Annotated in this window: 33 protein-coding genes; 14 read left to right on the top strand and 19 right to left on the bottom strand. The window is 55.7% G+C overall.

Annotated features, from left to right (window positions below):
• Positions 1–324 precede the first annotated feature (324 nt).
• Entirely contained in the window at positions 325–1,080 is a 756-nt protein-coding gene (locus tag CSQ86_RS09230; RefSeq protein WP_100494847.1) for a Sir2 family NAD-dependent protein deacetylase, read from the top strand.
• Between the two features lie 166 nt (positions 1,081–1,246).
• On the opposite strand, the gene ilvA is transcribed toward CSQ86_RS09230, so the two are convergent.
• From ilvA to CSQ86_RS09205, 5 genes are all read right to left on the bottom strand, one after another.
• A complete protein-coding gene (gene ilvA, locus CSQ86_RS09225; RefSeq protein WP_100494846.1) occupies positions 1,247–2,512 on the bottom strand; it encodes a threonine ammonia-lyase in 1,266 nt (421 codons plus the stop codon).
• 263 nt (positions 2,513–2,775) lie between these two features.
• Positions 2,776–4,599, bottom strand: a complete 1,824-nt coding sequence (locus tag CSQ86_RS09220; RefSeq protein WP_100494853.1) for a glycoside hydrolase family 13 protein — start codon at positions 4,597–4,599, stop codon at positions 2,776–2,778.
• A gap of 281 nt (positions 4,600–4,880) precedes the next feature.
• Positions 4,881–5,738, bottom strand: coding sequence for a carbohydrate ABC transporter permease (locus CSQ86_RS09215; RefSeq protein WP_100494845.1), 858 nt, complete (start codon positions 5,736–5,738; stop codon positions 4,881–4,883).
• A gap of 22 nt (positions 5,739–5,760) precedes the next feature.
• A complete protein-coding gene (locus CSQ86_RS09210; RefSeq protein ID WP_100494844.1) occupies positions 5,761–6,696 on the bottom strand; it encodes a carbohydrate ABC transporter permease in 936 nt (311 codons plus the stop codon).
• Between the two features lie 22 nt (positions 6,697–6,718).
• Positions 6,719–8,008: an ABC transporter substrate-binding protein gene (locus tag CSQ86_RS09205; RefSeq protein WP_100494843.1), complete on the bottom strand. Its 1,290-nt coding sequence runs from the start codon at positions 8,006–8,008 to the stop codon at positions 6,719–6,721.
• Between the two features lie 179 nt (positions 8,009–8,187).
• Between CSQ86_RS09205 and CSQ86_RS09200 the strand changes: the two genes are divergently transcribed.
• Complete coding sequence (locus CSQ86_RS09200; protein ID WP_100494842.1) at positions 8,188–9,402, top strand: ROK family protein; 1,215 nt, start codon at positions 8,188–8,190, stop codon at positions 9,400–9,402.
• Positions 9,403–9,512: 110 nt separating this feature from the next.
• On the opposite strand, the gene CSQ86_RS09195 is transcribed toward CSQ86_RS09200, so the two are convergent.
• Positions 9,513–11,843: an alpha-galactosidase gene (locus tag CSQ86_RS09195; RefSeq protein WP_100494841.1), complete on the bottom strand. Its 2,331-nt coding sequence runs from the start codon at positions 11,841–11,843 to the stop codon at positions 9,513–9,515.
• Positions 11,844–11,960: 117 nt separating this feature from the next.
• A complete protein-coding gene (locus CSQ86_RS09190) occupies positions 11,961–12,446 on the bottom strand; it encodes a nucleoside deaminase (RefSeq protein WP_100494840.1) in 486 nt (161 codons plus the stop codon).
• A 113-nt stretch (positions 12,447–12,559) separates the two neighbouring features.
• Between CSQ86_RS09190 and CSQ86_RS09185 the strand changes: the two genes are divergently transcribed.
• Positions 12,560–14,632, top strand: coding sequence for a Na+/H+ antiporter (locus CSQ86_RS09185; protein ID WP_100494839.1), 2,073 nt, complete (start codon positions 12,560–12,562; stop codon positions 14,630–14,632).
• Between the two features lie 108 nt (positions 14,633–14,740).
• Here CSQ86_RS09185 and CSQ86_RS09180 read toward each other — a convergent pair whose 3' ends face one another.
• From CSQ86_RS09180 to CSQ86_RS09170, 3 genes are all read right to left on the bottom strand, one after another.
• Positions 14,741–15,484 (bottom strand): sulfite exporter TauE/SafE family protein, encoded by a 744-nt coding sequence (locus CSQ86_RS09180; protein WP_100494838.1) that lies wholly within the window; start codon positions 15,482–15,484, stop codon positions 14,741–14,743.
• 88 nt (positions 15,485–15,572) lie between these two features.
• Complete coding sequence (locus CSQ86_RS09175) at positions 15,573–16,352, bottom strand: alpha/beta hydrolase (RefSeq protein ID WP_100494837.1); 780 nt, start codon at positions 16,350–16,352, stop codon at positions 15,573–15,575.
• 100 nt (positions 16,353–16,452) lie between these two features.
• Positions 16,453–17,322 (bottom strand): hypothetical protein, encoded by an 870-nt coding sequence (locus CSQ86_RS09170; RefSeq protein WP_100494836.1) that lies wholly within the window; start codon positions 17,320–17,322, stop codon positions 16,453–16,455.
• A gap of 367 nt (positions 17,323–17,689) precedes the next feature.
• On the opposite strand from CSQ86_RS09170, the gene dcd reads away from it, so the two are divergent.
• Both dcd and CSQ86_RS09160 read left to right on the top strand, forming a co-directional pair.
• Positions 17,690–18,271: a dCTP deaminase gene (gene dcd, locus CSQ86_RS09165; protein ID WP_100494835.1), complete on the top strand. Its 582-nt coding sequence runs from the start codon at positions 17,690–17,692 to the stop codon at positions 18,269–18,271.
• An 88-nt stretch (positions 18,272–18,359) separates the two neighbouring features.
• Positions 18,360–19,925 (top strand): FIVAR domain-containing protein, encoded by a 1,566-nt coding sequence (locus CSQ86_RS09160; RefSeq protein WP_100494834.1) that lies wholly within the window; start codon positions 18,360–18,362, stop codon positions 19,923–19,925.
• Positions 19,926–19,995: 70 nt separating this feature from the next.
• On the opposite strand, the gene CSQ86_RS09155 is transcribed toward CSQ86_RS09160, so the two are convergent.
• The gene (locus tag CSQ86_RS09155) at positions 19,996–22,983 is read right to left on the bottom strand and encodes a cation-translocating P-type ATPase (RefSeq protein ID WP_100494833.1); all 2,988 of its coding nucleotides are present in this window, start codon (positions 22,981–22,983) and stop codon (positions 19,996–19,998) included.
• Positions 22,984–23,447: 464 nt separating this feature from the next.
• On the opposite strand from CSQ86_RS09155, the gene CSQ86_RS09150 reads away from it, so the two are divergent.
• The 5 genes from CSQ86_RS09150 to CSQ86_RS09130 all read left to right on the top strand — a co-directional run bounded on the left by CSQ86_RS09150 (position 23,448) and on the right by CSQ86_RS09130 (position 30,255).
• Positions 23,448–24,794 carry an ABC transporter substrate-binding protein gene (locus CSQ86_RS09150; RefSeq protein ID WP_240542341.1) on the top strand — a complete coding sequence of 449 codons (1,347 nt, stop codon included), beginning with the start codon at positions 23,448–23,450 and terminating at the stop codon, positions 24,792–24,794.
• A 26-nt stretch (positions 24,795–24,820) separates the two neighbouring features.
• Positions 24,821–25,852, top strand: coding sequence for a carbohydrate ABC transporter permease (locus CSQ86_RS09145; RefSeq protein WP_243387800.1), 1,032 nt, complete (start codon positions 24,821–24,823; stop codon positions 25,850–25,852).
• Positions 25,852–26,733, top strand: a complete 882-nt coding sequence (locus CSQ86_RS09140; protein WP_100494830.1) for a carbohydrate ABC transporter permease — start codon at positions 25,852–25,854, stop codon at positions 26,731–26,733. The genes CSQ86_RS09145 and CSQ86_RS09140 overlap by 1 nt, the downstream gene beginning before the upstream one ends.
• Before the next feature lie 98 nt (positions 26,734–26,831).
• Entirely contained in the window at positions 26,832–27,881 is a 1,050-nt protein-coding gene (locus tag CSQ86_RS09135) for a LacI family DNA-binding transcriptional regulator (protein ID WP_100494829.1), read from the top strand.
• A 91-nt stretch (positions 27,882–27,972) separates the two neighbouring features.
• Complete coding sequence (locus CSQ86_RS09130) at positions 27,973–30,255, top strand: glycoside hydrolase family 36 protein (protein ID WP_217625249.1); 2,283 nt, start codon at positions 27,973–27,975, stop codon at positions 30,253–30,255.
• Between the two features lie 120 nt (positions 30,256–30,375).
• Here the strand turns inward: CSQ86_RS09130 and CSQ86_RS09125 are convergent, their stop codons facing one another.
• The 4 genes from CSQ86_RS09125 to CSQ86_RS09110 all read right to left on the bottom strand — a co-directional run bounded on the left by CSQ86_RS09125 (position 30,376) and on the right by CSQ86_RS09110 (position 34,875).
• Positions 30,376–31,428 carry a LacI family DNA-binding transcriptional regulator gene (locus tag CSQ86_RS09125; RefSeq protein ID WP_240542340.1) on the bottom strand — a complete coding sequence of 351 codons (1,053 nt, stop codon included), beginning with the start codon at positions 31,426–31,428 and terminating at the stop codon, positions 30,376–30,378.
• A gap of 171 nt (positions 31,429–31,599) precedes the next feature.
• On the bottom strand, positions 31,600–32,454 hold the full coding sequence (locus CSQ86_RS09120) for a carbohydrate ABC transporter permease (RefSeq protein WP_100494827.1): 855 nt from the start codon (positions 32,452–32,454) through the stop codon (positions 31,600–31,602).
• Positions 32,455–32,459: 5 nt separating this feature from the next.
• The gene (locus CSQ86_RS09115) at positions 32,460–33,413 is read right to left on the bottom strand and encodes a carbohydrate ABC transporter permease (RefSeq protein ID WP_240542339.1); all 954 of its coding nucleotides are present in this window, start codon (positions 33,411–33,413) and stop codon (positions 32,460–32,462) included.
• A gap of 181 nt (positions 33,414–33,594) precedes the next feature.
• A complete protein-coding gene (locus CSQ86_RS09110; protein ID WP_240542338.1) occupies positions 33,595–34,875 on the bottom strand; it encodes an ABC transporter substrate-binding protein in 1,281 nt (426 codons plus the stop codon).
• A gap of 217 nt (positions 34,876–35,092) precedes the next feature.
• Here CSQ86_RS09110 and CSQ86_RS09105 point away from each other — a divergent pair, with 217 nt between their 5' ends.
• The gene (locus CSQ86_RS09105; protein WP_240542337.1) at positions 35,093–36,526 is read left to right on the top strand and encodes a NosD domain-containing protein; all 1,434 of its coding nucleotides are present in this window, start codon (positions 35,093–35,095) and stop codon (positions 36,524–36,526) included.
• Between the two features lie 100 nt (positions 36,527–36,626).
• The gene (locus tag CSQ86_RS09100; RefSeq protein ID WP_165773836.1) at positions 36,627–38,576 is read left to right on the top strand and encodes a glycoside hydrolase family 32 protein; all 1,950 of its coding nucleotides are present in this window, start codon (positions 36,627–36,629) and stop codon (positions 38,574–38,576) included.
• 193 nt (positions 38,577–38,769) lie between these two features.
• On the opposite strand, the gene CSQ86_RS09095 is transcribed toward CSQ86_RS09100, so the two are convergent.
• Positions 38,770–39,654 (bottom strand): glycoside hydrolase family 43 protein, encoded by an 885-nt coding sequence (locus CSQ86_RS09095; protein WP_100494824.1) that lies wholly within the window; start codon positions 39,652–39,654, stop codon positions 38,770–38,772.
• 52 nt (positions 39,655–39,706) lie between these two features.
• The gene (locus CSQ86_RS09090; RefSeq protein WP_100494823.1) at positions 39,707–40,891 is read right to left on the bottom strand and encodes an MFS transporter; all 1,185 of its coding nucleotides are present in this window, start codon (positions 40,889–40,891) and stop codon (positions 39,707–39,709) included.
• A 111-nt stretch (positions 40,892–41,002) separates the two neighbouring features.
• Here CSQ86_RS09090 and CSQ86_RS09085 point away from each other — a divergent pair, with 111 nt between their 5' ends.
• The gene (locus CSQ86_RS09085) at positions 41,003–42,025 is read left to right on the top strand and encodes a helix-turn-helix transcriptional regulator (RefSeq protein WP_133119280.1); all 1,023 of its coding nucleotides are present in this window, start codon (positions 41,003–41,005) and stop codon (positions 42,023–42,025) included.
• On the opposite strand, the gene CSQ86_RS09080 is transcribed toward CSQ86_RS09085, so the two are convergent.
• Positions 42,000–42,827, bottom strand: coding sequence for an alpha/beta hydrolase (locus tag CSQ86_RS09080; protein WP_100494821.1), 828 nt, complete (start codon positions 42,825–42,827; stop codon positions 42,000–42,002). The genes CSQ86_RS09085 and CSQ86_RS09080 overlap by 26 nt on opposite strands.
• A gap of 277 nt (positions 42,828–43,104) precedes the next feature.
• Positions 43,105–44,376, bottom strand: a complete 1,272-nt coding sequence (locus CSQ86_RS09075) for an MDR family MFS transporter (protein ID WP_100494820.1) — start codon at positions 44,374–44,376, stop codon at positions 43,105–43,107.
• Between the two features lie 86 nt (positions 44,377–44,462).
• Here CSQ86_RS09075 and rlmB point away from each other — a divergent pair, with 86 nt between their 5' ends.
• Positions 44,463–45,461, top strand: a complete 999-nt coding sequence (gene rlmB / locus CSQ86_RS09070) for a 23S rRNA (guanosine(2251)-2'-O)-methyltransferase RlmB (protein ID WP_100494819.1) — start codon at positions 44,463–44,465, stop codon at positions 45,459–45,461.
• Positions 45,462–45,623: the final 162 nt, after the last annotated feature.

The raw sequence follows: 45,623 nt of genomic DNA, 5'->3' as shown, positions 1-45,623 counted from the left end.
ACCAACAAGCCAACCCCCGAACCATCAGAACCAGGAGGCCCGCCGTGCTGAGCGGCAACAGGTGAATAACTTACACGAACCCAAACAACAACGCAAATCAAGGCGCGCAAAACCCCGGGAAACGGCTTCATAGCGCGCCTCCCTCGGCGTGTCGCACAGAGCCATTTTTCATCTTCTCATGCTCTGCTACGCACAACATACGCCTCAAACATGTCCCTCGATTGAACAAATCCAGAAATATGAGACATATTTTTGCCAATTGAGGAAGCAGCATGCCCAGAATTCATCACTTCTCGTTCATCGAAACCGGGTATACCTGTAGTCATGACTAAGAAAATCGCAGTATTGACCGGTGCCGGCATCTCAACCTCGGCCGGCATTCCTGACTTCCGAGGCCCGGACGGCGTCTGGACCAAGCACCCTGAACAGACCAGTGTCTACGACATCGACCTGTTTATGAACAATAAAGAAGATCGCGAATACTCCTGGCGCTGGCAGAAGGAGTCACCTGTATGGAATGCGCAACCAGGCGCGGCGCATAAGGCATTGGTCAAGCTGGAGAAGGCTGGCATGCTGACGTTGCTGGCCACGCAGAATTTCGACGCACTGCATGAGAAGGCCGGCAACAGCCCTGATCTCATCGTGAACCTGCATGGCACCATCGGCACTTCGCATTGCATGAAGTGCCATCAGAAGTACAACACGGCGGACATCATGGCACGATTGGACGAGGAGCCTGATCCGCATTGCCATCGCAAGCTCAAGTACCGTGGCGATATGCCTTGCAACGGCATCATCAAAACGGATGTGGTGTATTTCGGCGAGGCCTTGCCGGATGGCGCAATGGAAAAGTCGTACGACCGCGCCACCAAGGCCGACGAATTGTGGGTCATCGGCTCCACGCTGGAGGTATACCCGGCAGCAAGCATCGTGCCGGTCGCTGCACAAGCGGGAGTGCCGATCACCATCATGAACATGGGCCGCACGCAGTATGACCGACTGGCCACGCGTCTGATTCACGAGGATATCGCGGTGGCGCTGCCCAAGCTGGTGGATGAAACGATTGCGGCGGCAGAATAATCGATTCGCATCAGCGCTGTAGCGAACCTACTGTTCGTTCACAAAGTAGAGCGAAGGGCTGTGGCATGGTGTTTCCGACCGTAAGCTTGGCCGAACGGCCTTGAGTGTGTCGGGAACATCATGCCACAGCCCTTCGCGGCCATTGCGCAACATCCGCAAATATGTATCAGTAGATACGCTTGGGTTGGAAGCCGGCTTCCTTGAGTGCCGCAAGGATACGGTCGATGTGGTCCGGACCGTTGGTCTCGACCGTGACGCCAAGCGACACCGCGTTGGTGTAGTGGCCGGATGCCTTGAATTGGTCATGGTCAAGCTGGATGACGTTGGCGCGTTCCTTGGCGAGCAAGGTAGCGACCTTGACCAGCTGGCCTGGCGTATCAGGCAGTTCAACCTCGAAGTTCATGATGCGGCCGCGAGCGATCATGCCCTTTTGAATCACGGCGCCCATCGTCACGGTATCGATATTGCCACCGGACATAATCGGCACCACCACGTGAGGGCCGGCGGCAGCGGCGAACTTGCGGGAGCGCAGGTTCAGATGCTCCAGAGCTGCCAGTGAAACCGCACCGGCAGCCTCAACCACGAGCTTGTGCTTTTCGAGCATGAGCAGAATCATCTCGTTGATGTCGCGCTCAGTGACGGTAACGAGATCATCGAGGAATTCGTTGAGCAGCGCATACGGCAAATCGCCCGGGTGCTTGACGGCGACGCCTTCAGCCGAGGTGATCACCTGATCGGCTTCGGTGACGCGGCCAGCCGCGAACGAGTTCTTCCACGCCGGGCTGCCCTCCGGAATGGCACCAATCACGCGAACTTCCGGCTTAAAGGTCTTGATGGCGAGCGCCACACCGGCACCGAGGCCACCGCCGCCAAGAGGCACGACCACATCGGTAACGTTCGGCACATCTTCGAGGATTTCCAGGCCGATAGTGCCCTGACCACAGATGACCTCATAGTCATCGAACGGCGGCACATAAATCATGCCTTCGGTCTTGGCGAGCTCAGCGGCGTGGGCCGCGGCCTCGTCGAACACATCGCCGTACAGCACCACGTCGGCGCCGTAGGCCTTGGTGGCATCCACCTTGAGCGGCGGAGTGATCTGCGGCATACAAATGGTGGCCTTGGCGCCACGCTCACGAGCCGCGTAGGCAACGCCTTGAGCATGGTTGCCCGCGGAAGCGGTGACGATGCCGTGGGAAAGCTGCTCTTCGGAAAGGGATGCGATCTTGTTGTAGGCGCCACGAATCTTGAACGATCCAGTAACCTGGAGGTTTTCGGGCTTCAGGAGAATTTCGTGGCCCGTCATTTCGCTCAACGTTGGGGAGGGAATGATTTCCGTGTGGCGGGCGGTGCCCTTGAGTCGTTCGGCAGCGAGCTTCAACTCCGCTGCATGGTCGCGCTGCAGCGCCTTCAAAACATCCTTTTGTTCCATAGTGGGTAATTGTAGGCCTCAGACCGTCGAGGGGCACTGGATATCTCGCTTACGAGGGGTTGATTTCAGCATTTTGAAACATCTATCTGCGTTACGAGGGGTTCCAATAACGTAACACCCTGAGTACAAACGCTGGTATTGCAACGTTCATACTCAGGGTTTACGCGATATATAACCCCTCGTAAAGGAGATAGACCTTCCGGCAAGCGGAAATCAACCCCTCGTAAAGGAGATAGCCGGCTTACCGGCTTGCTGCGGGCCGATTACAGCTGGATGACGGCGGCCTCCCACGGGTCAAGCTCGTTATTGGCGAGGGAGACGACCGTGTGGCTGGCATCATAGTTGCTGATCAGCACGTCCGGCTCGGTAACGCCGGCAGCAATCAGCTCCTTAGCATCATGCGGCAGATCGACCGTGCGGCCGGACAGGTTCACAACCACCAGCAAACGATCCTGGCCCAAGGTACGAGTAAACGCGTACACGTGCTCGTCATTTGCGTCGATGAGGTTCCACTCGCCGGCAGCGACCACCGCCTTCTCATGACGCAGAGCGATGAGCTGCTTGTAGAACGCGTAGACGGAGCTCGGATCGTCGAACTCGCTGGCGGCGTTGATTTCCGCGTGGTTCGGGTTCACGGAAATCCACGGCTCGGTGGCGGCATCCGGAGAAGTGAATCCGGCGTACTTCGAACCGTCCCACTGCATCGGGGTGCGCGCATTATCGCGGCCGATGAGCTCAAGGGCGTCCATCATCGATTCAGGGGTCTGAATCTTCGCTTCCTCCACGCGCTGGCGGAAGGCGTTGAGCGATTCCAGATCACGGTACTGGTCAAGGCTCTTGAAATGGGCTCCGGTCATGCCGAGCTCTTCGCCCTGGTAGATGTATGGGGTGCCGCGGTGCATGTGGAGCAACAGTCCAAAGGCTTTGGCGGACAGCACGCGGTTCTCCTCGGTGGTGTCATCACCCCAGCGGGAGACCACGCGCGGCTGGTCATGGTTGCAGAAGAACAAGCTGGCCCAGCCGGCGTTCTTCACAGCCTCCTGCTGGCCGGCCATTTTTTCGCGTAGGTTCTTGACTTCGAACGGTACAACATCCCACTTGGAGGTCGGCTTCTGGTCGACGCCGACATGGTCGAAGAGGAACAGCATATCCAGCTCACGGTTGGCCGGGTCGGTGATGTGCTCGTTGCGAGCCGGAACCACGCCCGGAGCCTCGCCGACGTTCATGTAGCCTTCGCGCTTCTCGAAGACTTCACGGCGCATTTCGGCAAGGAATTCGTCTACACGCGGGCCGTCCGAGCACCACGGGAACGGGGAGGAATAGCCTTCCGGGCCAACCGGATAATCCTCGATTTCGGAGCCCGGTTCGCCCGGCAGCTTGCCGTTCTTGTCGATGGTCTTGGAGATCTGGGTGATGACGTCCATGCGGAAGCCGTCGATGCCACGATCCATCCACCAGTTCATCATGTCGTACACGGCGTGACGCACGGCCGGGTTCTCCCAGTTCAGGTCAGGCTGCTTCTTGGAGTACTGGTGGAAGAAGTATTCGCCGCGTTCCGGGCAGTATTCCCATGCGGAGCCGCCGAAGTAAGAGCCCCACTGGTTCGGTTCGGCCCCCGGAGTGCCAGGTTCGAAACCCGGGCGGGCCGGACGCCACCAGTACCAGTCGGAGTGCGGGTCGTTCTTATCCTTGGATGCCTGGAACCATGCGTGCTCATCGGAGGTGTGGTTCACGACCAGATCCATCACGATCTTAAGACCGCGCTTGTGGGCTTCGGCCAGCAGCTCGTCCATGTCTTCGAGGGAGCCGAACAGCGGGTCGATGTCCTGGTAGTCGGAGATGTCGTAGCCGTTATCGTCCTGCGGGGACTTGTAGACCGGGGACAGCCAGACCACGTCGACGCCAAGATCGGCCAGGTAGTCGAGGCGGGAGGTGATGCCCTTGATATCGCCCAGACCGTCGCCGTTGGTGTCCTGGAAGGAACGCGGGTAGACCTGATAGACCACGGCGTTGGACCACCACGGATTCGGGGTTGCGCCGTTGGTACGGACGGAGTCGGGGACTGCGATGCGCTGTTCGTTAGTCATCGTTGCGGCCTTTCTCATGAATCATCATTGATTATTACTGCTTGGTAATTATTGAAACAGCCCGATGGTTTTATTCCCATCGGGCTGTTACACGGGCGTGCCGGAAAGTAATTACTTTACAGCGTCCTGCAATTACGGACTCGCCTGCGGCGAGACTCAATATTTCCTCGCGAGTACGCGGCCTATCGGCCGCCCGAGCCGGAAAACAGCCCACCGGGCTGTTTTCTTAATCGGCTCGTCTCGCTCGGCGCTGTTAAGTAATTGCAGCGCCTGCGCTGCAATTACTTAACAGCGCCCCTCATCACTCCACCGACGACCCACTTTTGGGCGAAGATGTAGACGACGAGGATCGGAGCCATGGCCATCAGGTAGCTGGAGAAGGCCATCGGATAGTTGGTGGCGAACTGCGAGCTGAAGACGTACTGGGCCAGCGGAATGGTCTGGTTCGACTGGTCCGTCAGCACGATCAACGGCAGGAGGAAGTCGTTCCATGCCCACAGTGCGGTCAGGATGGCGATGGTGGCGTTAATCGGGCTCATCAGCGGGAAGATGATGGTCCAGAAGATGCGCCAGGTGGATGCGCCATCGATGCGCGCCGCCTCTTCCAGCGAGACCGGAATCGAGCGGATGAAGCCGGTCGCGATGAACAGGTTGGTGCCGAGACCGAGCACGGTGTACAGGATGATCAGACCGATCTGATTGTCCAGGTGCAGGGAGCCCATCTGCTTGGCGATCGGCAGCATGACGACCGGGAACGGCACGAACATGGCGGCGATGAAGAAGTAGTACAGGAAGCGGAAGAAGCGCTTATCCATGTTGCGGGCCACCGCGTAAGCCACGAAGGTGTTGGTCAACAGGGTGAGCACCACGGCGGCAACTGTGATGATTGCGGAGTTGAGCGCGGCCTTCGGATAGTTGACTTTGGCGGATGCATCGGCGAAGTTGCCCCATTGCCACGAGGTGGGCAGGGCGAACGTGCCGGCTTCGGCCGGGGTTTTCAGTGCGGTGACGACGGTGAAGTACAGCGGCACCAGAATGGTCAGCGAAAGCACTGCCACGGCGGCGGTCAGCCACCAGTTGATGTTGTGGTCCTTGCGGAACCCGGACTTAGGAGACGAAGTAACGGTTGCAGTAGTCATAATGAATCCTCTCCCCGGGAAATCAGATCTGTTCCTGGCTGCGGGAGATGCGCAGCTGAATGAAGGCGATGATGGCCAGAACGATGAAGAAGAGTACGGCGTTGGCGGTCTGGTAGGCGTATTCGCCACCGGTCAGGCCGCCCTTCCAGATGAGGTAGGTGACCGTCTCCGTGGCCGAGTTCGGGCCACCGTCGGTCAATGCCACCACCTGGTCGAACGTGCCGAGCGCGTTCTTCATGGAGAGCACGAGATTGATGGTGAAGAACGGCCCGATCAGCGGGAAGGTGATCTTCCAGAACTTCTGCCATGCGTTGACGCCGTCGATGGCGGCTGCCTCGTAGATCTCATCGTCGATGGTCTGCAGGCCGGCAAGGTAGATCAGCACGGAATAGGCCACGCCCTGCCATACGGCGAGGAAGACGATCGGAATCCAGCTCAATTCCTCGTTGGTCAAGAGCGAAGTGGACAGCCACTCGATGCCGAGCGCCTTGCCGAGTTCGGGCAGCGGGTTCATGAAGATGTACTTGAACACGTAGCCGATGACCAGCACGGAGAGGGTGTAGGGCACGAAGAAGATCGCGCGGAAGCCGTTCTTGAAGGCAATCTTGGAGTTCAGCAGCACCGAGAGGAACAACGCGATCACGTTGATGAGCACGGTGATGGCCACTGCGATGAGCAGCGTGAACAGGTAGGCGTGGCCTACGCGATTGTCTTGGAACAGTGCGATGTAGTTCTTGAATCCGATGAACTTGTAGTCGCCGTAGCCCTGGGAGTTGGTGAAGGAGTACTTCACACCATCCACGAATGGCAGGTACAGGAAGAAGGCGAAGATGATGGCGGCGGGCACTGCCATCCAGTAGTAGGCCGGGTCAACCTTACGCTTGGAGAAGGCGTCGACCTTCTTTTTGGCGGGTTTGCTGGCTTTTGCGGCGGGCTTCGCAGCGGTTGCGTTAGACATGATTACTCTCCTCTCCTACTCGTCACTCGAAGGTCCTGGCCTGGACCTTGTCCCATTCGGTCTGCATCTGGTTCAGGAACCGGTCGGTGTTGCCGGAGGTCACCATGGTCTGCAGGTAGCCGCCGATGTTGATGGATGAGGGGATGTAGTGGTCGCAGAAGTCGGCCAGTCGGTTCTCCTCGAAGAACGGGCGCACAGTCTCCAGCGCCTCATTGCCGAAGTAGGTGTCCTTGAGCGGTGTGATGGCGGACTGGGCGTCGGCGTAGGAATCCAGCTGCTCTTTCTGCATCATGAATTCCACGAGTTTCATCGCCTCTGCCTTGTGCTTGGTGTTGGCGCCGATGGTGAGCATCGCGTCGTCGCCGGCGGTGAGAATCTGCTCGCTGGCATCATCGGTGGCCGGCATCTGCGCAAAACCGAGGTTGATGTCCTTGTTGATGAGCAGGATCTGCGGAATCGCATAGGTACCGAGCGGAATAATCGCGGCCTTGCCCTGTGCGAAGCTCTGCGTGCCCTGCTGGTAGGTGACGCCGGTGTCTTCGGTGGAGTAGGTGAAGAGTTCGGCTTCCTTCTCGACCGTGGTCTTCCACAGGTCCTGGAAGGTGGTCTTGCCTTGCTTCAGCTCGGTGTACTTGGTTTCGGGAACCAGCGTGCCGGCGAGGGATGCAAGCGGAGCCTGCGTGGTCCAAGCGTCGGCCACGGAACCCTGCAGCGGGTTGATGCCGGCGGCCTTGAACGTGTTGAGCATGTCCGTGAACTCGCTCCAAGTGGTCGGCGGGTTCTCCGGGTCGAGGCCGACCTGCTTGAAGAGGTCCTTGTTGTAGATGTAGCCTGAGGCGTTGCCGGCGAACGGCAGACCGTACAGGCGTTTCTTAGCCGGATCGGTGGTCTGCACGAGGTTCTTGGCGATGTTTACCATGCCGGGATTGAGCGTGTCCACAATCGGCTCGTCGGTGAAGTCGTAGAAGACACCGGATGCGGCGAACATGCCGAAGCTGATATCGCCGTTGAAGGTGATGACGTCCGGCACGCGATTCTTCACAAAGCGGGTGCGCAGATCGGTCTGGGCGTTGGCGGAGTTGTTGATGTTGACCTTGATGGTCGGGTTCTGCTTCTCAAAGTCCTGCACGATGGCCTTGAACGTGTCCGCGGCCTCGGACTTGAACTGGAAGAAGTCGAGAGTGACGGTTCCTGCGGTGCTTGAACCGCAGCCGGCCAGGCCGAAGCCCACAGCGAGCGCGCACACCGTTGCGGCCACACGCACGCCTAAACGCTTCAGTCTGGAAGTTGGGTACAGGGAATCTGACAGCATTGCTGACTCCTTTGTTTTTCCTTCCACCGCCGGCACCAATGCCAGCGGCAATTCCTCCACTCTCAAAGGTAACTTTTTCGGGTTTTCATTCCCAGCGCCTGCGAGCCTGCTTGCGTATGCAAGTAAAAACGCGCTATTTTGTGATTAACGCAATTAATTCTTTCGCAAAGGGGCATGGGTTGGCTGATTCCAATGCGATTCCACAATGGTTTTCCGGTTCCGAACATACGCATCGCGTAGCTGCCGCTGTGGCGCAGTATGGTCCGATCGCGCGCACCACGTTGGCTCAGATGCTGGGGCTGAGTCAAGGCGCACTCTCCCGCATCACCAGTGATCTGATTTATGCAGGGGTGATTGAGGAGCTGCCGGCGAGCGCGACTGCCGGCCGGGTAGGCAAATTGCCGGAACGTTTCACGCCAAAGGAGAGCTCGGATAGGCGCGGTCGCCCGCAGACTTCGCTGGTGTTATGCGCCAATGCACGCACGTTCGTGGGCGTGAAGGTGCACGGCACATCGATTGTGTCCGCCGCGGTGAACGCTCATGGCGAGGTGGTGTCCGGCCGCCATGAGTTGCCGATCGGTGATGATCAATCGCCGGAATATGTGGCGACTGCGATTGCCCAGTTGACTGCCGCATGCTCGGATGATGTTGCGGCCACTGGTCTGCCCGCTCCTACTGCGGTCGGCGTGGCCGTGGGCGGTCACGTGGTGGATGATTCCGTAGTGACGTTCGCACCATTCCTGCATTGGGATGGGCCAACGGACCTGGGCGCTATGGTCGGTCGTGAGACCGGCCTGCCGTGCGGTGTTTTCAATGACATCGATTCGCTGCTCGTGGATGCCTCATGGTTTGGTCCGGGCGTTGGCTTGGATATGTTCGCTGTGGTGACTATCGGCATTGGCGTGGGATATTCGCTGGCTGTGCACGGTGAGCCAGTGAGCTACCCAGATAAAAGCTATGGACTTGTGGGCCATGTGCTGGTGGATCCGGAGGGGCCGCGCTGCGTGAGCGGGCATATCGGCTGCTCGCAATGTTTGACTGATGATTCAATCGCGGAGCAATATTCCGCGATTGTGGGCAAGCCGGTGACGTTCGAGGACTTCGCCCGTGACGCCCGCGCCCGAGTGCCGCAGGCTACGCAGCTGGTGCATCGCACATGTTTCCGTTTGGGCGCTCTGGTGGCGATGGTGGCGAATATCGCGATGCCAGGGCATGTGATGATTGCCGGCGAATCGGCGTTTTTGGCGAAGCTCGGCACTGATTCGCTGCGCGATGGCATCAGGTATTACCGTCATAGCCAAACCCAACCGGTGAAGTTCACGATTGTGAACCACGACTGGCAGCTGTGGGCCAAGGCCGCTGCCAGTCGCGTCATCGTGAAGCACATCGGCTGATTATTCAGCCACAGTCCTGCAATTACGGACTCGCCACAGGCGAGACTCAACATACCCTCATTCGGCTATCGCCTCACTCGGGCCGCGGCTACTGACAATCCACTGGATTGTCAGCTTAACGCCACGGCCTTGAACAGGACGGCCTGCTGGGGGTGCAGGGACGGCGGGCGGATGCCGTAACGCTGCAGGGCTTCGCCGGTCATCACCACGCCGTCTTCATTCCACCAGCCGAGCGTGCTCTGACCATTAGCCAGACCGGTCAGGTCAAGGCTCGGGTCGAGCGGGCTTACACGGTAGCGGCGGTCTGGGTCAAGACCAGGCAATCGCACCGGAGCGGCTGGGTAGGTCTGACCAGTGGTCAGCTGCGTAAAGCGGTAGATCGCGGCATCCTGGCTTGGCATCACCATGCCGTCCAGGCGCACGGCCGGATCGTTGGCATCCGCATGCACGCAGGTGTCGATGGCGAACCAATCGCGATGCTTCTTGAACTCGGCCACCCACACGGCCAGCTTGGCAAGCGCATCCTCTGGCTCCTTGAGCAGGTTCCATTCGATGCCCATGTGCCCGAAGAATACCATGGCCATGCGCAGCTCCTGACTGGTGGCACGCTGCGTGGAATGTGCCGGGCTGGCACCCACATGCTCGCCCATCATGGCCGGCGGCACCAGCAGCGACGTGTAGCGCTGGATGTCCGCACGCTCCACCGGGTCCACACAGTCGGACGCCCAGATGCGATCGGCGTACTCCAGAATGCCGAGGTCCACGCGGCCGCCGCCAGAGGAGCAGCTTTCGATTTCCAATCCTGGATGGTTGATCTTCAATCCCTTGAAAATCTCATACACGGCCAAGGTTTGCGCATGTACGGCCGGACGGCCGGAGTAGCGGGAGCCGGGTTCGGTGACCAGCTTGTTGTGATCCCACTTGATGTAGTCGATCTTGAGCTCGCCGACCAGCGAATCCATTGCATGGAATACATAATCGAACGCCTCAGGGTTGGTCAGGTCAAGCACTTGCTGGCTGCGGCCCTGCATCGGCAGGCGGTCGGCGGTAGGAGACAGAATCCAATCGGGATGCGCACGCACCACGTCGGAATCGATGTTGACCATCTCCGGCTCGAACCACAGGCCGAACTGCATGCCCTTGCCGTGCACATAGTCGGCGAGCGCCTTCAACGACTTGTCGCCGTCAGGCCAGACTTCCTGGGAAATCTGCCAGTCGCCGAGGCCGGAAGTGTCGTCGCGGCGGGAGCCGAACCAGCCGTCATCCACCACGAATCGTTCCACGCCACTGGCTGCGGCCTTGTCGGCAAGCGCGGCGAGCGTATCGAAGTTGTGGTCGAAGTAGACGGCTTCCCACGTGTTCAAAATCACCGGGCGGCCCTTCGCGAACAGACGCGGATGGAGGGAGCGCACATAGGCGTGGAATCGTGCGGCGATTTCGTTCAAGCCGTCACCGAACGAGCCGAACAGCCATGGTGTTGCGTAGGAGCTCTCCCCCTTGTCTTCGCCCTGCGGAGCTAGCGTCACTTCACCGCCGAAGAGCAGTTCGCCGCCACCGATGATGCCCTGCGTGTACGGCAGTCGTTCGGCGGAGAGTACGGAGTTGCCGCTCCAGCCCACGTGCACGGAGTAGGCTTCGCCATGTTCGAAACCGAAGCCGGGCACGCCGGCGGTGAGCAGCAGGGATGCATCGAAGTCCGGACGACCGGCGAGCTGCGGCTTCTCGAAACGACCGATGGTCAGCGGCTGACGCTGTGGGCTACGTTCGCGCAGATGATGGCCGGTGGTGGTGAGGATTTCGCCGGCAAGCTCAGGTACCGGGAATCCAAGTTCGATTTTGCCAACTTCGAGGTTGGCCACAGCTGGGTCTGAGGCATCTTCTGGAGCACCCAAATTGGTAACGGTCGCCTTCTGGCGAGCCAAGCCACCATCCATAAGCTCCAGTCGCCATTCGATGCCGATCCCGTTTTCCTTATCTTCAGCGCTAACCACCACACCCGGCACACGAATCGAGCCAGTGGCACGGGCATGCCCGGTTACATCGGTATAGCTTTCAGCGCTGGCTGCATCCAGAGATGCGTCGAGCACACCATCGGCCTCGATATCGGTGACGGTGAATTTCGGGAACAGTTCGATGCCGGCGCGACGCAGCACCACGCGCGGCTCGCCAATCCAGCTTTCCGCCTGCGTAGGTAGCACGGACGGCCACGCGGTGTTATCGAGCGCACCGGAAACGCGCTGCGGCTTCAATGCGTCATAGGAATCAAGCAGGGTTTCGGGATTGGCGAGCGGCCTACCCCAGTGCACGATGCGCGGCAGCTCGTCACTCGCAAAAATCAGGCCGATCGCCACGTTGGCGGCGGGCTGGGCGAGATACACGGCGGTGAGCGCGGTACCGTCTGCCGCGGTACCGGTGAAGGTCAGCGTTTCGTTCTGAGCCATAAGTGTCTCCTTTGACGTTGCTGGAATGTTCGTTCTGTACTGCTGATTCGATGGTAGGAAGAATCGAATATGTTGACTCATTACTGCGTGTTGGCCGAGGCAAGTAAGTATTTGGCTCTAGCGGCGAACGGCAAAGAAATCAGCGAGAATGGCTTGGCAATCGCCCTCAAGCACACCACCGTGCACTTCAGGCGTGTGGCCGATGTGCGGATCGCGTGGAATATCCCATACTGAGCCGCATGCGCCGAGTTTGGCATCCCATGCACCGAACACAATCGTTCCTATATGGGTTTGGATGCATGCGCCCGCGCACATCGGGCAGGGTTCGAGCGTGACCACCAGCGTGCAGTCGGCAAGGTTCCAAGCGCGTACGGTTGCTGAATCAGCAGTGCTGGATTGCCGCACGCGAGATTGTGCAGCCTCGCGCATCGCAAGAATCTCGGCATGAGCCAGCGGATCGCCATGGGTTTCCCGGGTGTTGCATCCGCGGCCGATAATCGCACCTGAACTGTCCAGCACCACCGCTCCAACTGGTACATCGCCGGCCGCCGCCGCTTGTTCTGCCAGTAGAATCGCCTGCCGCATCGCTCCTTCATACGCCATACTGCGAGTCTACGCGAAAGTCGTACGGGCGAGACGGTCCCACTTCGGCGCACGGCTTAACGTGTTGTAGCAATGGGTTTTCTATACTGGCCAAGAAGAAGAGAGGAAGGTCCATGGCAGTATTCGAACTCATCCTATGCATTATCGCGGCTGTGGTAGTGAGTTCGTTTGCCAGTCGCTTTATTCCGAAAGTGTCCACGCCGCTGGTGCAGATCGCGCTGGGCGTGTTGGTGGCGTATCTGCCGTTCTTCCCAAATGCGCGACTGAATCCTGAACTGTTCATGGTGCTGTTCATCGCACCGCTGCTGTACCTCGAAGCGCACGAGATAGATAAGTCCGCTCTGCTGAAAACCCTGAAGCTGAGCCTTTCGCTGGCTATTGGCCTGGCAATTGCCACGATGGTGGCTGTGGGCTTTGTGCTGCACACCGTGTGGCCGGTGATCACACTGGCCTCTGCATTGGCGTTGGGCGCGGCTCTGGGACCGACCGATGCGGTGGCCGTAAGTTCCCTGGGCAAGGAGGCGTCGCTGACGCAGCGCCAACGAGGTGTGCTGAAAGGCGAATCACTGTTCAACGACGCGTCCGGCATCGTGGGCTTCCAGTTCGCATTGGCTGCAGCCTTCACCGGCGAATTCGCCGTGGGGCAGGCTGCCGGCGAATTCGTGGTGTCGTTCTTCGGCGGCACGATCTTCGGCCTGGTGGTGGCGGCACTCGCCAATTGGGTATTTGAAACCGTACGGTCACTGGGTTGGGAAACCACGACCACCCGTATTTTGATGGAACTGTTCCTGCCGTTCCTACTGTACTTGGGCGCGGAGGAGTTCAAGGTGTCCGGTATTCTGGCCGTGGTGGCAGCCGGCTTGTTCATTCGGTTCGACCGCAGCGGCGTGGGCCCGAATGTGGCGCGTACGAATATCGTGTCGTCATCGGTGTGGGGCGTGCTGAGCTTCTCACTGAACGGTGCCGTGTTCATTCTGCTGGGTATGCAATTGCCGCAGGCGATGACGGCCAGCTGGTCTGACCCGCGCATCAATAATACGCTGCTTATCGGCATTATCCTGCTGGTGACTGCAGTGGTGATCGTGCTGCGCTTTATTTGGGTGGCGGCCATGCTGCGCATCGCACGTGATGTGAACACCGGAAAACGCCGCAAGATGACGCTGGAACGCTGGCGTTCCGCGGCAGTGATGACCTTCGGTGGGCCGAAGGGCACGATCACGCTTTCGCTGATGTTCACCATCCCGTATTCCATTGCGGGCGGCGCTGATTTCCCGATGCGTGACGAGCTGATTTTCATTGCGTCCGGCGTGATTATCATGACGCTGCTGCTGGCGAACTTCCTGCTGCCTCTGCTCGCTCCGAACCGTGGCAAAGATCCCAGTGCGGAAATGGTCCCGATTACGATTGAAGTGCTGCGCTCCACTGTAGAGGAATTGACCGGTCGTATTACGCCGGAGAATCGCCGTGCTGTGCTGATGGTGATTGATTTGTACACCAAGCGCATCAGTCGTTTGAAGCAGCGCAATGGTGATTCCGACCCGCAAGGATTGGAGCGTCTGCAGATCGAGGCGCTGCATTGGGAAAAGGAATTCGTACGTGACCGATTGACGCAGATCAAGGCGCATCCGGCAGCCGATGCCGCTACGCAGGAACTGAATGTGGAAGCTTGTGAGCGTATGCTCGATCAGATCATGAACACGCTTCGCCACACGTCCACCGATCCGACGTCGGGGCATGCGGTGTCGCAGATTCGCGGCCGTGTGCGCATGCTGCAGCGCCGCGTGAATAACTATGCGAAGCGCACGATTTCCAAGATTCGCCACACCACACCTTTGGTGAGTGAGGATCAGATTTTCGCTCGTACACGCGAGCTGCAGGTGGAGGCCATTCATCATGTGATTGATCGTTTGGTCGACGAGATGGGCAATAGCACCTACAACACTGAGCATTGCTCGGCGCTTCTGTTGGATTATCGTCGTGCTGAGGCTTCCCTGCAGGCGCGACCGAACATGAGCGGTACGGCAGCCATGATTACGCAGGTCGAAGAGGTCAAGAAAGAAAGCTACGCCATCGAACTCGGCGTGATTCAGGACATGCTCGAAGCCGGCGACATCAGCCGAGCCCAAGCCAAGACTTTGAGGCGCAATATCTATGTCATGCAGGTTGATGCCGATTCCGGCATCTAACCTACATGACCGTCGCGGCACAGCCGCTCCCCTCGGCTACAGACAGCCCACCGGGCTGTCTGCTACACGCCTCGGCAGGTTGATGCCGATTCCGGCATCTAACCTACATCACCGTCGCGTGGCCTTGAGCGCCACCCAGAACGAGCGCACAAGAAGCACACATAGATATGCAGTGAACAGAATCGCTCCGGTACGTGGCGTTACCGCAGATGCGATCCAAGTACCTAAAGGCGCGGTCAGGGCGGCCACCACGCCAATAATGAGCGCGGCTTTCACATGCACCATGTGCCTGCGCACATTGGCCACCGAAGTGGTAATCGCATTGGGAAACATGGCCAACAGCGACGTGCCGCGCGCGATCAAATCGCTGGCCCCGAACAGAATCGACAGCGCCGGCACACAAATCGCACCGCCGCCGATGCCCAGCAGTCCGGCCAAAATACCTGCGATCACACCGAATGCAACGAGACCGATAACCGTGCCTGCATGCAGCACGATGTGTGAATCGCGCGAGGGATTCGACATCGCCTGATTCACAATCACAAACAATAAGAACAGCACAAAAGCCCAGCGCAACACCACTTCAGGCAGTTTGGACAGCAACCATGAACCGATCTGCCCACCCACCAGCATGCCGGCGAATACGATGGCGGCCACAATCCAATCCACATCGCCTTCCACAGCGTAGGAAATCACACCGGAAACCGCGGTGGGCACAATGGCCATCATTGAGGTCGCAGCCGCATGACGTTGCGTCAGTCCGAGCCAGACCAGAGCCGGCACAATCACCGTACCGCCGCCGATGCCGAACATGCCGGAGAGCACGCCAACCGCCACGCCGACTACGGCCATAATGATGAGTCCTCGCGGTGATTCATCTAGATGGTTCTGATCAAGATTCTGAGCTGCATCCCCTGTATTCACGGCCACTAGTCTATGACTACAGCACGCCGGAAGTGATGTCGTTGTCCAGTAACCATTGGCGCAGATCGGCGAACTCCTCGAGACTCACGTTATGGTCAAGCCCGTGATAGCTCTTGGTTTTGAGCCAGGTGTGTTCCTCAAGCCATGCGGCGGTGGCGAACAACTCGTATTTCGGTACAACGCCATCGTTTTTGCCGTAAGTATAGAACACCGGAATATCCAGGTCGGCAAGCCGATCATCAGCGGGAGCGGTACCCGGCACCTGCCCGGGCGCGTTAAAACCAGACAGGCTAATCACCGCACGATAGCGCTCAGGATTGATGCGCAGCAGATGCACGGCCACCAATCCGCCTTGGGAGAAGCCGAGCGGCACAATAGCGCGATCATCAGGAATATTTGCGGCTACCCAGGCATCCACGGCCTGTGCGGCGGCGTAAGCGTCGTAATCGAGGTCCTCACCCACGGGCATCGAGCCGTGCAGCCATGCGTAGTTACCGGGTTCTCGGGAATCCGCAGCCGCTTCGGCCAGGGTCAAAGGGCCGCGTAACGCCACGAAATCGTTGTATGGAGCAATCAGACGCATGATATCCGCCATCTCCTGCTCATTGGAGCCCCACCCGTGCAGGCAGAGAAACAGCGGATGCGTGGGGTGCTGATCGATGCCACCGCGCGAGGTCATCATATGTTCCACCGTCAGCGGATCGCCGTAATGACCGGGAACTTCGCCGGATTCACGGCCGATCAGTGGTTCGTATGCTGATTGCGCCAACCCATTGATATTCGCTTCGTTGCTCATACCAATCCAATATAAATGCCGCCATCGTAAGACCCTGCCAATAATCCCATGATTTCGCTCACATCGGCAGTGGTCTCACAGTCGAAGGCAACAGTGACAGTCACTGCCCGGCGTCGGAATTCGTCGTGCCGGCAGCATCATCGGACGCGGTGATGTTCTCGATATCGCCGCCCCACTGCTGCTGCAGAGCGGTCATCTTGTCGGCTTCGCCGAACACCATCCAGCGCTTGCCCGTGAGCAGTCGCCAATCGCCCTGAGCGTTTTCATTATCGGAGTATTGGTTCAGCAGTTCGGCAATCTTTACTTTGATTGGCGCCTTGCCCACGGCTGCCATGGATTCGGATTCGAACGAGACGAAAGCAACGCGAGGCTCCGTGCACATTTGCACGGTGCTCACGCCGGGAATGCCGCCGGTGTCCAAGCCCTGCCAGCCTGCCGCGCATTGACCGGCGGCCTGCTCGATGCCTTGCTCCATTTGCGCAGCGTTTTCCACTGGCGCTTTGTCGTTATCCGGCAGAATCAGACCTTGCGGGAACAGTACGCCCACAGCCACGCCGACCACCAGAAATGCGCCGGCCATCACAATGGTGACGATACCGCCGCCGCCCACGCCTCCGTGCGTGGAATTACGCGGCATGGTGGCGCGCGCTCCGATGACGAACATCAGCGTCAGCCCGATGCATATCGCTGCGGCGAGGGCAATATAGCGCCCCGGCACTTTCACGAGGAATGAGATGGCATATGGTGCGATTTCGTGCACAGCGGAGGCCGCCGACGATGCCACAGCGCACAAGCCAGTGATCAGTGCCAGTCGCCGCAGTACTTTTGAAACCGGACTGTCAAGTTTCATTTTGGCGGCACGACGCCCGGAGCCGTGCGGGCCGTTATGCCGTTGGCTGCGCTGGGATTGAGGGGCATCTTCATATTCAGCTCCCTCAAAGAAGTCGTATTCCTCGCTACTCTTCCCCATAAGAACGCCCTCTCTGCCGACTTGTTTGCCAGTATACAGCCGAGAAACCGGCGTGACCGTCATTCCGGAGGATGAGCCTGAGCAGCGGCATAGATAGGCATCGTATAAAAAGAACCCCGGCGGTGCGGGCCGCCGGGGAGAGAAAGGAGAGAGAGAAGAAGAAAGGGGTTCAATTATCGGGAACTGCTGCTGTTCCTGTTCAGCTTTTCGCTGACATGATTTATATAATCACCTGTTTCTGTGTCTAACTCTGGTGTTTTCTGAGAATAACCTGAGAGTTATGTTTCGGGCCGGTCTTCTAGTCAATCGAGCTGTTTCCGCACTGGGCGCTAGACTTGGTGGCAGTACTGTAATTCAAGGAGTTTCTATGCTGCTGTCCGACCGCGATATCATCGCCGCACAGTCCGCTGGCCATATTGCACTCGATCCGTGGACCCCTGAAATGGTGCAGCCCGCTTCCATCGATGTGAGGCTGGATCGGTATTTCCGCCTGTTCAATAATCATGCCTACACCTATGTTGATCCAGCAGAGAATCAAGGTGCGCTGACCGAGCAATTTGAAGTGGGTCCTGATGAACCGTGGATTCTGCACCCCGGCGAATTTGCACTGGGCTCCACTTGGGAGTATGTGAAGCTGGACCCGACCATCGCCGCCCGTCTTGAAGGCAAAAGTTCGCTGGGCCGTTTGGGTATTCTGACTCACTCCACCGCAGGCTTCATTGATCCCGGTTTCGAAGGCCATATCACATTGGAGCTTTCCAATGTTTCCACACTGCCGGTCAAACTGTGGCCGGGTATGAAGATTGGCCAGATGTGCTTCTTCCAGTTGAGCTCTCCAGCTGAACACCCGTACGGCTCCGCAAGCACCGGCTCGCACTATCAGGGCCAGCGAGGCCCCACTCCGAGCCGCTCGTACGAGAACTTCTATCGAGCTCATATCGACGATTAATTCATTCACCGAATCACGCAGGGCACTATCCATCTGATTCGACGCCGGTCGGCAGACCGGCATTTTGCTTGTATGCCAAGGAGATGCAATGACCAACAGCGATGGTGGTTTTCAATTTGATTTTCAAAACAACAGTGAGCCTATTAAACCAGTAGTGCCACCGCTGCAAACGCCTACGCAGCCGACGCAGTCGCCAGCAGCTGCGCCTGCTCGCCCAGTACAATCCGCCGCTTCAACTGCAGCCGGCCAAGAGACTCAGGCCTTCAATCCATTCCCGCAACCTGCAGCTGCTGCTCAGCCAATAGCCGCAGCCCCTGGCCAGCAGCAGTACGTGTGGGATCAGGCCACGCAAAGTTTCCGTCCGGTTGCCCCGGCGGCAACGGCTCCCACCGCCCCGGTGGCCCCCGTTGCACCGACTCAGGCGATGCCCTATGCTCAGCCGCAGCCGTCTCCTTATGCAGCACCTACAGCACCGCAGCCGTCTAATCCGGCGGCATCCGAGGGTGCTACGCAGGTATTCCAGCCCACGCAAACCACTGCAGCGACTTCGCCATTCGTGACTCCCGCGCAGGCCGAAGCCACGCAGGCATACACCGCACTGAATCAGCCCCCTGCGGTACCGCTTTCTGCAGAGACTCCGGTTGGTGAAACGCCAGCCGACGAGGAGGCTACGCAGGTATTCCAGCCGATTGCCAACGCTCCGGTGAAGCTTGCAGGGCTCGAGGAGGAGCCGGCACAGCCGCTGCCGCCGGCCATCTCCCCGTTAGAGGAATTCGCCGACGACGATGAGTCTGGCGACGGGGACAAACCCGGACGTCACAACGGCGGCGAGAACAAGAAGGATACCCGCAAGATTGCGATTATCGCAGCTGTGGTAGTGGTGGTCATCGCTCTGATTGGCGGCGGACTGTTCTGGTGGCATTCCAACAGCAGCAAGGTGAACCAGGCTGCCGCTTTGGTGGAGTGCAAGGCCGCGGCCAAACAATATGATGCCGCCAAAAAGAAGCTCGCAGCTGCAGTGACTAAAGGACAGACCGCTATTCAGGTCTCCAAAGGCAAGGTTGCTGACAGCACCACTATCGATTCTTTGAGCTCAGCAGTGGAAAAGGGCCAGAATCCTGAAGATACCGCCAGCTGCGATGCCACACTTTCCGCTGATGCGCTTAAGCAGCAGGCCAAGGACATGCAGAGCCAAATCAGCACGGTGACCGATCAAACCGATGCCATCAACAGCGGCATCAAGGCGGTGAACGCCTCGGAACAAACCGCCGACACCAATTCGAAGAAGTCCAAGCTCAGCTCGGCAGTGGCTCAGGCGCAAAGCACGTTGAATAATTCCGCCGGTAACGTTGCGGATGAGAACACTCGAACCGCATTGCAGACTGCTATCACCGACGCCAACACCATCGTGAATAGCTCCAATCCGTCTGATACGGACGTGGACAACGCGATTTCCGCGCTGCAGAAGGCCGAGTCGGATGTGAACGCATCCATGCAGGCCAAGCAGAAGGCTGATGCCGATAAGGCCGCTCAGGAAGAGGCCGAAAAGAAGGCACAGGAGGAAGCCCAGAAGAAGTTGGAAGAACAGCAGAATCAGCAAGATAACAGCGGCAATAACAATGCCACTGACGGCGGCGCTGGTTCGAGCAACTAACCACTCACGCCATATAGGAAAGGGCGGATGGAGAGTAATTCCATCCGCCCTTTCCGTTTGCCTGCTATTGCTACTTTGCCATGGCACGAAGCACAATCTTGCGCAGTTCGGAGGCGATCAACACGATCGCAGCCAAACCTATGCATTCCACCCATGCCAGCGGGTTGAGCGGCGTGGTGCCGAACGCGCCGTTGAGGAACGGTACGTAAATCACCACGAGCTGCAGCACTACGGACAAGCCGATGGCGCCCCACAGCCACTTATTCGAGAACAGGCCCACGAATGCGGACTGCAGGTGGGAGCGGGAAGCCAGCGCGTTGAACAGCTGAGCAAACACCAGAATCGTGAAGCCCATGGTGCGCGCCTCGGTCATCTGCGCCTCGTGGCCAATCGCCTCCACCGAGCGGTCGGTGAACAGACCGCCGGCCAGGTGCATATCCATGCCGATAAGCGTCACGATAGCCATGATGATACCGATGTAGATGATGTCGCCCCACATCGAAGCGTCGATCACACGGTCGGTTATCTTGCGAGGCTTGCGGCCCATCACATCCTCGGTCTGCGGATCCACACCCATGGCGAGCGCCGGCGCGGCGTCGGTGAGCAAGTTGATCCACAACAGCTGCGTAGCGAGCAACGGCACGGTGACGCCCACGGTTTCTGGCTGGCGGATGCCGAGGAATCCGGCGAACACCACGCCGAAGAACACGGTAAACACTTCGCCCACGTTGGAGCTTAAGAGGTAGCGCAGGAACTTACGGATGTTATCGAAGATCACGCGGCCTTCGCGCACGGCGGCCACGATGGTGGAGAAGTTGTCATCCGCCAAAATCATCTTGGCGCTCTGCTTGGTCACTTCGGTACCGGTGATGCCCATGGCCACACCGATATCCGCGGACTTGACTGCCGGGGCATCGTTCACGCCGTCGCCGGTCATGGCCACGATGTTGCCTTGGCGCTGCAGGGATTCGACGATCTTGAGCTTGTGTTCGGGAGCCACACGGGCGTAAACGGAAACATTCGCGGTGGCCTTATCGAGTTCGGCTTCGCTGCTCAGCTGGTCGAGCTGGTCGCCGGTCAATGCCTTGCCGTCTTTGGCGATGATGCCAAGGTCGGAGGCGATGCGTGCGGCGGTGAGCGGATGGTCGCCGGTGATCATGACCGTGCGGATGCCAGCGCGATGCGCTTCGGCCACGGAGTCGCGCACTTCGGTTCGTGGCGGGTCGATGATGCCGACCATACCGTTCCATATGAGGTCGGTTTCGATGGCGTCAGCCTGATCGGCGATATCCGCCACCTGCCCGGCTGCATTCACGGTGACGCCGGGCACGTCGGCCAGCGAGCTGGTTTCGAGCGGACGGGTCGCCTGACCAAGCGTGCGGTATGCCTCGGAGGAGAGGCGCTCCACAGTGGCAAGAATGGTTTGGCGGTCGCCTTCGGTGAGCTTTCTTACCTGGCCACCCACACGGATACGCGAGCAGTAGCTCAGCAGCACGTCCGGCGCGCCCTTGGCGAAGACCGTGAGCTTGCCGGAGTCGGTATCGTCTTTGGCGATAATGGACATGCGCTTGCGCTCGGAAGTGAATGGGATCTCACCCACACGCGTGTAGCGCTGTGCCTTGTGGTCAGCCTTCACCTTGCGGGCGGCTACAATCAGCGAGACCTCGGTGGGGTCGCCCACGGTTTCCCAGCGGCCGTTGGCGTCTTGGCGCAGTTCGCCATCGTTGGCCAAGGTGCCGGCAAGAAGCGTAGCCACGACTTCATCTGCCACGGTTTTGGCCTGTTCGGAATCCGGGCTGATGCCGCCGGCCATCACCATGCGGCCTTCAGGCGCATAACCGGTGCCGGTAATCTGCACTTCACCGCTCGGAGTTACCACACGTTCCACGGTCATCTCGTTGCGAGTCAGGGTACCGGTCTTATCCGAGCAGATTACGGATGCGGAGCCGAGGGTTTCCACCGAGTGCAGTTTCTTGACGATGGCGTTATGAGCGGCCATACGCTGTACGCCAAGCGCCAGTACCACCGTCAGAATCGCAGCCAAGCCTTCCGGTACGGCTGCCACGGCCAGGGAGACGGCGAGCAGCAGCGAATCAATCACGTCGTGAATGTCGTTGAAGCCTTCGAGCACGGCGAGCGCCACCAGCACCACGACGGCGATAATGCACACCGCAATGCCGAGGATCTTGGAGACGTAATCCATTTCCTTCTGCAACGGGGTTTTCTCATCTTCCGTGGCGGAAAGCATGTCGGCGATCTTGCCGACCTGCGTGTTCATGCCGGTGCCGGTCACGATGGCGCGGCCGGTGCCCTGGGTCACGGATGTACCGTTGAAAATCATGTTGGCGCGGTCGCCGAGCGCCTTGGCTTCAGCCAACGTGTCCGACTTCTTGCCCACCGGCACTGATTCACCGGTAAGAGAGGCTTCTGCGATGCGCAGACTGGCCGCGTTGACCAATCGGCCGTCGGCGGACACCGAATCGCCTTCGGCAAGGACGACAATGTCGCCAGGCACCACGTCAGCGGTGTTGATACGCTGCACTTTGCCGCTGCGCAGTACCGAGGTCTGCGGCGCGGTCATTTGGGCAAGCGCTTCGACTGCGGCTTCGGCTTTGGCTTCCTGCATGTAGCCGAGCACTGCGTTCACAATCAGAATCAGAACAATCACCAGCGCGTCAAATGGGAGTGCCTCTCCCCCTTCGGCACCAGGCACGGCATTGGCTTTCTCAATAAACCAAGCGATGACCGAAATCACGGTTGCGGCAAGCAGCAAATAGACCAGTGGGTCCTGGAATTGGGCCAGGAATTTCTTCCACTTCGGCACAGGCGGTGCGCCGGCGAGTTCGTTCGGCCCGAATTTGGCCAAACGACGTTTTGCTTCCTCATCACTTAGGCCCTGGTTCGGATCGACATTCAGGGCTTTGGCTACATCCTCAGCGCTCGTCAAGCTCGGGTCGGTATCGCCGAGCAAAGCCTCCTGAGCGCGGACTTCTTCTGATTCCACGACCTCATTCGTTGCGGTCGCGGATACGGATTGATCATTCTGGCGATCAACCATGGTGCTCTCCTTGGTATTGCCGCGGAGTAGTCAGTTCCATCGCACACTCGGGTTATCTCTCCCGGCTGCCGACGCAACTGCGCGGTTGTGGGCACCGACGCAACTGCTGCCGATGCATACCTTGCCATTATTCCACAACCGCGCGGACGGGTCGGCGCACAGCGTAATGGCGTTTTGTCTATCTGCGCTCACTTCAGAGTCGATGAATCGCTCATCTCCTACGTACATCTATATACCAGCCATACAATCCGGAAAACTGAACTACTCCATTTTGGTAGCGCTACCAGTAATTACTTTCAAAAACAAAATAACAGCCTCAAAATGCTGCAATTCCAATAGACACTCTCACTATAGAGTATTTTTGGTAGCGCTTTCAATTTTATGTTATGATGCAATCACCTGACGCAGAAGACTCAAAGCAGAGCTCGTAGCGTCCGGCATCGGAAGAAAGACCAAAGGAGATCATGATGAAACGAACTTCGGCCATACGAGCAGCGGTAGCAATGACATTGGTTGCCGGCCTATCTCTTGCAGGATGCGGCAACCCAACAGCCGGAGGCACTACCGACAATGTGGATACAACGGCGGCTGATTATTGGCCGGACGCCACCAAAAAACTTGACGGAGTAAACCTGACCTTCTGGGTAGGCCAGTCTGACAGCAAGGTCCCAGTCAAAGTCATCTCCGATTTTGAGAAGGCCACCGGCGCCAAGGTCGATCTGCAAATCATTCCAGACAGCTACGAGAACAACGTTCAGACCAAAATCACCACAGGAGACATGCCTGATTTAGCCACATGGGAGCCTACCAACTCCATGCTCGCCGGATTTGTTTCCACCGGCAAACTGCAACAGCTCGACAATGCGCCATGGGTCGATAATTACATCGATGGCGTGGCAGACCTCGGCCAGACCAAAGGCCACCGCTATGCCGCACTGATTTCTCCGGTCAACGTGATGGGTGTTTGGTACAACAAGAAAGTCTTCGAGAAAGCCGGCATCACAGAAACGCCAAAGGGTTGGGATGAATTGGTTTCAGCAGCGAAGAAAATTAAGGATTCCAATGCCGCTGACTCCGCGTTCTTTGAAATGGGCGGCTCCCAGTGGGGCACTCAGTGGGCTGTTCAGGTACAGCTAGCTGAGGCCGCCAATGATGGCCTGTGGGATCGAGTCAACGAAGGTAAAGAGAAATTCACCGACTCCACCATCATGACCGCCATCGAGAATTACAAGAAGCTCATTGACGACGGTTATTACAACTCCGACGCAGGCTCCGCCACACTGGACGATCAGGCAGCAGCCCTCTGGGAAGGTAAGACTGGCATGGTGATCGGCAACAATGCGCAATTCAATGTTGCCGCCGCTCTCGCCGACAACGACAAGACCGCCATCGACGAAAATCTCGGATTCTTCCCCATTTCCAGCAAGGGCAACATTTCTTCCCTCTCCCCAGGCGCTTCCAGCGCAGTCGTAGCTTTCAAGACCGGAGACTCCACTCGCGAGGCCGCAGCACGCCAGTTCCTCAACTTCTGGATGTCTGAAGGCTACGAAAACTTTGTAAACGATCGCGCCCTGGTTTCCGCGCTGAAGACCGTCGACTCCCCGAAGAGCGTGCCGCAGGCTCTGCTCGACGCGGCATCCTCCATTGCGAATTCAGCACCTTCCATGCAGTCCGCGGCAATTGCCAATCCTGATCTGTACATCAACCTGGCCAATATGATCAACGGCACTGCGACCCCTGAGCAAGTAGCAGAAACGACTCAGAACCAGTTCGCACAGATCGCCAAGGCGCAAGGAGCCAAAGGCTTCTAAGTAAACTTCCTTCCTACTCCTCCACCATGACTCTCTGGGGGGGCCTGCCCCCCCAGAGACGTTTTCTCACGCACTACCACAATCTCGAGAGACCTCAACTCACATTTATTTTTCATCCCAACTTCCTGCCTACGGTACAACAGCAATATCGCGCTTCAAAGGGAATAACCATGAATCCTCATAAAGCTTTGATGAAACAAAACTATCCGCTGAGATTCCTCATCCCAGCAGGGGCGATGCTTGTGGTGTTCTTCATCGTGCCGACGGTGATGAACTTCGTATTCGCCTTCACCGATTGGTCGGCATTCAAAAACACTATTGATTTCAATGGCATAGACAACTTCGTCACACTGTTTCAAGATGGCACCCTGCTGCGTGATATCCGCACCACATTAATCTACGCCGTCTGCATCGCCATCTTCCAAAACACATTCGGCCTGCTTTTAGCAGTGCTGCTCGAAGAAGACACCCGTCTCAACCGTTTTGCCCGCGTGATGTTCTTTATCCCAGTCATCATGTCCGCCCTTGCTGTGGGCTACATTTGGCAAGCCGTGCTAAAAACCGATGGCGCTCTCGACCAAATGCTCAGCGCTCTTGTCGGGCATCACGTCACCACTGGTCTCCTCGGCAACACCACTTGGGCCATCGTCGTCATTTCCGCCATCCAAGGCTGGAAATGGATGGGTTTGGCAATGCTCATCTTTCTGGCCGGCCTCAAAACCATTGACGCTGATGTTATCGAAGCTGCTCGCATCGATGGCGCCAACGCCCACCAACTATTCTGGACTATAAAATTCCCTCTACTAGCTCCCGCGTTCACTTTCAACGTAGCCACTTCACTGCTTGGCTCTCTGAACGGATTCGACATGGTGCAGGCAATGACCAAAGGCGGTCCTGGCGGTTCCACCGAAATCCTCAACATCTTTGTGTGGCGCACCTTCGGCCAAGGCCTTTACTCGCAATCCACCACAATGAGCATGATTCTATTCATCCTCGTTGCCCTCATCGCTTTGCCAGTCATCTACTTCCTGCGCCGCAGGGAAAGGAATATCTTCTGATGAGCAGCGTTACCGCACAATACAACGGCCACAAGGAACAACAGACATTCAAATCCCAGGCTCCTCGCTGGCGACGCATCCTTCATAACGCAACTGTCATTATTGCCATGTTGGCCTTGCTGGCAGTTCCATTTTGGCTGCTAGTCGTCACCGCCGGCAAGACTCAGGCCGAAGCTCTGAAGTTGGATATGTCTCTACCGGACAAGTGGATGCTGTTGGAGAACTTTGCCACTGTCATCAAAGACGGCAAGATGGTGGCAGCATTGTTCGGCTCCATTGCGGTCACCGTACCCGCAGTTCTCATCGCCATCCTCTTTGGCTCTATGGCATCCTGGATTCTGGCCCGGCGAACCACCAAGCCAATGGCTTTCCTGTACGCACTCGGCATTTCCGGGCTGATTCTTCCTCCAGCAGTGGTCACCGTAATGATGCTGCTGAAGATGATTGGACTTTCCGGAACCGCACTCGGCATGATCTGTGTGTACGTGGGCATCTACCTCTCCACCGTGATTTTCTTTGTGACCGGCTTTATCCGAACGATTCCACCTTCTTTGGAGGAATCTATGCGTGTGGATGGGGCCAAACCAGCGCGAATCTTTTTCACGCTGATTCTTCCACTGTTGAGCCCAACCATCGCCACTGCGACAATCCTGCTAATTCTTTACATCTGGAATGACGTGTTCTATGCACTGTTCATTCTCTCCGGCAAGATGAGCACATTGCCGCTCAATCTTTACAATGTGGCAAGTGCTGGCCTGTACCTGAACAATTGGCATTTAATCTTCGCCTACATCATTTTGATGAGCCTTCCACTGCTCATCATCTTCGCGGCGGCCCAGCGTAAAATCATCAGCGGAATCACAGGAGGCGCTGTGAAATGACCGTGTATGCAAAGAAGGTCAACACCGGCCATAATAAGTGTAGTATTCACGCGCTGAAGCACTATGGTGTGCCAGCCAAGCCAACTTAGGAGGAGATTGTGAACGAGAGCACACGGTCAGCAACCAAGAAGTCACCGTCAATCAACGACGTTGCTCAATTGGCCGGAGTGTCCGTCTCCTCCGTCTCCAGATATCTGAACAATGGCGCCCATCTGCGGGCTGACAAAAAAGAGCGTATAGCTCAGGCCATCGCAATGCTGGATTATCATCCTTCACTGCTGGCACGAGGATTAGCAGCAAGCCGTTCAAACACCATCTCCCTATTCTCCGGACAACGCCTGCTGTATGGCGTTACTGGATGCATTCAGGGTGTGGAAGCGGCAGCTTCCGCAGCAGGAATCGTAGTGAATGTGGTGTTGCTGGACGAGCGGCAATCCTCGGAGCAACTTCGGCAAACCATCAAATCCACGCTGAGCGTCAATCCTCTGGGAGTTATCATCGACCAACCTCGTTATGGAACTGGCTGTGATGAAATCCTGCGATCGGTTAATAAAAACGTACCGGTGGTGCTTATCGGAGGCAATCGCCGCCAAGGGCAGTGCCAACTGTTCACTTATGACGATCGCGGCGGATATGCCGTCACCCAGCATCTGCTGCGGCTTGGACACAAAACCGTGTTCCATGTGGCTGTTCCGGAGGAAGACGAAACGCAGACCCGTCAATCTGGCTGGCGCAAGGCGCTGGAAGATGCGGGAGCTCGCATTCCCGCCTTATATCGCACCAGCTGGGATCCAAAAGACGCTGAAGCCATCGGCCGCAAATTAGGCCAGGATGATGAAGTGACAGCGATTTTCGCCGGCAACGACGAAATCGCGCTGGGCATCATCCGCGGACTTCACGCAGTGGGTAAACGCGTACCAGAAGATGTCAGTGTTGCCGGATTTGACGATAATCCCATCGCAAGTCTCTCGATTCCATCCCTTACCACCTGGAGACAAGATTTCGAACGTATCGGAGCTTTTGCCACGAATCTCATCCTTGATCAGATTCGCAAGGGCACCCCATTGGAGTCCGAAATCCCGTATTACATCGGCGACGCCGCCGATCAACTCATCGTGCGAGAATCCACTGCCGCCCCAAGTAACTAGCCCATCCGAACAGTTGGGATGAACCCTACTTAGTTCTGCCTAGTTTCGCAGCCGGCCGTATGCGGAGTATCGCACGCACAAAGGAATTACTATGCAGACCATCGAACACCCTGGATCCACCGCAACTACTACGACCTCAGATTCTGCTGCAACGATCGCAGCGGAATCCACATCGAACACCGCTATTCTGCGCACAATCTCACGCAATGGCATCACGGCCCAATATCGGCAAAATATCAGTAACGGGATCGTCGATCTTCTTCTGGTTCCAGAAGGCTCGCTATCACAGACGATTCGTCATGATTGCGCCCCTGAACCATTGATTCAAGCCAAAATCGTTGGCGACGATTACGCAGGCGGATATGCTCAAGGTCGCACTATGCGAAATTCACCGACTACCTATGCGATGCGATTCCAAGGTCAGGAAGAAGCCGACACCGAACTGGGCGAAACGATTGTTACGACACGATTTGCCGATAAACGCGGACTTGAATACACCCATACACTAACGTTCGGCGTACAAAGTCGCGCAGTGCGCATTGACACTGAGGTTGCTAATGCATCGCAGGTTCCTTTCACCCTCGAGATGCTTTCTAGTTTTACTTTGGGCTCGTTGAGCCCATTTTCAGAGGGCATGGCCGAAAACACTTTGACGATCCACCGCATGCGCAGCACATGGAGCGCAGAAGGTCGATTGGATTCGCGCAGTGTCGAGGATCTTCAACTTGAACCAGATTGGCAGGAACATGTAGCCAACTCATTGCGTTTCGGATGTGTAGGATCGTTCCCGGTACGAGGCTGGGTACCTTTTATCGCAGTGGAAGATCGCGCTCATGACATCACATGGGCCGCCGCAACCACGCACGCTTCCAGCTGGCAAATCGAGGCATATCGCAAAGACAACGGGCTGTCTATCTCCGGCGGTATCGCAGATCGTGAGTTCGGACATTGGACCCACACTGTGCAGCCAGGCGAGCATTTTGCTGCACCCAGCGGAGTGGTTACTGTGGTGCGAGGCGGCGTAGATGAAGCATCACAAGCTCTGGCCAGTCATGTGCGCGAACGACTCGAACTGCCCGAATCAGAGCGCCCCGAGACTGTATCTGAGACCGGCTTACCTATCATCTTCAATGAATTCTGTTCCACTTGGGGGCTCCCCACGGAACAAAGCGTGCTGGCACAAGTGGAACAACTCAAAGGCCGTGGCGTCGAATATGTGGTGATGGACGCCGGCTGGTTCGATAACAAGCCATTCTCAGAGGGAACCAAGTTCGGCGCATGGCAGGTCAGTCAAGAATCTTTCCCGCACGGCATTAAATACGTAGTCGACGCAATTCATCAGGCTGGCATGAAAGCTGGCGTATGGTTCGAATTCGAAGTCGTGGGTCGTCAGGAAACTGAGTGCTTCAATCATGAGGAATGGCTGCTGAAACGTGATGGGATTCCAATCACCTCTGATCAGCGGAGATTCTGGGACATGCGCAATACAGAGGTCCAGGATTATCTGCACGAACGCGTCATTGATTTCCTTCGAGATAACGGCTTTGATTACATCAAGGTTGACTATAACGAGACACTTGGCATTGGATGCGAGACGCCGGATAGGCCGGAAAGCGCTCTGGGAGATGGGCTTTATGATGTTATTCAAGCTTCACAGGCATTCTTCCGCCGAATCCGCAAAGAACTGCCCAATGTGGTAGTGGAGATATGTTCTTCAGGCGGACACCGTCTGGTGCAGAGCTTTATGGAAATCGGCGCAATGGCAAGTTTCTCTGATGCTCATGAATGTGACGAAATCCCGCTTATTGCCGCTAATATGCACCGCATTATCGAGCCACGACAATCGCAGATTTGGGCTGTTATGAGAGCGGAGCTGACCGAGGCACAACAACGGTATCGCTTGGCATCCGGTTTCTTGGGCCGTCTGTGCCTTTCCGGAGATATGGGCTTGTTGTCTGCCAAACAATGGCAAATCATCGATGAAGCGCTTGCACTGTATCGTGCTTCGTCCAACGTCATCGATCAAGGCACCAGCGCTTTCTACGGTACGCCCATTACCAGCTATCGCAAGCCGCAAGGATGGCAGGCTATCGTGCGCCGCGGCACAGGTAGAGCTTCAGGACAAGCACTGATTGTTCTGCACACTTTTGCGGGGCTGAATAATGATGTGTCCATCGAATTGCCTCTTGCAACTCCGAAGGATTGGAACGATACGGATACCGCCTCCACGTTGGCGTCTCATCACACCGCCGAATCAATCCGCATGTTTGCCCGCAACGGCATAAACGCTACTGTCTCGGACGGCCTATTGCGTATTAGTGGTTTGCGTAATTGGGATTCCGCAGTCATTGTCTGCGGAACAAATCTTCAATAATAGTTACAAGTCACCAATCAACGTGGGGCGTATCGCCTTGTATCAAATGATCAAATGCGATACGCCCCACGTCACTCCACAGGTAGCAGGCCATGTTTCACACGGCTACAACGGATTGCATCAAATGCCTAAAGCGACCTCATGGAAAATGGTGCTGGTGTCATCAGAAACACTTTCCTGAGCCTGCGCGGACAATTGCTCCCGCTCAGGAAGATATGCAGTCACTGGAACCGTGTATTCCATCTGGCCAATTTCTTCGCCTTCGATTTTTCGGATAAGCACATCGACGGCTCTCTCGGCTATCTTCGCATACGGCTGTATAACAGTCGGCAATGATGGACTCGCGAATTTATATACGTACGATCCATCATAACCAAAGAGAAAGAGATCTTCAGGAATTTTTCGCCCCATTTCAAGTGCCCGCTTTTGAATTGCGAGCGCAATCAGATCAGAAGCAAAAATACCATCGACATCCTGATTATCCGTGAGGAATTTATCAGCGATTCTGAGATACGGCTCCATTTCAAACTGGTTCAGCCCCAATTCGAAGGACACACAACGAATGCCGTGCTTATGCATTTGCTCAGCAAATACCCGATACCGTTCGAAGGACGGGGACCGCACCTTGGAATATCCAATGAACTGCGCAACATTAGTGCAGCCATGTTCAATGACCGCACGAGCTGCAATCATGCCGCCTTGGACATGGTCAGCGCTTACTACGGGAATGCTGCTGGCTAAGTAACGATCGAGAGCAACTACAGGAGAACCGATACCCGCATAATTGATATCAAGAGAATGGCTTCCAATAATCATGCCATCCACTTTGTTGGCCATGAGCAAATCGATACACTCTTTTTCTTTCTCCTCTGAATGCATCGTGCTGCAGAGAATCATCTTATAACCGCGACGGTTGAGTTCATCCTCAATGTATGAAGTCATTGTCGAAAAGAACGGATGAGCAATCTCAGGAATCACGAAACCAATGAGTTGCGTCTTCTGCGAATACAGGCTTCGTGCGATTTGATTAGGCTGATAATGCAGCAAATCAATCGTTTTCTGTATGTTATTTCGCGTTTGCTCGGAGATATATCCACGATTATTGAGATAGCGAGACACCGTATTTTTCGAGACACCGGCCACTCGGGCAACATCAGTTATCGTAACCATCATTTTTCCTTGCTGTATCTGCCCAACCGTACGGCCACATTGCCGTAGGGTCAAGTCTATTAGCCGCAAGACTAGCAGACTTGACCCTTAGCACGCCCGGCTCATATCTCACCATCCGGTTGGTTGCTCATAACCATCTTACGTAGAAGGATTTTGCTATCAGCACCTAGAGCCTCATCCCTTAACCGACCCAGCCAGCATGCCAGAAACCAGATATCGTTGCAGGAAGAAGGAGATGACAATAACCGGCAGCGAGAACAATACCGCGGCTCCAGTCATTGGCCCCAAATCAAGGCTGTACGAAGTCAGGAATTCCGATAGAGCCACCGGCACGGTTTTTGCCTCACTACTGGTGAGCAACAGCGCAACCAAGAAATCATTCCAGGCCAACAAGAAGGTAAAGATGCCCGTGGAAATCAAGCTAGGGACTACTACAGGCAGGATGACTTTGATAAATGCAGTGAATGGACCAGCACCGTCAACAGCTGCAGCTTCATCGAGGTCTACGGGCACATCTTTGAAGAAAGAAATCATCATCCACAGCACAAATGGCATATTCACGCCTGCGTACACAATGCAGAGCACCGGTAAGTAATCGTAAAAACCAAACTGCTGAACGAGACTATAAATCGGCACTACGATGCTGGACATCGGAATCATTTTGAGGCACAGCACTAAGATCAACAAAAAATTGCTAAACCGAGAAACAGCTGTACGAGAAATGGCATATGAAGCTAAAGAACCCAGCAGTAGGCAAATTAACGTACTCACAAGGGCTGCAATAAAGCTGTTGCCAAAATACATGCCGATATCAGAAGTCTGGAACACTTTGACATAGTTCTCTATTGACCAAGTCTTCGGGAAGAATGTGGGATGAACGGAAATCACATCCTGCGAAGGCTTGAATGAAGAAAACAGCATGTACAAATAGGGGAAGATGAACAGCAGCAGGAAGACCACCGCCAACACGTACATGATAATAATCCACAGATTGTCGCTCCGATTGCGACCAAATTTCTCATGGAACATGGCAGCTACCTCTTGTCCTTCTTCAACTGAGTCATAAGAGTGATGGCAATAAGCACTACGATGAAGATAACGGCCATGGCGCTGGCGTAGCCGACATCACCGTATCGCTGCAACATTTTGTAAATATGCACGCTCAACAGCTCTGAAGAGCCCTGGGGACCTCCCTGAGTCATAGCCCAGATGATGTCGAATGTTCTTGCAGCGTCAATGACGCGAATGACCAGAGCGCTAAAGAGCACACCCTTGATATTAGGAATGATGATGTGGATGATGACCTGCCATTTATTCGCGCCTTCGACAGACGCCGACTCATACAAACTATCCGGAATCGATTGGATTCCCGCCAAAAACATCAGCATCATGAACGGTGTGGTCAGCCAAACATCTGCTATGATGCATGATAAGAGGGCAAAACGCGAATCCGAAAGCCATAAGATGCTATCCGTGGACCGCAAGAGTCCGATTCGTACCAGCAGCACATTCACAATGCCGAACTGCCCACTTAACATAAACTTCCAAACCAGACCTGCCACCAATGGCGCAATCATCAGAGGGGACAGGATGAACGTTCGGATGGCTTTGAATCCCTTGTACTTATTCGTCAGAATGACCGCAAGTGCCAATCCCAGAATCGTTTCTATGCCGACCGCAACGACAACATAAACCAACGTGTTCCATGAATCCATTTGGAACTGATGCGACGTAAACGCTTTGATGTAGTTCTTCAAACCGACAAACGTGCGACCATCATAACGGTCTCCCACATCAAAAAAGCTGTCATAGACAAGTTTCAGTAGAGGAAACAGCAGGAACGCCGCCATGAATAATCCTGCAGGCAAGAAGAATATGCATAGCGTTTTCTTGCTAAATGTGGAGCTCAACATCTTCGTTTTGCGCATGGTATCTGGAGAGTACTGATTCGAGTGATCTCCCTGCGCAATTGTTGTTTTCTGTTTCATGCCACCTCCCGTGACAGGACACGGTGATTGAGATGGCTGTGATCGCCTCCGTGCGCGGCGGCGATCACAACCAATCATTCCATTGATGTCACCAACTGCGAATCAGGCTTGTCCCTCGTTTTCCCTATCGGGTTTGACAATCATTCCTTCAACGGGATACAACGAGGGGCAGATAAGTAATTCAGCCTACGAGATCCTGAATACTCTTCTGAGCGGTAGCCAATTCGTCTTTGGCATTAGCGCCCTTAAGCACGTTCTGCACCATTGGAGAAAGTACCTCGGTCTCAATTTGCGTCCACATCTTAGTCGCAGGACGATTCTGGGTCTGCTTGGCATCAAGAGTGGTCTCCAATGCCTTAACATGTGCGTATTCAGGATTGTCTTCGTACTTGGCGAATACGCTCTTTCTCGCGGCTACGCCAAGCGCGGTCATGTATCCTTCGTTCTTGCCATACATGAACTTGAGATACTTCTTTGCGATATCCTGCTTCTTGGAATTCTTCAGCACAACCTCATACCAGGGGCCAGGAATGGCACCGATACCAGCAGATCCACCAATCATCGGAGCGGCACCGACTTTGTCGCCGAGCTCTTTCGCAGAGGAGAGATAGAAGTGGCCCCAAGTAAGCTGCATAGCCAATTTGCCTTGATTGAACAAATTAGAAATCTCACTGGTGCCCAGCGAAAGGTAATCGGATGGAATGGAGCCATCGTTGACCAAGTCCTGCATATATTCAAGTGCATCGCTATACGCATTGTTTTCAAGATCCGGCTTACCGTCTTTATCGAGAACGAGATTATCAGCACCAGCCTGAGTTGCGAACTCCAGCCATCCAGTCACTGAATCAGCACCGGTTTGACCAATCATCGCAGTGCCGTACATATCATCTTTAGTGAAGAATTTTGCAGCATCCCGGTATTCATCCCAAGTGGTGGGAACCTTCAAATCGTAGCCGTACTGCTCCTTGAAAGCCTTCTGGTTATCTGCATTTTCAAAAAGATCCTTACGGTACAACAGCACCTTGGAATTCGTCCAGGTAGGGATGCCCAGCAGCTTGCCGTCAATGGTGCCACCTTCCTTAAGCTGAGGCATAAGGTCATCTTCATCTGAGCTGGAAAGAACCCCGTCCACCGAAGACAGCCCCTTAGCCAAAGCCGGGAACCACAGCACATCAATTACAGCCAGGTCATGCGTAGCTTTCCGGGAATCGGTCTCGGCTTTCAACTTGTCATACAGACCTGAATACGGAGACGTATCAACTTTGATTTTGTAACCGGTTTGCTTCTCAAACTCAGCAGCCGTATCTCGTGCCACTTGCTCAGCGGGACCACCACCCTCGACCAGCAAGCTCAATGTCTTATCATCCTCGCTTGAACCTGCAGAACCGCATGCCGCCATAGACAACATGGTCGCCACCGCGGCAATTACAGCTATGCCTTTGTTATACGAGCGATTCATCATCGAACCTTTCTCTTATCTTCAGAACTTCCTTGTTGTGTCGTCATCGACAAGGTCAGAATACATTAACTCGGTTTATATGTCAACCGATTAACATATAAGCGACACGCCGCAAAAATAAACTATTTAGCCAGAGAACTAATTTTTATGTTTACCGGTTGAAATAAAAATGAATACTCGTTACTATGGAATCAGTCTCGGACGGCGACCATAACGATGCATGGCAGCAACCATATTGGCGCCACCGCTGATTCATGTCATTCAGTCACATAACCTCGAGGAGGATGTTATGGCCGACAGCTACTACTACGACGTCACCACTTGGCCAATCGGCAACCCACATACAGACATAGGCGAAGTCATAAACAGCATCATCACCGATGTAAAAGCACGACAAACAGATGCAGATAGCAACAATGAAGGCAAACCCGGCGCCACCATCTACATTCCTTCCGGGGATTACCATCTGACAACGCAAGTACTTATTGATATCAGTTACCTGCGCATAGTCGGCGCCGGACATGGATTCGTTTCCTCCAGTATCCGGTTTAATACGCCCAAGGAGGAGTGGAATAATCTTCATGAAATATGGCCTGGAGGCAGCCGAATCCTCGTCGATCTACCGGCAATAAATCACGGTCCCGAGCGAGAAGGCGCGGCTTTCGTGGTTTCCCGTAAAGGAAATCCTCGAATCAGCTCAGTGGAGTTCGCCAACTTCTGCATCGATGGACTGCATTTCATCGATGACGGTTCAGGCAATAACGACCCCGAAAATACCTATATCAATGGCAAAACCGGCATCTACATCACCGATGCACAGGATTCGTTCCGCATCAACGGCATGGGATTTATTTATCTAGAACACGGCATTGTGATTCACGATGCTGACGCTCTTAGCATCCATGACAACTTTATTGCCGAATGTGGTAACTGCATTGAGCTACGAGGATCTGGGCAAGCATCAAAAATCACCGATAACCTCATCGGAGCCGGATACCGCGGGTATTCCATCTTTGCGGAAAACTTTGGCGGCCTGCTGATTACAGCCAACAATGTATTTCCACGCGGAGCCAGCACCGTCTTCTTCAGGAACGTTTCCCGCTCTTCTATTACCAGCAACCGATTCCACGCTTTTTATCCAGGCGTAATTGTCCTTGAGGGAAATTGTTCAGAAAACCTCATCGCGTCCAACCATATCTATCGCGCTTGCGAGCCTTGGCCTCCAATGAAGCGATACAACAATGGCCTAGATGATCTATTCGGAATTATTCGCATCGAGGGAAATGAAAATTCCGTAATCGGCAACCACATTTCTGACATCGTGGACGAAATCAACATTCGTCCGGAAGGCACTGCTCCCATCATCATTCGACTCGTCTCTGGCGTGGGAAACTACATTGCGAATAACCATATCGTTGCCAATACCGAAGGCAATAATCACAATGAAGAGACCATTGAAGAGTCGTGCTTTTCCACTCAAGTAGAAGCCGTCCTCGCAACAGCAAAGACTCACAGTATCCCTGTAGTTGCCGTACATATCGATTCAGGATCCTCCCGCAATACCGTGCTCGATTCCGGAACGGAGTCACAGGTGTACTTGGATGTTACAGCCAACGCTTTCCGACCAACACCGTCATTGCCCGGAATCTGCTGAAATCATTGGATTACGCACCTCGCATGACAACACTTGCCGGATGGGATTTCCCTTTTTCGCCCATCCGGCATCCATATATCAAACTCAGGGAGAGTCCACAATGACCATAACCATCAACGCCGATGGCTACACAGGAATCGAACTATTTGCCGAGTATACAGGTACGAACACGGAACCAGGAATCGTCCATCTCATTCCACTAGATTCATGCGAGGACGCCATTACCGCATATCTGCCTTCTACAGAGCGTCGTTCACGTCTTGATTTGGCAATCAACCCGAATGCGCAGTACACACTGAAATACGACAACCTGCGACTAGGGTTTGGCTATCTCACCGGGGGAAAGGATCTAATCAACCGGGGCATTCGCATCATTACTACAGATACACGCTCTTCAGGCAACAGGCCAAATGCGCATTTCGAACCGGCACAGCATTGGATGAATGATCCCAATGGATTATGCCGCTTCCAAGGGCGATATCACCTGTTCTACCAGTTCAATCCATATGGATGGCAATGGGACGACATGCATTGGGGCCACGCAATCAGCAAAGACCTTATCCATTGGATGGATTTACCAATTGCGCTACTTCCACAGCCTGAAATATCGAGGAGTGAAGAATTGACTGGAGGCGCATTCTCCGGCTCGGCTCTTACCACGGACCGCAACGGACATATTGTGCCCGGAGATGAAGCCGACATCATTCGCATCTACCTCACTCGGCATTGGGCACGACTCGGCCACCCCGAATCTGTAGTAGAAACACAAACTACTGCCATCAGCACTGATGGGCTGACATTCAGTCCTGAAACCACCGTAATCGAACGACCTTCCGAAGAGACCGGTTTAGATTTTCGCGACCCGAAAATCGACACTACGTTATTTGACGGCACTACAATTAAAGGCACCCCGGCAATCGTAGTAGCCACTAACATGCCATCTACCTGCGCACCAGAATTGGGGGCTCCAGGCACCACGCCGCGTCCTCTCGACGATAACTATTGGTTCGGCACCGCACCGTTCTCGAATCCTCAGCAAGAATCTGCGGATTTCAGCCGTACGCCAGCTCTTGCACTGTTTCGGGCAACTGACACTAATCTAAATAAAGCCAGTTGGGAATATGCCGGACCATTGCTATTTGAAACCGGATTATCTGAGTCATACACCTATGAGTGCCCAGACATATTCACACTTGATGAATCTGCAGTTGCCGTGGGATCGCTTATGCATTTGCATGACGACAGCGGACGGTTCCAGCCAATACGTTGGTACACCGGCACCCTTGAAACGGCAAGTGTTCAGCATTCACCAAAACTCAACGTAAACCATACGGGCTGGTGTGATTTCGGATCCTGTTATTACGCAGTGCAATCCTTTAGGGACCGGCATTGTGCCGCTGACGGCACCCTCATCAATCGCCGTATCGCGATCGGATGGCTATGCGACTGGTATGGCGTCCGCATTGAACGCGATGATTATGCCAATGGGGCAATGGGACTGCCGAGGGAACTGCATGTAGTCGATGGACGTTTAATCTCATACCCCGTTGAAGAGATATATGAACTCCTACTCGGAGACGAGATCCATCTCACCCCAACGCCGGACTCTCGTATGACGGAATATAGCAGTCCTTGCAATCACGACTTAGATGCTCACGCCGTCATACCGTCGCATGCCTATTACGCGGATATTCGACCGGATCCTGGCACTTCGTTCGAGACAACATTAGTTTCAGGGCAACGGAGGCAGCCAGATGGCACCGTAGCGAACGCTTCGCTTCACGTAAGCAGCGATGGATCGGCTGTTCATCTCACCACAATTGGGTTGCCTACGGACAGCTTCAATTACACGTCTAAGACAAATCGCATAAATCGTATCGAAGTTTTTTACGACCATGGAATAACCGAAGTATTTGTCAACAATGGAGAGGACGTCGGCAGCATTCTTTTTGATTGCGATGAGTTCGACAGCCCGGATTTTGCGACCGATTTTACTTTACGCGGATTCTCCGGTTCGCTGGTTCTGCGCAAACTGCGAAGCGCCCGGTGACATCGTCCGCCTTCACCGCAGCGAATGATTCTCAATAAGAAGCGTGCGGGGAAAACACACATTTGCGCACAATCGCACATGGCGTTGGGTCTTGGAAAATAGCCAATCCCAAGACCCAACGCCATAATCATGTGCGAATCACTCAACAAAATCTACGCACAGTTCTTATTGAGAACGATTCGCTGCGGTAACGTTATGCCGCGGTGACATCAATGGTCAGCTTGCCGTCATGCTCCTCCACTGGAGCAAAGAACGGGTGCTCCTTATAGAACGTGTTCGGCACATGCAGTGCGAAACGCAGCTCGCCTTCCAAGGTACGGAACAGCATGCCGTGGCCGCCATCGGCCACTAGCAAGTCATCATCATGGGACCAGGTGCCAAGAATGCTGCCGTTATCCGAGCGGGCGAGACCTACGGAGTAGCCGCCTTCTCCCCAGCTGGACCACAGCATCACCAACGTGCCGTCTTCCATCTTGTACAGGCAAGGGCCATCGGAGAAGTACGCGTCTCCTTCGATGCCGAACTCGGAGGCCGCGAACGGCACGATGCTATTCCACTTGGCGTCAACAGCACTGAAAAGACGGAAACCTTCACCGACCGGCTGACGCCAATCCGAGGAGAGCTCACGGGCGCACATGTCGCCTTCGGGAACGTCTTCCAGCGTGTGCGAGTACACCACATACGCCTTGCCGTTTTCCTCATAGACAGTGCCGTCGATGCACTCCTCATCCTCAGGCGTCAGGCGCGAAACGAAATGGAATGGGCCCAGCGGAGAGTCGGAGACGAGCAGGTAGATGCCTTTCTTGCGCCCATCGGAGCACCCAAGCGTGGTGATGAGACGGAACTCGCCGTCACGCTCATAGCATTCGGGCGCCCAATAGTTCTGGTCGGCCCAGAATCCGGGTTCACGGTGATAAATCTCGTGAGGCTCCGACCAGTTCTCCAGATCGTCGCTCACGTATACGTCCCAGCCATCCATGGGGCCCCAGCAGTCGAAGCTGCGAGTGCCGTACATGTAGTACTTGCCGTCGTGGGTGATGACATATGGATCGCGGATGGTGATGTCTTGATTGCGCATGGCAATATCTCCTTATGATTTCTGCTGATTGTTCAGTTACACGGTTTATTGGTTAGTGCTGGTGCGCCTTCGCATAGCTGCGCTTCTGGAAGCCGGAAAGCAACAGCGCCACCATCATCACGAGCGACAGCACAGCGCCAACCGTCACGGCGCCCACAGCAGTGGAACCAAAAAGCGTATTGATGCCGTTGATGACGTACGGGCTGATGAAGCCGCCAACGGAGTTGAATACCGTCAGCACGGCCATACCAAGCGGAATGAAAATCGGCTTGACGATAACCGTCATCATGAATGGTGCGGAAGCGTAGAAGAAGCTCATCGATGCGTTGACAATGAATGAACCGACCGCCTGCGCCGCGATACCGGGCGCATAAGCGCAGCAGAGCATGCCCAAAGCCGCCGCGGCAAAAGTGAGCACCAACATATAGTTGCGCCCCTTCTTGGCAATAGCACCAACGCACAGGCCGGCGATAAGACCACCAAACTGGCCGATAGTGGAAATCATGCCGGATACGTCACTGCCACCAAGGCCCTTTTGATCGATGACCAACGCATAGTTGGTGTTATATGCATTGTTGATGAGCAGGAACATCATGCCGCACACAGACAGCGTGATCACGGCCGGCGAAATAACCTGACGCCAATTGCCAGCGTTCTGACCATCCTGGGTCTCTCCATTGGCGGTCTTTTCGACCTTGGGCATCACCGCAGCGACCACGATCAGCACGATTGCCGCGTACGCGTAGACAAGATATGCGCTATTCCACGAAATAGTACCGAGTTTGCCGGCGATCAGGCCCATCACCATCAAACCGATGCTGGCGAATGCGACCTGCATACCCATCACGCTTTGCCGTTGATCTTCGGGGAAGTAATCGGCCATCAGCGCGGGAAGGATGTTGCTGAGTGCGCCCATGCCGATGCCCAGCATGCCGGAGCAGGCAACAAGAATCCAGATATTCGCATGCACGAAGTATGGGATCAGACCGAATACCAGGATGAATGCGATGCCGCCCAACGCGATGGTTTTATTCGGCACAGTCATGGCCAGTTTGCCAATCACAAAGGCGGCAATCAGACCCGTGAGATTCGCCACGGACAGGATAAGCTGCACATTGCTCAGCGGTTCATTGCTGAACGCAGCCACGATCAGGCCCATGACTGGAGAGATGAACAGTGATGCCATGTTGAGCGTTGCTATTGCGAGTACGCCCACAATCGCTGCTTTGCGATTCATAATCGACTCCTCGATATCATCATTGATTTTTGGTTGTTGATTCCATCGTATTTCCTTGTTTTGCAACGATTCTTGCTGTATGAATACCAGCTATTGCTGTATTCTGACCTTATGCGCGCAACGACAAACGCAGATCAACGCAGCACTGCAACAGCGAATCTGCCGTCCCTTGACATCGAATTGCTGCGGCGGACGCCCGGCACCGAAGCCGAGTCATATATTGATTTGGCACCTGATACCGAGCGGCTGGATGCTCCCGTGGCCGGCGAAACCATTGTGAACGACGCGAATTTCTCTCGACTATGTCAAGCTGTGCCGGGCCTACGTGAGGAAGATGGATTCGGCGTGATTGCGCAGCGCCTGGGCTACCGGTCTCAGCCCATCCGCCATGACTACGTAAGCCTCACCCATCTGGTAGACGGTTCCATGCTGCTCATCACCGCGCATGAAGTGTACGTGGTGGAAGCCGGCGATTTCATTGCCATTCCGAAGCAAGTGCCACATGTTATCGCACCGATTGTGCGCGGTGGAAAAGGACCGGCGGAATGGGACCTGCTGTTCTCGGATGGTATTGTACAGCATCTCACTCAGCCATTTTTACAGGATGCCCCAATGTTTCCGCCGGCCGAAAGCGCATGCGTGCATATCCCTGCAGCTCAGGCTCGCGCAATGAAATCATGTACGAATCGCATGGTGTCGGCGTACCGGGAATCAGGATTTAGGCTCGATCTTGCAGTATTCGGCGCAATCATGGAACTATGCCATGCCTACAACGCCGCGGCAACACAGCTTGGCAAAGTACCTGAGATCCAAAAGCGCGTGCAGCGCATCATCGACGATAATCTTGCGGATATCGACATCGATACCATCGCACAGCATTTGGGATACAGCGCCGGCTATTTATCGCGGCGACTCAAGAAGGAAACCGGCCGAACGGTAGGTTCGTTTATTCTCGAGGCACGTCTCGATACCGCGCAACAGTATCTATCTCACACCGATATGTCCGTGGCCCGCATTGCGGAGCGAATCGGATATGCCAGCGTGAGTTATTTCTACAAGGCGTTTTCCAAGCGTTATCATCAGACCCCACTCGAGTATCGCGCGATTTTCAACGACGCTCAGCAAAGCTCCTGAGCCAGCGTGTGGCCAAGTCGGGCCAGGATTGCACCGCCGGCACGATATGTTCCGGACTGCCGTGATATGCGGTCTCCTCGTTGGCCAGAGAAAGACCGTGCCGACCTTCAGGAAACAGATGGGCTTCAACGCTGACGCCTGCCACATGGCAAGCCCGGATGAGCATCAGCGTATTCTCCACCGGCACGCTGGAGTCGGTCATCGTATGCCAGACGAACACCGGCGGGGTCTTGGCGTCAATATGCTTTTCGATAGAGAGCTTGTCTCGCATCGATTGATCATGAACGTGGGAGCCCAGCAGGTACTGGAAGCTGCCGCGGTGGGCGTATTCACCCGATGTAATCACCGGATAGGCGAGCATCAACGCATCCGGACGTATCTCGTCCGGGTCGTAGCCATGTTCGCGCAGGTCGTCGTCACCGGCAACGGTGGCAAGGTTCGCTGCCAAGTGGCCACCGGCGGAGAAGCCGAGAACTGCGACTTGATGAGGATTCGCATGCCATTCTTCTGCATTCGCGCGGATGAGACTCATCGCTTCGGCGGATTCGATCAGCGCTACCGGGTAATGACTAGCACGCACTGAATACCGCAGCACAAACACGTTGAAGCCCTCAGCCAAAAAACGCAGCGCCACCGGCTCAGCCTCACGATCCGAGGTCATGGCATACCCGCCGCCAGGCAGAATGAGAATCGAGGTGCGGGTACGATCCGGCGATATCTCCGGACTGTTATCCGCCACATAGCCGATGAATCGTGCTTCGCTACCATCAATGCCCGTGATAATGCGTTCGACGTACTGCATTCTTCCATTATGGGTCCACTAATCACACAATCCGTCGCATAATGGTTTCCTATCTGCGATATCTCTCTTACAAGGGGTTGATTCGAACCGCACCGAAGATCTATCTGCGTCACGAGGGGTTCCTCGCTAAGTAGATAGATCTCAAGAACGACGGAATGACGGTATGTTGAAGGTCTGCATACGTCACATACAAGCCTTCAACAACCCCTTATAACGCAGATAGATATTCCGCAAACAGGAAATCAACCCCTTGTAAGCCAGAAAGAGGCCTACACACCTATTCAGCGAGCTGCTCTTGCACATTGCGAGCCATCGCACGGTCGCGCGAGACTTTGGTGGCGCGCAGGCCGATGGTTACTGCGATCAGCACGATAGTGCAGGCGATCCAGAGCACGCGTCCGCCGAAGTCGCTGATCACCCAGCCGCCGACCATCGGCGCCAAAGCAATCGAAAGTGACCACAGCACGTTGTACACACCTTGGTAGGTGCCGCGCGCGGAGGCCGGCGCCATCGCGGCAACCGTGGTGGTGGCGATCGGGAAGGTTCCCAGCTCGCCCAGCGTCCACAGCACTACGGCGAGCGCGAAGCCCGCCCATGAGTCGGCCACAATTTGCACTGCGTAGCCGATGACAGTTACGGCAAGCCCGGCGATGAGCACGCGCGAATTGCCCATGCGCGCGAACAGTTTCATCGCCGGAATCTGCAGGGCGCACAGCATGAAACCGTTGATGGTGAGCAGTACCGAGTAATCGCCGAGCCCAAGCCCGAGATTGGTCATGGCAATGGGCAGGCCGGACGTGCTCTGGAAGTAGACGAGAAAGTAGCCGAACATGAGTACGGAGAAGCCGAGGAATGGCAGGTCCGTGAGTACGCGGCGCCAGCTGTCTCGCATGGATGGAGCGGCATTATTAGCCGCCATCCGCTCGTCCGGATTCGCAACCGACTGTGAATCCGGCCCCGGCACGGCAATCCCCAAATGTTTGACTTCGCGGAAGAAGGCAAACAGCAGCACCGTGACGCCGATCATCACGGCGGCCTCAACGTAGAACATCAGCGAATATGAGACTTTGACCAGCTGATTGGCCACAATCGGGCCGATGGCGTAACCGAAGTTAATCGCCCAGGATTGCAGCACATAGGCGCGCTGTTGGCGCTGGACCGGCACTACGTCGGCAATATAGGCGGCGATGGCCGGGCTGGGCAGTGAGGCGAACGCACCATAGATGAACAGCGCTGCACCAAGAGCAACCGGATGAACAAGAACAGAAACCACGAGCAGCGCCGCAGCAGCGCCGATTTCACCGATGATAATCATCGATTGGCGGCCGAAACGGTCGGACAATGTGCCACCGAACAGGCAGCCGATGATGGAGCCGAAGCCGTACATGGAAACGACCGTGCCCACTACGCCCTCGTTGATGTGCAATGCGGAGACCAGGTAAATGGAAAGGAATGATGTGACGAAGCGGCCCATCCACAGAATCAGGATGGCCAGCCACAGTCCCCAATACAGCGGGGATAATCCGAATATCTCGCGTTGTCGTTTCACTGGTAATACTGTACTCGCGGGCGAGGTGGGGCACGACGAGCACCATTGTCCAGCATTTGGCGCGGGGTGCTGGGACAATGGCACCTATGGCTATCAAAAAGGGACCGACCAAGGGGTCGGGTGGAAAACATCGTAATAAGTTGAAGGGATACGGCCCCACTCCGAAGGCCGAGGACCGCGTCTATCACAAGGCTTACAAGGCCAAGAAGGCCGTCGAGCGTCGTTTGCGCTCCGATCCGCGACTGGCTGCCCGCCGTCGCGTGGACAAGTTCGCTTCCGCGGATACGTCCGATCTGGTGTTCGGCCGTAATTCCGTGCTGGAGGCGCTGCGCGTAGGCGTGCCTTCCTCCACGCTGTACATCTTGTCTCGCATTGAGCATGATGATCGCACCCGCGAAATCGTGAAGATCGCCGGTGCGAACGGCCTGCACATGATGGAAGCCGATCGTCTGGAGATGGATCGCATCGCCCGCTCGGGCAACCATCAGGGTGTGATTCTGAAGGTGGAGCCGTACCAGTACTCCTCGCTGCATGAGCTGGTGGAGCGCGCCGAGAAGAAGGCAAAGGCCATGGAGGCCGCGAATTCCGCAGCTGCTCGCCTTGCCGCACGCCCGCTGTTCATTGCTTTGGATGGTGTGACCGATCCGCAGAACCTCGGTGCTGTGATTCGTTCGGCTGCCGCATTCGGCGCCAACGGCGTGATTCTGCCGGAACGTCGCTCCGCTTCGGTGAACGCCGCGGCTTGGAAGGTGTCCGCCGGTGCAGCCGCGCACATGCCGGTGGCCCGCGTGGTGAACCTGACCAAGGCGATTGAAGGTCTGAAGGAACGCAACTACTACGTGGTGGGCCTTGACGGCGGTGGCGATAAGCTCGTCGGCGAAACCGGCTTCGAGACCGATCCGCTCGTTGTGGTGCTCGGCTCGGAAGGCAGCGGCCTGAGCCGACTGGTCCGCGAGGCTTGCGACGCGATCGCCGGCATTCCGATCAGTTCAACCGTCGAATCGCTGAACGCTTCGGTGGCTGCCGGCATCAGCCTGTACGCCGTGGCCAACGCCCGCCGCAAGGCCGGCGAGGCCGCGAAGTAAGCGGCAATCACCGCCAACGATCTAAAGACGACTGAAGCCCTCTCAGATGAGAGGGCTTCTTGTTTAGTCAACGACTCAGTGACTCCAGCAATTACGGACTTGCCTACGGCAAGACTCAACCTGCCCTCACTCGACTATCGTCTCGTTCGGGGCTCGCCTACG

It is taken from the genome of Bifidobacterium felsineum (genome assembly GCF_002802915.1).
Taxonomy (GTDB): domain Bacteria; phylum Actinomycetota; class Actinomycetes; order Actinomycetales; family Bifidobacteriaceae; genus Bifidobacterium; species Bifidobacterium felsineum.
This window is presented reverse-complemented; position numbering and strand designations above follow the sequence as displayed.

Excerpts from the sequence above, each read along its gene's own strand:
- CSQ86_RS09230 (WP_100494847.1), top strand. The coding sequence starts at position 325 with ATGACTAAGAAAATCGCAGTATTGACCGGTGCCGGCATCTCAACCTCG.
- ilvA (WP_100494846.1), bottom strand. The coding sequence starts at position 2,512 with ATGGAACAAAAGGATGTTTTGAAGGCGCTGCAGCGCGACCATGCAGCG.
- CSQ86_RS09220 (WP_100494853.1), bottom strand. The coding sequence starts at position 4,599 with ATGACTAACGAACAGCGCATCGCAGTCCCCGACTCCGTCCGTACCAAC.
- CSQ86_RS09215 (WP_100494845.1), bottom strand. The coding sequence starts at position 5,738 with ATGACTACTGCAACCGTTACTTCGTCTCCTAAGTCCGGGTTCCGCAAG.
- CSQ86_RS09210 (WP_100494844.1), bottom strand. The coding sequence starts at position 6,696 with ATGTCTAACGCAACCGCTGCGAAGCCCGCCGCAAAAGCCAGCAAACCC.
- CSQ86_RS09205 (WP_100494843.1), bottom strand. The coding sequence starts at position 8,008 with ATGCTGTCAGATTCCCTGTACCCAACTTCCAGACTGAAGCGTTTAGGC.
- CSQ86_RS09195 (WP_100494841.1), bottom strand. The coding sequence starts at position 11,843 with ATGGCTCAGAACGAAACGCTGACCTTCACCGGTACCGCGGCAGACGGT.
- CSQ86_RS09190 (WP_100494840.1), bottom strand. The coding sequence starts at position 12,446 with ATGGCGTATGAAGGAGCGATGCGGCAGGCGATTCTACTGGCAGAACAA.
- CSQ86_RS09185 (WP_100494839.1), top strand. The coding sequence starts at position 12,560 with ATGGCAGTATTCGAACTCATCCTATGCATTATCGCGGCTGTGGTAGTG.
- CSQ86_RS09180 (WP_100494838.1), bottom strand. The coding sequence starts at position 15,484 with ATGGCCGTAGTCGGCGTGGCGGTTGGCGTGCTCTCCGGCATGTTCGGC.
- CSQ86_RS09175 (WP_100494837.1), bottom strand. The coding sequence starts at position 16,352 with ATGAGCAACGAAGCGAATATCAATGGGTTGGCGCAATCAGCATACGAA.
- CSQ86_RS09170 (WP_100494836.1), bottom strand. The coding sequence starts at position 17,322 with ATGGGGAAGAGTAGCGAGGAATACGACTTCTTTGAGGGAGCTGAATAT.
- dcd (WP_100494835.1), top strand. The coding sequence starts at position 17,690 with ATGCTGCTGTCCGACCGCGATATCATCGCCGCACAGTCCGCTGGCCAT.
- CSQ86_RS09160 (WP_100494834.1), top strand. The coding sequence starts at position 18,360 with ATGACCAACAGCGATGGTGGTTTTCAATTTGATTTTCAAAACAACAGT.
- CSQ86_RS09155 (WP_100494833.1), bottom strand. The coding sequence starts at position 22,983 with ATGGTTGATCGCCAGAATGATCAATCCGTATCCGCGACCGCAACGAAT.
- CSQ86_RS09150 (WP_240542341.1), top strand. The coding sequence starts at position 23,448 with ATGATGAAACGAACTTCGGCCATACGAGCAGCGGTAGCAATGACATTG.
- CSQ86_RS09145 (WP_243387800.1), top strand. The coding sequence starts at position 24,821 with ATGACTCTCTGGGGGGGCCTGCCCCCCCAGAGACGTTTTCTCACGCAC.
- CSQ86_RS09140 (WP_100494830.1), top strand. The coding sequence starts at position 25,852 with ATGAGCAGCGTTACCGCACAATACAACGGCCACAAGGAACAACAGACA.
- CSQ86_RS09130 (WP_217625249.1), top strand. The coding sequence starts at position 27,973 with ATGCAGACCATCGAACACCCTGGATCCACCGCAACTACTACGACCTCA.
- CSQ86_RS09125 (WP_240542340.1), bottom strand. The coding sequence starts at position 31,428 with ATGATGGTTACGATAACTGATGTTGCCCGAGTGGCCGGTGTCTCGAAA.
- CSQ86_RS09120 (WP_100494827.1), bottom strand. The coding sequence starts at position 32,454 with ATGTTCCATGAGAAATTTGGTCGCAATCGGAGCGACAATCTGTGGATT.
- CSQ86_RS09115 (WP_240542339.1), bottom strand. The coding sequence starts at position 33,413 with ATGAAACAGAAAACAACAATTGCGCAGGGAGATCACTCGAATCAGTAC.
- CSQ86_RS09110 (WP_240542338.1), bottom strand. The coding sequence starts at position 34,875 with ATGATGAATCGCTCGTATAACAAAGGCATAGCTGTAATTGCCGCGGTG.
- CSQ86_RS09105 (WP_240542337.1), top strand. The coding sequence starts at position 35,093 with ATGGCAGCAACCATATTGGCGCCACCGCTGATTCATGTCATTCAGTCA.
- CSQ86_RS09100 (WP_165773836.1), top strand. The coding sequence starts at position 36,627 with ATGACCATAACCATCAACGCCGATGGCTACACAGGAATCGAACTATTT.
- CSQ86_RS09095 (WP_100494824.1), bottom strand. The coding sequence starts at position 39,654 with ATGCGCAATCAAGACATCACCATCCGCGATCCATATGTCATCACCCAC.
- CSQ86_RS09090 (WP_100494823.1), bottom strand. The coding sequence starts at position 40,891 with ATGAATCGCAAAGCAGCGATTGTGGGCGTACTCGCAATAGCAACGCTC.
- CSQ86_RS09085 (WP_133119280.1), top strand. The coding sequence starts at position 41,003 with ATGCGCGCAACGACAAACGCAGATCAACGCAGCACTGCAACAGCGAAT.
- CSQ86_RS09080 (WP_100494821.1), bottom strand. The coding sequence starts at position 42,827 with ATGCAGTACGTCGAACGCATTATCACGGGCATTGATGGTAGCGAAGCA.
- rlmB (WP_100494819.1), top strand. The coding sequence starts at position 44,463 with ATGGCTATCAAAAAGGGACCGACCAAGGGGTCGGGTGGAAAACATCGT.